This is a genomic window from Streptomyces sp. NPDC050743 (assembly GCF_044456925.1).
GTDB lineage: Bacteria > Actinomycetota > Actinomycetes > Streptomycetales > Streptomycetaceae > Streptomyces.
The window spans coordinates 115,344-171,293 of the sequence record NZ_JBITGJ010000010.1; the positions used below are offsets into that span (position 1 = coordinate 115,344).

The window sequence follows — 55,950 nt, forward strand, 5'->3', positions numbered from 1 at the left end:
GCGTGTCGTACAGCGGCACCTTGCCGCGCGCCGAGCGGCCCAGGGTGCCCTTGTCGATCTCCATGACCTCCTTGCCGCCCAGAGCGTCGGTGGGGTCGGTGGAGACGTGCCGGCCGATCTCCGAGGGCGTGGTGTGCGACCAGCGCACGCCCCGCTGGTCCATCACCACGATGTACTCGGCGTGCGTGGCCCTCCGGACCCGCTCGGCCTCCCGCTGCACCGGACCGTCAGCGGTCGGCGGGGTGCTCAGGACGCCCTCGGCGATCTGCGGGTCCTGCGCCGTCGTCTGCGCGATGGACAGCGCACGACGCTCCGCCTCCTGGTCCAGCTGCTTGCTCAGCGGCGCCAGGAACAGCCCGGTCGCGAGCACCGCGACCCCCGCGGCGATCGCCACCTGCATCAGCAGCACCTGCGAGAACACCCGCCGCGGCAGACCGAGGCGCAGACGGCGTGCGGGGGCAGTGGGGCTCATACCCACGAAGGTACGTGGATGGGCACGCCCGCCCCAGGGGGTGTGGTGGGGATCTCTTGACCAGGTCTTGAACGAGGCGGTCGCCGCTGCGAGGAGCGACTCGCTCAGCTCGCCAGCGCCGTCGGCCTCAGCTCGCGCACGGACACGACGTCCATCCGGGCCGGAGTGCCGAGCACCGCCGCACCGCAGCTCTCCGGACGGGGCGGCAGCGCCGCACCCTGCGCCACGGTCACCCGCCAGCGGCGGCCGTCGGCGTGCCCGACGGTGACCTCCCAGCGCGGGGCCGCGCCGTCGGTCCGTACGACACTCAGCAGCCCCGCCCGGTACTCGCCCGCCACCGACCGGACGGCCAGCTCGGCCGCCTGACCGGGTCGTTCCCAGGCGGAGCAGCCGCGACACCCCTCGACCACCACGCGCCCCTCCTGCGCGCCGTGCAGCGCCTCCTTGATGGTGTGCGCCTCGGCGCGGCCGTAGGCGTAGCCGTACGGCAGGACGAGCACGGTCGGCGAGAAGCGATGTCCACCCAGATGGGTGACCTCCCAGACGCCGCGCACCCCGGAGGCGCACAGTTCGGCGGCGAGGGGACGGCCCAGGAGGGCGCAGCAGCGGTCGCGCTTGCCGTTGGTGCACACGAGCGCGAGCGGGTCGCCGCGGTACGGGCGCCCGCCGAGCGCGGTGCCGTAGGAGTGGTGGTCACCCGCTCCGAGGGCGGCGAAGTCGAGGTCGAGCAGGCGGCGCGGATCGCGGGTCGTGGCGCCGTGCAGCCACACGCGGCCGGGCACGGTGTGGGCGGCGTACACCTGCCGGACGGCGGGCGTGCCGGGGTCGGCGTGGCGCCCGGGGCGCCGGATGAGCGCGACGCGTACGCCGGTTTCCTCGGCGGCCGCCTCCAGCGCCCGCCCCACCGCCGGGTCCAGGTGGCTCGAAGTGAGCGCCTTGGCGCCCCACGGGCCGGGCTGTTCCAGCAGCAGCCACGTCGTCGCCGTGGCCGCCGTACCGGAGACGGGCTCGTCGAGGCTCCGGGAGACGGTCGCACACGTACTCACAGAGGTGAGCCTAACCTGACTCTCCCCGGGGCGACTTCCGGCCGTGGTTGTGTCCTACTCCGTGAGGGTTTCGGGACCGACCTGCTCCGGCAGCGGCAGCGGCTGCGGAGGCCGCGGGCCGACGTACTGGCCCACCGGGCGCATGCGCAGCGGGCGCTCGCCGTACTCCTCCAGGGCGTGTGCGATCCAGCCCGCCGTCCGGGCGACGGCGAAGATCGTCTCGCCGGCGGTGGCGGGCATGCCGCTGGACGCGGTGAACACCGCCAGGGCCAGGTCGACGTTGGCGTGCAGCGGGGTGTGCCGGGCGGTCGTGGCGACGACGTCCCGGGCGGCGAGCAGGGCGGACTCCGCGCGCGGGACCTGTTCCAGCAGGCTGAAGAGCACGCTCGCGCGCGGGTCCTCGCCGGTGTACAGCCGGTGGCCGAGCCCCGGGACCCGGCGGCCCGCGCGCAGTTCGTCGGCGATCACCGGGACCGCCGTGCCCTGGTCGAGCACGTCGAGCAGCATGCGGTGGGCGGTGCCGCTCGCGGCGCCGTGCAGTGGGCCCTCCAGGACGCCGAGCCCGGCCGAGACGGCCGCGTAGGCGTGCGCGCGGGCCGATGCGGCGACCCGGACCGCGAGCGTGGAGGCGGCCAGATCGTGGTCGGCGAGGAGGGCGAGGGCGGTGTCCAGGACGCGCAGGGAAGCCTCGTCGGCGGGGCGGCCGGTCAGCCGGCCCCAGAGTCGCTGGGCGAGCGGGCCGTCGTCCTTGTGGTCGCGCCGGACCGGCGGCAGCGCGTCGACGAGCGTGGGGATCAGGATCCGCGCGGTGTTCAGCACGGCGTCCTCGGACAGGTCGAAGCGCAGCGGGTCCTCGGCCGCCGCGGCGACGGCCGCCACGCGCAGCCGGTCGGTGGGGGAGGCGTGCTCGGACAGCGCGTTCACCGCGCGGCGCGCGACCTCGACGGTGGGGCGGGGTGCGGAGAGGGTCGCGCCCGGGGTGAGCCGGCCGGTCCACAGCCACTCCGCGACCTCCTCGTAGGAGTGACGGAGCGCCAGCTCGACGGCGTCCACGCCCCGGAAGTAGTACCGGTCCCGCTCGATCAGCGTGATGCGGGTGCGGACGGACAGGTCCCCGCCGGAGCCCGGGGTGCCGGCCGCCTCGCGGCGGTGGCGCCGGGCGAGGGCCTCGACCTCCTTCGCCTCGAAGGTGCTGGCACGGCCGCCGGGCTCGCGCCTGCTGCTGAGCAGGCCGCGGCTCACGTACGCGTACACCGTCTCCGGCTTCACGCCGAGCAGTTCGGCGGTCTCCTTGGTGGTCAGCCTGCGCCCCGGACGGCCGGGAGCGGGTTCGTGATCGCGCATGGGGGTCACCGTAGCCGCCTCTGCACATGTTGAGCAGATTGAGTTGATCGAATCAATATTGACAAGCAAATAGTCAAGCATGGACAGTCGGATCAAGTCCAGGGAGGAGAACCATGACCATCGACAGGACCGCGACCCCGCTCATCGACGCACCGCGCGGACTCGCCGGCGTCGTCGTCACCGAGACCGAGATCGGTGACGTCCGGGGGCGGGAGGGCTTCTACCACTACCGCCAGTACTCGGCCGTCGAACTCGCGCGGACCCGCGGCTTCGAGGACGTCTGGCATCTCCTGGTCCACGGCACGCTCCCCGATGCGGAGCGCCGCGCCGCCTTCACCGCCGAGACCGCGGCGCTGCGGCGGCTGCCCGAGGAGGTCCGCGCGGTGCTGCCCGCGATCGCCGCGGCGAGCCGCGTCTCCGGCCCGCTGTCCGGGCTGCGCACGGCTCTGTCCCTGCTGGGCTCGGCGCGGGGACTGCGACCGGTGTACGACATAGACGCCGACCGGCGCCGCGCCGACACCCTGGCCGTCTGCGCGGCCGTACCCACACTGCTCACCGCGCTGTACCGACTGGGGGAGGGCCTCGACCCCGTCGAGCCGCGCGAGGACCTGCCGTACGCGGCCAACTACCTGTACATGCTCACGGGTGAGGAGCCCGAGCCGCGGCGGGCGCGTGCGGTGGAGCAATACTTGATCTCAACCATTGATCATGGATTCAATGCATCAACCTTCACGGCCCGCGTCATCGCCTCCACCGGAGCCGACGTGGCCGCTTGCCTGACCGGAGCCGTGGGCGCCCTGTCCGGGCCGCTGCACGGAGGCGCGCCCAGCCGGGCCCTGGACACCCTGGACGCCATCGGCACGCCGGACCGTATCGACCCCTGGATCCGCGAGCGGGTGCTCGCCGGCGACCGGATCATGGGCTTCGGACACGCCGTCTACCGCACGGAGGACCCCCGTTCGCGGATGCTGCGGGAGATCGCCCAGAGCTTCGGCGGTCCGCGCGTGGACTTCGCGGTGGAGGTCGAACGCCGGGTCGAGGCGATCCTCGCCGAGCTGAAGCCCGGCCGCGAACTCCACACCAACGTCGAGTTCTACGCCGGCGTGCTCATGGAACTCTGCGGACTGCCCCGCGAGATGTTCACCCCCACCTTCGCCGCGGCGCGCGTGGTGGGCTGGAGCGCCAACATCCTGGAACAGGCGGCCGACTCGAAGATCATCCGTCCGGTCGCGCGGTACGTGGGGCCGACACCGCCGGTCGCGGTGCCGGCCGCCGGCTGACACACCCGCCGCAGGGGCCCCTCCTATCCTGGACCGGCAGTCGGTCCGCACGAGAGAGGTCGCCCCTTGGGGAACAGCCCGGTGAACAGCCCGGACACAAGCCGTAGCCCGCAGCAGATCCCGGTCGTCGTGCTCGCCGGTTTCCTCGGCTCCGGGAAGACCACGCTCCTCAACCACCTGCTGCACCGCAGCGGAGGCAGCCGGATCGGGGCGATCGTCAACGACTTCGGGGCCATCGAGATCGACGCCATGGCCGTCGCGGGAGCCCTCGGCGACTCGACCGTCTCGCTCGGCAACGGCTGCCTGTGCTGTGCCGTCGACGCGAGCGAGCTCGACCTCTACCTGGACCGGCTCGCCGACCCCGGCACCGGCATCGACGTGATCGTCATCGAGGCCAGCGGGCTCGCCGAGCCGCAGGAACTCGTGCGCATGGTGCTGGCCAGCGAGCACCCGAGGGTCGTCTACGGCGGCCTGGTGGAGGTCGCGGACGCTGCCGAGTTCGACGACACGCGCGCGAAGCATCCCGAGATCGACCGGCATCTGGGCCTCGCCGACCTCGTCGTCGTCAACAAGCTCGACCGCGCGGACGACGCCGACCGGGTGCTGGACCTCGTCCGCGCGCTCACCGACCGCGCCGCCGTCGTCCCCGCCACCTACGGCCGTATCGACCCCGAGTTCCTCTTCGACTGCAAGCCGAGCGAGGAGCGCATCGGGCAGCTGTCCTTCGACGACCTCCACGAGCACACCGGGGGCGATGAGCACGCCGGTCATCTGCACACCGGCTACGACAGCCTGTCCTTCACCTCCGAGGTCCCCCTGGAACCCCGTCGGCTCATGCGGTTCCTCGACAGCCGCCCCCAGGGGCTGTACCGGATCAAGGGGTACGTCGACTTCGGGCCGTACGACACCCTCAACCGGTACGCCGTGCACGCCGTCGGCCGGTTCCTGCGCTTCTACCCGGAGCCCTGGGGCGCCGCCGGCGACCGTCTCACCCAGCTCGTGCTGATCGGCTCCGGCATCGACACCGAGGCCCTCGGCCAGGAGCTCAAGGGGTGCCGGAACGACGCCCCACACGCCGACGAACACGGCATGTGGGGCGTCCTGCGCTACGTACCGGGCCCGCACGAGACGGACCTGGAGGATCCGCCCGCCTAGAGCACCGGTCCCGCGACCACCGCCACCGTCTTCGGCAGCGACGTGCCCGAACCGTCCCGGCGCGGGTCCAGCTCCGGCAGGTCCGCCGGGGTGCCGTTCTTCTGTGCCGCGAGCGCGGGAACCACGCCCGCCCAGGCCAGCGACAGGCAGTCCTCGCCCTTCAGGAACCGCTGGCAGCGCACGCCGCCCGTGGCCCGGCCCTTGCGCGGGTACTGGTCGAACGGGGTCAGCTTGGCGGTCGTCTGCACCGAGTCGTCCAGCGTGCCGCGCGAGCCCGCGACCGTGAACACCACCGCGTCGGCAGCCGGGTCGACCGCCGTGAAGGAGATGACCTTCGCGCCCTCGGAGAGCTTGATGCCCGCCATACCGCCGGCCGGGCGGCCCTGCGGACGCACGATGGACGCCTGGAAGCGCAGCAGCTGGGCGTCGTCGGTGATGAAGACCAGGTCCTCCTCGCCGGTGCGCAGCTCCACCGCGCCGACGATCCGGTCGCCCTCCTTCAGCGTGATGACCTCCAACTCGTCCTTGTTGGACGGGTAGTCGGACACCACGCGCTTGACGACCCCCTGCTCGGTGCCGAGCGCCAGGCCCGGGGACGACTCGTCCAGCGTGGTCAGGCAGACCACCGTCTCGTCGTCCTCCAGGGAGACGAACTCCGCCATCGGCGCGCCTCCGGAGAGGTTCGGCGCGGCCGCCGTCTCCGGCAGCTGGGGCAGGTCGACCACGTTGATCCGCAGCAGCCGGCCCGCCGAGGTCACCGCTCCGATCTCGCCGCGCGCGGTCGCCGGGACCGCGGAGACGATCACGTCGTGCTTGACGCGCTTGGCACCCTCCTGCTCCGGGAACGGCTCGGCGGTCGCCGTACGGGCCAGCAGGCCCGTGGAGGACAGCAGCACCCGGCACGGGTCGTCGGCGACCTGCAGCGGCACCGTGGCCACCGGGGCGCCCGCGGACTCCAGCAGGACCGTACGCCGGTCGGTGCCGAACTTCTTGGACACGGCGGCCAGTTCGGCCGATACCAGCTTGCGCAGCTCCGCGTCGGACTCCAGGATCCGGGTCAGCTCCGCGATCTCCGCGGTGAGCCTGTCCTTCTCCGCCTCCAGCTCGATGCGGTCGTACTTGGTGAGGCGGCGCAGCGGCGTGTCGAGGATGTACTGCGTCTGGACCTCGCTCAGCGAGAAGCGCCGCATCAGGTGCTCCTTGGCCTGCGCGGAGTTCTCACTGGACCGGATCAGCCGGATGACCTCGTCGATGTCGACCAGCGCGGTCAGCAGACCCTCGACCAGGTGCAGCCGGTCGCGCCTCTTGCCGCGCCGGAACTCGCTGCGGCGGCGGACCACGTCGAAGCGGTGGTCGAGATAGACCTCCAGCAGCTCCTTCAGGCCCAGCGTGAGCGGCTGGCCGTCCACCAGCGCGACGTTGTTGATGCCGAAGGACTCCTCCATCGGGGTCAGCTTGTACAGCTGCTCCAGGATCGCCTCCGGCACGAAGCCGTTCTTGATCTCGATGACCAGGCGCAGGCCGTGCTCACGGTCGGTGAGGTCCTTGACGTCGGCGATGCCCTGGACCTTCTTGCCGTTGACCAGGTCCTTGATCTTCGCGATGACCTTCTCGGGGCCGACCGTGAAGGGCAGTTCGGTGACGACCAGGCCCTTGCGGCGGGCGGTCACCGTCTCGATCGAGACCGTCGCGCGCATCTTGAAGGTGCCGCGGCCCGTCGCGTACGCGTCCCGGATGCCGTCCAGGCCGACGATCCGGCCGCCGGTGGGCAGGTCCGGGCCCGGGACGTGCTTCATCAGCGCGTCCAGGTCCGCGTTCGGGTGCCTGATCAGGTGGCGGGCGGCGGCGACGACCTCGCGCAGGTTGTGCGGCGGCATGTTCGTCGCCATGCCGACCGCGATGCCCGAGGAGCCGTTGACCAGCAGGTTCGGGAAGGCGGCGGGCAGCGCCACCGGCTCCCGCTCCTGGCCGTCGTAGTTCGGCGCGAAGTCGACCGTGTCCTCGTCGATCGACTCGGTCATCAGGCTCGTCGCCTCGGCCTGCCGGCACTCGGTGTACCGCATGGCGGCCGGCGGGTCGTCGTTGCCCAGCGAGCCGAAGTTGCCGTGGCCGTCGACCAGCGGCACGCGCATGGAGAACGGCTGGGCCATGCGCACCAGGGCGTCGTAGATCGACGCGTCGCCGTGCGGGTGCAGCTTGCCCATGACCTCGCCGACGACGCGCGCGCACTTCACATAGCCGCGGTCGGGGCGCAGGCCCATCTCGTTCATCTGGTACACGATCCGGCGGTGCACCGGCTTGAGGCCGTCACGGGCGTCCGGCAGGGCGCGCGAGTAGATGACCGAGTACGCGTACTCGAGATAGGAGCCACGCATCTCGTCCACGACGTCGATGTCGAGGATTCTCTCCTCGAACGAATCGTCGGGCGGCGGGGTCTTCGTGCTGCGGCGGGCCATCGCTGCCGGCTCCTTGCTACTGAAGCGTTTGATGGATCTGACGCGGACCATTGTGGACCGCGGCACTGACAACCCGGGCCATGGCCCGGTCTTCCACGGTCCGCCCGGCACCGCAAGGCACACCGGACCGGCACCGCACAGTGCCCGCCGGCCGTCCTGCGGGCACGCGAGTCGCAGGGTACGGGATCCGCTGTGGGCGTACGTCCCGCCGGAACTTCGCCGAGGCCCCGCACGGTTTGCATACAGTGGCAGGAACGGCAGGAAAACCGCGGTTTTCACAACCGCCTCCGCTCGCGAAGGGATGTACATGCCCATGGGTCACACGACCACAGCCGAGGCAGGCTCCGGGGGCCTGGCAGCGACCGAGCACCGCCTGGCCAACGGTCTGCGCGTGGTGCTCTCCGAGGACCACCTGACCCCGGTGGCGGCGGTCTGCCTCTGGTACGACGTCGGCTCCCGCCACGAGGTCAAGGGGCGCACCGGCCTGGCCCACCTTTTCGAGCACCTGATGTTCCAGGGCTCGGCGCAGGTCAAGGGCAACGGTCACTTCGAGCTCGTACAGGGCGCCGGCGGCTCGCTCAACGGCACGACCAGCTTCGAGCGCACCAATTACTTCGAGACCATGCCCGCGCACCAGCTGGAGCTCGCCCTCTGGCTGGAGGCCGACCGCATGGGCTCGCTGCTGGCCGCCCTGGACGACGAGTCCATGGAGAACCAGCGGGACGTCGTCAAGAACGAGCGCCGCCAGCGCTACGACAACGTGCCCTACGGCACCGCCTTCGAGAGGCTGACCGCCCTGTCGTACCCGGAGGGCCATCCCTACCACCACACGCCGATCGGCTCGATGGCGGACCTGGACGCGGCCACCCTGGAGGACGCCCGCCGGTTCTTCCGCACCTACTACGCGCCCAACAACGCGGTGCTCTCCGTGGTCGGCGACATTGACCCCAAGCAGACCCTCGCCTGGATCGAGAAGTACTTCGGGTCGATCCCGTCCCACGACGGCAAGCCCGCGCCCCGCGAGGGCTCCCTGCCGGACGTCATCGGCGAGCAGAAGCGCGAGGTCGTCGTCGAGGAGGTCCCGGCACGCGCTCTGATGGCCGCCTACCGGCTGCCGCACGACGGCACGCGCGCGTGCGACGCCGCCGACCTCGCCCTGACCATCCTCGGCGGCGGCGAGTCCTCCCGCCTGTACAACCGGCTGGTGCGCCGCGACCGTACGGCCGTCGCGGCCGGCTTCGGCCTGCTGCGCCTGGCCGGCGCTCCCTCCATGGGCTGGCTGGACGTGAAGGCCTCCGGTGACGTCGAGGTGCCGGTCATCGAGACCGCCATCGACGAGGAGCTGGCCCGGTTCGCCGAGGAGGGCCCCACGCCCGAGGAGATGGAGCGGGCCCAGGCCCAGCTGGAGCGCGAGTGGCTGGACCGGCTGGGCACGGTCGCCGGCCGCGCCGACGAACTGTGCCGCTACGCCGTCCTGTTCGGCGACCCGCAGCTCGCCCTCACCGCCGTCAAGCGCGTCCTCGAGGTGACCGCGGAGGAGGTCCAGGAGGTCGCCAAGGGCCGCCTGCGCCCCGACAACCGCGCGGTCCTGGTCTACGAGCCGAAGTCCCCGGAGCAGGCACCGGACGCCGACGTCCCCGAGGACCCGGAGCAGGAGGCCACCGTAGAGGCGGGCGCCGACCACAACGAGAACGAGGAGACGGCCAAGTGACCGAGCTCGCCACCATGGACTTCCATCCCCAGCCGCAGGCCGGCGAAGCCAGGCCCTGGGCGTTCCCGGCCCCCGAGCGCACCGCGCTCGACAACGGTCTGACGGTGCTGCGCTGCCACCGCCCCGGCCAGCAGGTCGTCGCCGTCGAGGTGCTGCTGGACGCGCCCCTGGACGCCGAGCCGGCCGGCCTGGACGGCGTCGCCACGATCATGGCGCGGGCCTTCTCCGAGGGCACCGACAAGCACTCCGCCGAGGAGTTCGCAGCCGAGCTGGAGCGCGCGGGCGCCACACTGGACTCGCACGCCGACCACCCCGGCGTGCGGCTCAGCCTGGAGGTCCCGGCCTCCCGCCTGGCCAAGGGCCTCGGCCTGCTCGCCGACGCGCTGCGCGCGCCCGCCTTCGCCGACAGCGAGGTGGAGCGGCTGGTCCGCAACCGCCTGGACGAGATCCCGCACGAGCTGGCCAACCCTTCCCGCCGGGCCGCCAAGGAGCTCTCCAAGGAGCTGTTCCCGCTGGTCTCGCGCATGTCGCGCCCCCGCCAGGGCACCGAGGAGACGGTCGAGAAGATCGACGCCGACGCCGTACGCGCCTTCTACGGCCGGCATGTACGCCCCGCCACGGCCACCGCGGTCGTGGTCGGCGACCTCACCGGCGTCGACCTGGACGCGCTGCTCGGCGACACGCTGGGCGCCTGGACCGGCACCGCGGGCGAGCCGCGGCCCGTGCCGCCGGTGACCGCCGACGACACCGGGCGCGTGGTCATCGTGGACCGGCCCGGCGCCGTGCAGACGCAGCTGCTCATCGGCCGCGTCGGCCCCGACCGGCACGACCGCGTGTGGCCCGCCCAGGTGCTCGGCACCTACTGCCTCGGCGGCACGCTCACCTCCCGCCTGGACCGGGTCCTGCGCGAGGAGAAGGGCTACACCTACGGTGTGCGCGCGTTCGGCCAGGTCCTCAGGTCCGCGCCGGACGGCACGGGCGCGTCGATGCTCGCCATCAGCGGTTCCGTGGACACCCCCAACACCGGTCCGGCGCTGGAGGACCTGTGGAAGGTGCTGCGCACCCTCGCGGCGGACGGCCTGACCGACGCCGAGCGGGACGTGGCCGTGCAGAACCTCGTCGGGGTGGCGCCGCTGAAGTACGAGACCGCGGCGGCCGTGGCGAGCACGCTGGCCGACCAGGTCGAGCAGCACCTGCCCGACGACTTCCAGGCGACGCTGTATCAGCAGCTGGCCGCGACGGGCACGGTGGAGGCCACGGCGGCCGTCGTGAACGCCTTCCCGGTGGACCGCCTGGTGACCGTCCTCGTCGGTGACGCCTCCCAGATCAAGGCGCCGGTGGAGGCGCTCGGCATCGGTGAAGTGACCGTGGTGGCGGCCGAGTAGAGCGCGCCGTCGCAGCGGCCGGGTGCGCCCGGGAGGCCGCACGCGCGCGTGGGGCCCTGACGGTCTACGGACCGTCAGGGCCCCTGCCGTTTCCCAGCCCTACCCCAGATGCCCGATTTGAGGCGGAGGTTGCCTGTCTGCCCTGTGGGATGCGCTACAAAAGCCCGGATCGGTTTGGGGTTCGAAAGCAGGCTTACGTAGCGTCGCCCAGGCTGTTCGTCGGTAGGCAGTGCGCCGCACCCGCGGCACCGGACAGTCATCGCCGAGTCCCCGTACGGCGCGAGCCAGGGGAGCCGGGGACCCACGCAGTCCCTGGGGTGAATCGGGCGCCCGCGCGAGTCGCGAGGGGCCCGTAGGAGACCTTCCTGCTCCGAACCCGTCAGCTAACCCGGTAGGCGAGAGGGAAGGAAAGGACCAGCCACTCCATGGCGTTCATGTGCGCCACCGGGAAGCACCGCAAGCCCGGCCGGGTCAAGCGCACCACCGCTCAGGCGGCGGGCATCGCGGCCCTCACCACCACCGGTGTCATCGGCACCCTCGCCGCCTCCCCGGCACTCGCCGCCGAGAACACCGTGGAGCAGACCGGCCTCACACCGGTCCTCACCCTGAGCGACGACGTGGCCGAGCACATCGACGCGCAGGCCACCGCGCAGCGGCAGGCCGCCGAGCAGAAGGCGGCCGAGGAGGCCGCCGCCAAGAAGGCGAAGGAGGAGCGCGAGGCCAGGGCCCGCGCCGCCCGGGAGGCCGAGCGCAAGCGCCTGATGAACACCTTCGTCGCCCCGATCGCGAACTCCTACGTCTCCACCGGCTACCGGGCCAGCAGCTCCCTGTGGTCCTCTGGCTCGCACACCGGCATCGACTTCCACGCGGCGAGCGGCACCCCCGTGCACGCGGTCGGCGCCGGCACCGTCGTCTCCACCGGCTGGGGCGGCGCGTACGGCAACCAGATCGTGATCAGGATGGCCGACGGCATGTACACCCAGTACGGCCACCTGTCGTCCATCGGCGTCTCGGTGGGCCAGCGGGTCACCCCGGGCCTGCAGATCGGCCTGTCCGGCGCGACCGGCAACACCACCGGCCCGCACCTGCACTTCGAGGCCCGTACGACCCCCGACTACGGCTCGGACGTCGACCCCGTCGCCTACCTCCGCAAGCACGGCGTGAACGTCTGACGCCCCCTCGCGCGGCATGCGAAGCCCCGGCTCACCGAGCCGGGGCTTTCGTCGTTCTTTCACGGCCGCGCCCCGGCCCGCTGACCAAAAAATATCCATGGATTCCGACCCGCCGTCGGAAATTCCGGCTCATTGGAATAGAGTCACGGAACACGCGTCCATCGTCGACGTTTCACGGGGATTAAGGCGGAGGTCGGTCATGCGTATTCCGGCGCACTCGGTGTGCACGGCCATCCGGGACGACATCGTCGCGGGTGTCTACGAGCGCGGCGGCCGGCTGACCGAGGAAGTCCTCGCCCGCCGCTACGGCGTCTCGCGCGTCCCCGTCCGCGAGGCCCTGCGCACCCTGGAGGCCGAGGGCTTCGTGGTGACCCGCCGGCACGCGGGCGCGTGCGTGGCCGAGCCGACCGAGCAGGAGGCCGCCGACCTGCTGGAGATGCGCCTGCTGATGGAGCCGCTCGGGGCCGCCCGGGCCGCCCAGCGGCGCACCGAGGCCCATCTGAAGGTGCTGCGCGGCCTGGTCAGGCTGGGCCAGGAGCGGGCCAGGCGGGGACACAGCGAGGATCTGCGCTCGCTGGGCGGCTGGTTCCACGAGACGCTCGCCCAGGCCTGCGGCAGCCCCTCGCTGACCGCGATGCTCATCCAGCTGCGGCACAAGATCGCCTGGATGTACGCGGTGGAGGCGCCGCCGAGCCCGGTGGACTACTGGGCGGAACACGGCGCCATCGTCGACGCGGTGGCGCGCGGCGACGGCGAGCGTGCGCGGGCGCTCACGGCGCTGCACACCGAGCGTGCGACGGCCGTGCACCGCCTGCGTTTTTCCGGGGCCGGCGAGCGTGTGAGGACTTCGCAACACGCCGTAAACATGTCGGGCCTCCGGCATTAACACGGACGCCGTATACAAAGAAGAGTAATTCGGCTGCGCTGTATTTCGCTGCCCTGATTCCGGTGTGCGCGCAATGAGCCCGGAAACACAGAGCCGCGCCGCCCGAAAAGGCGACGCGGCTCCGGCGTATCAGCGTGCTGCCGTTCAGACCGTCTCGGGCAGTTCCTCGAGGCCCTCGGCGACCAGCTTGGCCAGACGGTCCAGGGCGACGTCCGCGCCCTCGGCGTCGGAGGCCAGCACGATCTCTTCGCCGCCCTGGGCGCCCAGGCCCAGGACGGCCAGCATGGAGGCCGCGTTGACGGGGTTGCCGTCAGCCTTGGCGATCGTCACCGGGACGCCTGCGGCCGTGGCGGCTCGGACGAAGATGGAGGCGGGGCGGGCGTGGAGGCCCTCGGCCCAGCCGACGTTGACGCGGCGCTCAGCCATGTGTTGCTGCCCTTCAGTCTTCAGGGTTGTCTAGACCAGTTTCCCATATCGCGAAGCGTGCCCGGAGCGGACCTTCGTCCGCCCCGGTGTGGCGCCGAAACCGCGGCCTCGGTTCCGGCTTCCGTCCTCCACAGACTGCCCCGCGCCCTTGTCGGACGCGAGCCGTACTCTGGGGCCCATGCAGACCTCGGCGGACCGGCAGGACCGGCACCAGTACCCCGCCCACTGGGAGGCGGACGTGGTGCTGCGCGACGGTGGCACCGCGCGCATCAGGCCCATCACCGTTGATGACGCCGACCGCCTGGTCAGCTTCTACGAGCAGGTCTCGGACGAGTCGAAGTACTACCGCTTCTTCGCGCCGTACCCCAGGCTCTCCGCCAAGGACGTCCACCGCTTCACGCACCACGACTTTGTGGACCGGGTGGGACTCGCGGCCACCATCGGCGGCGAGTTCATCGCCACCGTACGCTATGACCGCATCGGCGCCGACGGCATGCCCGCCACCGCGCCCGCCGACGAGGCCGAGGTCGCCTTCCTGGTGCAGGACGCCCACCAGGGCCGCGGCGTCGCCTCCGCCCTGCTGGAGCACATCGCGGCCGTCGCCCGCGAGCGCGGCATCCGCCGCTTCGCCGCCGAGGTGCTGCCGGCCAACACCAAGATGATCAAGGTGTTCACGGACGCCGGCTACACCCAGAAGCGCAGCTTCGAGGACGGCGTCGTCCGCCTGGAGTTCGATCTCGAACCCACCGACCGCTCCCTCGCCGTGCAGCGGGCGCGCGAGCAGCGCGCCGAGGCCCGTTCGGTACGGCGGCTGCTCATGCCCGGCTCGGTGGCGGTCGTCGGTGTCGGCCGCGCCCCCGGCGGCGTCGGCCGCAGCGTCCTCGGCAACATCCGGGACGCCGGCTACGGCGGCCTGCTGCACGCCGTGAACAAGGCCTTCCCGGAGGACCTCGGAGAGGTCGACGGGGTGCCGGCGTACCGGTGCGTGAGCGACATCGGCGGTCCGGTGGACCTCGCCGTGGTCGCCGTGCCGGCCGAGCACGTGCCCGCCGTGGTCGCCGAGTGCGGAGAGCAGGGAGTGCAGGGGCTCGTCGTGCTCTCCGCCGGGTACGCCGAGAGCGGGCCCGAGGGGCGCGAGCGGCAGCGGGCCCTCGTGCGGCAGGCACGCGCCTACGGCATGCGGATCATCGGCCCGAACGCCTTCGGGATCATCAACACCGCGCCCGACGTCCGGCTGAACGCGTCGCTCGCCCCGGAGATGCCCCGCCCCGGCCGCATCGGGATGTTCGCCCAGTCGGGGGCCATCGGCATCGCCCTGCTGTCCCGGCTGCACCGGCGCGGGGGAGGGGTCACGGGGGTCACCGGCGTGTCCACCTTCGTCTCCGCCGGCAACCGCGCGGACGTCTCCGGCAACGACGTCCTCCAGTACTGGTACGACGACCCCGAGACCGACGTCGCCCTCATGTACCTGGAGTCCATCGGCAACCCCCGCAAGTTCACCCGCCTCGCGCGCCGGACGGCGGCGGCGAAGCCGCTGGTCGTGGTGCAGGGGGACGGTTCCGCGCCGCCGGGGCACGCGGTCCGCGCCACCCGGCTGCCGCACGCCACCGTCTCCGCGTTGCTGCGGCAGGCCGGGGTGATCCGGGTCGACACGATCACCGAGCTGGTGGACGCCGGACTGCTGCTCGCCCGGCAGCCGCTGCCGGCGGGGCCGAGGGTGGCGATCCTGGGGAACTCCGAGTCGCTGGGCGTGCTGACGTACGACCGGTGTCTGGCGGAGGGCCTGCGGCCTTCGCGTCCGCGGGACCTGACGACCGGGGCGACGGCGCAGGACTTCCATCGGGCGCTGGGCGCCGCGCTGGCCGACGAGACGTGCGACTCCGTCGTGGTGACGGCGATCCCCGCGATCGGGGAAGCGTCGCCGGGGGACGCGGAGCTGGCCGAGGCGTTGCGGTCCGCCGCGGCTGCCGTTCCGGGGAAGCCGGTGCTGGTGGTGCACGTGGAGCTCGGGGGGCTCGCGGAGGCGTTGTCGGCTGCGGCCAGTACCGCACCCGCGGCCGTGGAAAAGGCACCCGGCACCGAGGGCGGTGCCCATCGCCCCGCGGATCGACCGCCCACCGCGATGGCGGAGGCGGCCAGCCCTCCGGAGGGCACGCACCTCATCCCCGCCTACCCCGCCGCCGAACGTGCGGTGCGGGCGTTGGCCGAAGCCGTCAGGTACGGGCAGTGGCGGCGGGAGGCGGCCGATCCCGGGAAGGTGCCCGAGTACGACGACATCGACGAGAAGGGGGCCGCGCGGCTGATCGGCGAGCTGCTCGCGCGGGGGGAAGGGCTCACCATCTCCGACGCGGAGACCTGCGAGCTGCTCGGCAAGTACGGCATCCCCGTGCGGCGCGCGCTGCCCGCGCCCACCCCCGACACCGCCGCCGAAGCCGCCCGCACTCTCGGCTACCCCGTCGCCCTCAAGGCCACCGCCCCGCACCTCAGGCACCGCGCCGATCTGGGCGGCGTACGCCTCGACCTCGCGGACGAGGAGCAACTGCGCCGGGCGTACGCCGAGTTGACCGAGCTGTTCGGCAAGCCGGAGGAACTGCGCCCGGTGGTGCAGGGCATGGCACCGCGCGGCGTCGACACCGTCGTACGGGCCGTGATCGACCCGGCGGCCGGCGCCGTGCTGTCCTTCGGGCTCGCCGGGGCCGCCTCCCAGCTGCTCGGGGACATGGCGCACCGGCTCGTCCCGGTCACCGACCGGGAGGCGACCTCGCTGGTGCGGTCGATCCGTACGGCACCGCTGCTCTTCGGCTGGCGCGGCTCCACACCCGTCGACACCCCGGCGCTGGAGGAGCTGCTGCTGCGGGTGTCCCGGCTGGTCGACGATCACCCGGAGGTGGTCGCCGTCACCCTCGAACCGGTCGTCGTCGCCCCGCACGGCGTGAGCGTCCTCGGCGCCACGGTACGGCTCGCGCCCCCGCCCGCCCGCGACGACCTCGGCCCGCGCACGATGCCGGCCTACTGACCGGGGAGGGGGGACCGCATGGAGATCGCCGGCCGGCGGCTGCCGGAGGGCAGCTGGTGGGACTGGGAAGTGATCGTCTGGGACGGCGGGCAGCTGCGGCCGGCCGCCGGGTACGACCTCCCCTCTCACCACGGCCTGGAGATCGTCTTCACCGCCCCCGGCTTCGTCTCGTGCCTCTCCGCCTTCCAGGACCCCGTCTTCCGTGAGCCCACCGCCGAGGAGGGGGCACGGCTGCGGCGCGCGCTGGGCGAAACACCGCCCGTCGTGGTCGCGTTCGAGGCGGACGGCGGTGGACCCGATCCCGTCTCCTGCCTGATCGCCGCGGAGGGGCTGGACGTCCTGCCGGGGCTCGTCGTACGGCGCTCACGCGTGCGTGCCCAGGTCGCCCCCGGTCTTCGCGACTGGCCCGGACCCCCCTTGCCCACGGATTAGGATGGACGCCATGGCCAAGACCAGTACGACGACCCAGGGGCTGCGCGCGGCGATCGAGCGCAGCGGCTACTACCCGGCCCTCGTGGCCGAGGCGGTGGAGGCCGCTGTGGGCGGCGAGCCCATCCAGTCGTACCTGGTCCACCAGGAGACGACGTTCGACCAGAACGAGGTGCGGCGGCATGTGACCGTGCTCGTTCTCACCGGCAACCGCTTCATCGTCAGCCACACCGACGAGCAGGCCGCCGACAGCACCTCCCCGACCCCGTACGCCACCACCTCCACCGAGTCCGTGAAGCTCGGCCGGATTTCGTCGGTCGTGGTCAGCCGGGTGGTCGCCAATCCCGAGCAGTACACGCCGGGCACCCTGCCCCGCGAGGTCGTGCTGACCATCGGCTGGGGCGCGGTCAGCCGCATCGACCTGGAGCCCGCCGCCTGCGGCGACCCCAACTGCGACGCCGACCACGGCTACACGGGCAGCTCCACGGCGGACGACCTCAGCCTGCGCGTCAGCGAGGCCGGGGACGGCCCGGAGACGGTGCGCCAGGCGCTCGCCTTCGCTCAGGCCATCTCGGAGGCGACCGCGGACATCGCCCGCTGATGTCCCAGCTCTCCGCCTGGGACTACCCGGAACCGCTCGCCCTGCACACCGCGCCGCTGCCCGAGTACGGCACCGGCTCCCTCGCCGATCTGCTGCCCACCCTGGCCGCCGGTCTGGGCGTCCCCGGGCTGACCGCCACGATTCCCGAGCTGACCGCGGCGGACCGGGTCTGTGTCCTGCTGATAGACGGGCTCGGCTGGGAGCAGCTGCGGGCGCACGCCGACGAGGCGCCCTTCCTGACCTCGCTGCTCGGCACCTCGCGCGGCGGCACCGGCCGTCCGCTCACCGCCGGCTACCCGGCGACCACCGCCGTCTCCCTCGCCTCCGTCGGCACCGGCCTGCCGCCCGGCGTCCACGGCCTGCCCGGCTACGCCGTGCGCAACCCGGACACCGGCGAGCTGATGAACCAGCTCCGCTGGCAGCCGTACACCGATCCGCGCGCCTGGCAGCCGTACCCCACCGTCTTCCAGCTGGCCCAGGCAGCCGGGGTGCACGCCGCCCAGGTGACCTCGCCCATCTTCGAGCACACCCCGCTCACCAAGATCGCGCTCAGCGGCGGCAGCTTCCACGGACGGCTCAGCGGCGAGGAGCGCATGGACCTCGCGGCCGAGCAACTGGCCGCCGGGGACCGCTCGCTGGTCTACACGTACTACTCCGAGCTGGACGGCGCCGGACACCGCTACGGCGTCGCCTCCGACACCTGGCGCGGCCAGCTGATGTACGTCGACCGGCTCGCCCAGCGCCTCGCCGAGCAACTGCCGCCGCGCAGCGCGCTCTACGTCACCGCCGACCACGGCATGGTCGACGTCCCGTTCGACGACGAGCACCGCATCGACTTCGACACCGACTGGGAGCTGCGCGCCGGGGTCGCCCTGCTGGGCGGCGAGGGCCGGGCGCGGCACGTGTACGCGGTGCCGGGCGCCGAGAACGACGTGCTGACCGTGTGGCGCGAGGTGCTCGGCGAGCAGTTCTGGGTGGCCTCGCGGGACGAGGCGATCACCGCGGGCTGGTTCGGGCCGCACGTCGACGAGCGGGTGTACCCACGGCTCGGGGACGTGGTCGCGGCCGCGCACGACGACGTCCTGATCATCGCGTCGGAGCGGGAGCCGAAGGAGTCGTCGCTGGTCGGCAACCACGGTTCGATGACGCCCGCCGAGCAGCTGATCCCGCTGCTCGAAGTACGCTCCTGACGCTCCCCCCTGTGACTACTCGCCGAAAGGTGCTCAACTCCTCATGCCCGAGCTGGTGTTCTTCTCCGGAACGATGGACTGCGGGAAGTCGACGCTGGCTCTGCAGATCGAGCACAACCGCTCCGCGCGCGGTCTCGTCGGCATGATCTTCACCCGGAACGACCGCGCGGGCGAGGGCAAGCTGTCCTCCCGGCTCGGCCTGGTCACCGACGCGGTGGAGGTCGCCGACGACCAGGACCTGTACGCCTCCCTCGTGGACCACCTCTCGCAGGGCCGCCGGGCCGACTACGTGATCGCGGACGAGGCGCAGTTCCTCGCGCCCGAGCAGATCGACCAGCTCGCGCGCGTGGTGGACGATCTCGGCCTGGACGTGTACGCCTTCGGGATCACCACCGACTTCCGCTCCAAGCTCTTCCCCGGCTCGCAGCGGCTGGTGGAGCTGGCCGACCGCATCGAGGTGCTCCAGGTGGAGGCGCTGTGCTGGTGCGGCGCCCGGGCCACGCACAACGCCCGCACGATAGGCGGCGAGATGGTGGTGGAGGGCGCCCAGGTGGTCGTCGGCGACGTCAACCAGGCGGCCGGCGAGATCGGCTACGAAGTGTTGTGCCGGCGCCACCACCGCCGCCGGATGACCGCCGCGACGGCCCGCGCGGCGGCCCTGTCCCCGGACGTCCTGCCGGTCTCGTCCAGCTGACTCCGACGCGGAAGACCGGCTGATCCCGCCCGAAGGCCCACTGCGGGCGCTGGTCCCGCCCCGAAGGCCCTGTGCGGGCCCTGACCCTCCCCGGGGTGCTCAGCGCGGGCTCTCGATCACCGAGAACTCAGCGCCCTCCGGGTCCGCCACCGTCGCCACCCGTCCGTGCGGGCTGTTCTGCGGCTGTCTGATGACGCGGCCGCCGAGGTCCGCCACCTGCCGTACCGTCGCGTCGGCGTCGGCGACCTCGAAGTACGTCTGCCAGTGCGGTCCGCGGTCGCGGGGCAGGCCATGGCCCACGCCGTGCAGTCCGGCCACCGGGCGGCCCGCGAGATGGAGGGTCACGTAGTCGAAGTCGGCGGAGACCACCGGCTCCCGCTCGTAACCGAACACGGTCGCGTAGAACTTGGAGACGCTCTCGGTCTCGAAGGTCACCAGCTCGTTCCACGAGGGCGTGCCGGGCACTCCCGTGAGCGTGGTGCCGAGATGCGCGGAGCCCTGCCAGATGCCGAACACCGCCCCGGAGGGGTCCGAGGCGATGGCCATCCGTCCGGCCTCGGCGGCGTCCAGCGGCCCGACCGCCACGGTGCCGCCGCACTCCCGCACCGTGTCGGCCGTCTGGTCCACGTCGTCCGAGGCGAGGTACGGCGTCCAGGCGATCGGCAGCCGCCGGTCCGGCGGCAGCTGTCCCATGCCCGCCACCTCGCGCCCGTCGAGCAGCGCCCGCACGTACGGGCCGAGCTGCTGCGGGCCCGGCCGGAACTCCCAGCCGAACAGCTCGCCGTAGAACTCCTCGGTGGCGGCCAGTCCGTGCGCCATCAGGCTCACCCAGCAGGGCGTGCCGGGCGCACGCCGCGCGTGCGGGCCGGCCGGCTCCCGTGCCTCGGTCATCGATCACTCTCTCCCCGGCCCCTCGCGGTGGCCATGTCGCTTCCGCTCCCCGGAAGGGGTCTCCCACGCCGGCAGCGGGTACGCCCGTGCCGGTGCCCGCATCCTCCACGCCGCGACGGGACTTACCGCGCCGACGCTCGGCGACACCTCCGGGAGGATGCCCGGTCTGCCGTCTTCGCCGCTTCCTGACGATGGCCGGCGGATGTCGGCCGGCTCTACAGCACGTGCTCGATCCCATACGCCGCGTGATCGAGCCTGTCCGGCCGAGCAGAGTAGCCGGACCTGGACGCCGCGGCCACCCCTGGCGTATGCATGGCGCCATGACAGCCATCATCACCGCATCCGATCTCGCACATGAGCTCGCCGGAGACCGCCCTCCGGTGCTGCTGGACGTGCGCTGGCAGCTGAGCGTGGCGAAGGCGGCGGGCGCGCCGGCCTTCGACGGGCGGGCCGAGTACGCGGCCGGGCACATCCCGGGCGCGGTCTTCGTCGACCTGGACCGGGAACTGGCCGGAGAGCCCGGCAAGAGGGGCCGGCATCCGCTGCCGGACCTCGCGGAGTTCGGCGCCGTGATGCGCCGCGCGGGCGTGTCGGCCGGCCGGCCGGTCGTCGTGTACGACGGCGGCCAGGGCTGGGCGGCCGCGCGCGCCTGGTGGCTGCTGCGCTGGACGGGTCACCCGGACGTGCGGGTTCTCGACGGCGGATTGCCGTCCTGGCAGGGGGAGCTGTCCACCGAGGTGCCGGCCGTGGCCGAGGGCGACTTCCGACCGGCGCCGGACGCATCGGGTCTGCTGGACGCGGATGCCGCGGCGGCCCTGGCCCGCGCGGGCGTGCTGCTGGACGCGCGGGCGGGGGAGCGGTACCGCGGCGAGGTGGAGCCGATCGACCGGGTCGGCGGGCACATCCCGGGCGCGGTGTCGGCGCCGACGACGGAGAACGTGGGCCCCGACGGCCGCTTCCTGCCCGCGGCGGAGCTGCGGGACCGCTTCAAGGCCCTGGGCGTCTCCTCGGACGCTGAGGTGGGCGTGTACTGCGGTTCGGGCGTCTCCGCCGCGCACGAGGTCCTCGCGCTCGCGGTGGCCGGCATCCCGGCGGCCCTGTACGTCGGTTCCTGGTCGGAGTGGTCCTCGGACCCGTCCCGGCCGGTGGCGGTGGGCGCGGATCCGCAGTAGCGGCAGCCGGGCAGCGCGGCACGCGCGCGTGCGGCCGGAAAGCCGGGCACGCGCGAGTGCAGCCGGAAGTGGGGGCACACACGCGTGCCCCCACTTTTCCGTTTCCTTACAGCCGGTTACTCCTGCTTCTTACGGCGCGTGCCGAAGACGATCTCGTCCCAGCTCGGCACGGCGGCGCGGCGGCCGGGGCGGACGCCGTCGGCCTCGGCCTGCCGGTCGGTGGCACCGATCAGCCGGTCGCGGTGGCTGCCCACCGAGCGGGGCATGAGGACGTCCGCGTAGGCCGAACCGGCCGAGGCGGCGGGGGCCGGCGGCTCCTCGGCCGGTTCGCCGACGGGTTCCTCCGGCGTCTCCGCCGGGCGCTCCGGGACCACCAGGTCACCCCGGAAGCTCGGTACCGCCTCCAGCAGGCTGGTCAGCGAGTCGCGTTCGCCCGTGCTCTCCTCGGGAGGCTCGGACGCCTGCGCGGGCAGGGTCGGCCGCTCCCGGTCGCCCCGGTCCAGCGCCCGGTCCATCGAACGCTCGCGTGGCAGACGGGCGATGCGCGGCACGAACGGGAAGCTCGGCTCGGGCACGGCGAGGTCGTCGGACTCGCCGATCAGCGAGCGCGCCTCGTCGTCCACGGCCTGGACGAGCCGCCGGGGCGGGTCGTACGTCCAGCTCGCCGAGTGCGGTTCGCCCGCGACCCGGTAGACGAGGAGCACCTCCCAGGTGCCGTCGTCGCGGCGCCAGGAGTCCCACTGCACGGTGTCCTTCTCGGCGCCGCGCAGCAGCAGCCGCTCCTGCACGGCCTCGCCGAGCAGCGGACCCGAGTTCTCGCCGGGACGGCGGACCGGCGTCTTGCGGGCACGCTCGGCCATGAAGGCGCGCTCGGCGAGCACGGGGCCCTCGAAGCGCCGGACCCGGTCCACGGGGATGCCGGCGAGCTGCGCGACCTCCTCCGCGGTGGCACCGGCACGTATACGCGCCTGGATGTCACGGGGGCGGAGATGGCTCTCGACCTCGATCTCGATCTGCCCGAGGCGCGGCCGGTCGCCGCGCACGGCGGCGCGCAGCCGTTCGTCGATCGGAAGGGTGTACTCCGTTGCGTCGGCAGCCTTGAGCACCAGCCGTGTGCCGTCATTCGAGACGGCCACGACACGCAGTTCGGGCATGGGGACCTCCCGGGTGGTGCCTGCCGACGTCACGTGCGTCGCTGCTTCCGCTAGTCGAGTGTGGCCTGCCCGGGTGCAGCCTGCCACAACCTTGCCGAGTTGCCCGGCGTGTCGGGCGCGGGCCCTGGGCCGCCGTTATGGCACGGTTACCTATTCGCAACGCTAAGTGACCAAATTCGTCACCCTGTGCAACTAGCCCCCTCCCGGCGGTCCTTCAAGGCCGCGGACACCCTGGTGGGGACCGGACCCAGGGCTCGCAACAGTACTCCATTTGGACCATGTGCGTGGATGGACGCGCCGCCCAACTTATGGCAAGGCTTGCGACTTGGCCGTCGGTAACCGGTTTTGCCGATCATGAACGTGGCGAACTTCACGCAATCCCCAGAAACGGAACTAATGGTTTCCGCTGTACGTCCCTATCTCGTGCAGTCGGTAGCCCGATGTCGATCAAGTACGGGAAAGGCAGGCAGGTTCCGGGTATGCGTGAAACGCCCGATGCGGGTCGCAAGCGGATCGACCTGAGCGTCGCCCAGGTCGCGGGCAGTGCCCTTGCGGCCGTCGTGGCGGCCAGACTGGCGTCGTACTTCGGTGTGTACGGCACGATCCTCGGCGCGGGAGTCGTCAGTGTCGTCGCCACCTGCGGGGGCACGCTGTTCCAGCACTTCTTCAAGCGGACCGGGGAGCAGCTGAGGGAGGCGACGGCCGTGGCCCGGCCGAGGGAGGCGACGGTCGCGGCCCGGCCAGGGGAACAAGTGCCACCGGCTCCGGGCGAGTTCACCGAGGGCACCGTCTACCGCGCGCGGACGAAGAGCCGGCGTCGGCCGGTGCTCGCGGCCGCCGTCGTGTTCGGGGTGACGATGGCCGGCATCACGACGTATGAACTGGCGTCCGGCGACAGCTTCAGCGGCGGCACGGGCACGACGGTCAGCGACGCGGTGACCGGACGGGGCTCCTCCTCCGCCGGCACGTCGGGCTCTCCCGCCAAGTCGGACGAGGCACCGGTGCCTTCGGGCACTCCGTCCCGTGAGTACGCGCCCGAGGCCGGTGGCGGTACGACCCACAGCGCGACGCCGACACCCGGCCACTCCGCGGGCGGGGAGGCGAGCGACGGCCCGAGCCCGTCCCCGACTCCCACGCCCAGCGGGACCGTTGACATGCCTACGACCCCAGAACCCTCCGCAAGTAGTCGTTCTGGAACAGCCGTTCCGGGTCAAGTCGGTCCCTCAGCGCAGTGAACTCGTCGAAGCGCGGGTAGACGCGCGCGAAGTACTCGGCGTCCCGCGTGTGCACCTTGCCCCAGTGCGGGCGGCCCTCGTGCGCGGTGAAGATCCGCTCGGCGGCGGTGAAGTAGGCCTGGTACGGCGTGCCCCGGAACATGTGGACGGCGATGTAGGCGCTGTCGCGGCCGGAGGCGGTGGACAGCGTGATGTCGTCGGCCGGGGCGGTGCGCACCTCGACGGGGAAGCTGACCCGCAGCCCCGAGCGTTCGACCATGGACTTCAGTTCGCGCAGCGTCTCCGTCAGGGCCGCGCGCGGGACGGCGTACTCCATCTCCACGAAGCGCACCCGGCGCGGCGAGGTGAAGACCTTGTAAGGGATGTCCGTGTAGGTCCGCGCGGACAGGGCCTTGCTGGAGATCCGCGCGATGGCGGGAACGGCGGCGGGGGCGGCGCGGCCGACCCACTGGGCCACCTGGAAGACGCCGTTGGAGAGGAACTCGTCCTCGAACCAGCCGGCCAGCTGGCTCACGGGCTGCTCGGGACCGGCGCTGCGGTTGTTCCGCTTGGTGTTGGTGTTGCCGGTGTGCGGGAACCAGTAGAACTCGAAGTGCTCGTTCTCCGCCCAGAGTTGATCGAACTCGGCGAGGACCCGGTCGAGGGGCATCGGCTCCTCGCGCGCGGTGAGCAGGAAGACCGGCTCCACGGCGAAGGTGATCGCGGTGACGATGCCGAGGGCGCCGAGGCCTATTCGGGCGGCCGCGAAGATCTCCGGATTCTCCTTCTCGGAGCAGGTGAGCACCGAGCCGTCCGCCGTGACGAGTTCGAGTCCCTTGATCTGGGCGGCGATCGAGCCCGACTCGCGGCCCGTGCCGTGCGTGCCGGTGCTGGTGGCCCCGGAGACGGTCTGCTCCATGATGTCGCCCATGTTGGTGAGCGACAGACCCTCGCGCGCCAGCGCCGCATTGAGTCTCTTGAGCGGGGTGCCGGCCTCGACCGTGACGGTCATGGCGTTCCGGTCGATGGTGCGGATTCCCGTCAACAGTTGAGGGTGGATCAAGACACCGTCGGTGGCGGCGATCGACGTGAAGGAGTGCCCGGTCCCCACGGCCTTCACCTTCAGGCCGTCCTCGGCGGCCCGCCGCACCGCCGCGGCCAGCTCCGCCACCGACGCCGGCGCGACCTGCCGGGCGGGCCGGGCGGAGACGTTGCCGCCCCAGTTACGCCAGGTGCCGTTCTTCCCGCTCGCTGTGCTGCTCAACGGTGCCTCCCCGACCCGCGGCCGGCCTGCGCAGCCGGCGGTACCCGAGGAAACCGACCGCGACCGCGACGGCCCCGGACACGGCCGGAACCCCGTACCCGGCCCGCGCCCCGGCCGCGTCGATCACCGAGCCGGCCGCGGACGAGCCGAGCGCGACCCCGACCGCGAGGCCGGTGCTCACCCAGGTCATGCCCTCGGTGAGCTGCGCGCGAGGTACGTGCTCTTCGATGAGGGACATCGTCGTGATCATCGTCGGTGCGATGGACAGCCCCGAAACGAACAGCGCCACGGCCAGAAGCGGCAGGTTTCCGACCAGTAGGAGGGGGATCATACTCACGGCCATCGCCGCCACGCCCAGCAGCCAGCGGCGTTCCGGCGCCCCGGCGAACCGCAGCAGCCCGAAGACCACCCCGGCCACGCAGGAGCCGGCCGCGTACAGCGCCAGCACCACGCTCGCGGCGCCCTTGTGGCCGCGCTCGTCGGCGAAGGCGACGGTGACCACGTCCACCGACCCGAAGATCGCGCCGGTCGCCACGAAGGTGGCCACCAGAACCTGCAGCCCGGCCGAGCGCAGGGCCGTGCCGCCGCCGTGGTGCTCGCGCGGGTGCGGATGCGGCTCGGTGGCGCGCTGGGCGGTGAGCCAGAAGACGCCGGCCGCGAGGAAGCAGGCGGCGAGCAGCGGCCCGGCCTCCGGGAACCAGGTGGTGGACAGCCCGATGGAGATGATCGGGCCGAAGATGAAGCAGATCTCGTCGACGACCGACTCGAACGAGTACGCGGTGTGCAGCTTGTCGGTGCCCCGGTACAGCGCCGCCCAGCGGGCCCGGATCATCGCGCCCAGGCTCGGCACCGAGCCGATCCCGGCCGCGCACACGAACAGCACCCAGTCCGGCCACCGGAAGTGCGCGGCGAGCAGCAGCCCGGCCGCCGCCGTGAGCGCCACCAGGGTCGCGGGACGCAGCACCCGGCGCTGCCCGTGCCGGTCGACCAGCCGGGAGATCTGCGGCCCGATCGCCGCGGCGGACAGCGCGATGGTGGCCGACAGCGCCCCCGCGAGCCCGTACCGCCCGGTCAGCTGCGAGATCATCGTGACCACGCCGATGCCCATCATCGACAGCGGCATCCGCCCGAGGAATCCCGCGGCGGAGAACGCCTTGGTGCCGGGTTCGGCGAACAGGGCTCTGTAGGGGCTGGGCACGTGGTCTCCGAAGCGGCTCGGTAAGGCGCGAATGCGGCTGATACAGCTTACGAGTTAGGTGACCCTAATCGCACCTCGTTTGACCGCCGGAAAAACCGGTATAAACCGACTGGAACCCGACTCGTCACCCCGCTGTTTCCCGGCCGTCAGCAGCGGGTGGCAGGATCGAGACATGCCAGACGCGCTCGATGCCACCCCGTACGACGCCCTGCTTCTGCTCTCCTTCGGCGGCCCCGAAGGCCCGGACGACGTGGTCCCGTTCCTGGAGAACGTCACGCGTGGGCGCGGCATCCCGAAGGAACGCCTGAAGGAAGTCGGGCAGCACTACTTCCTGTTCGGCGGGGTCAGCCCCATCAACGACCAGAACCGCGCCCTGCTGGACGCCCTGCGCAAGGACTTCGCCGAGCACGGCCTGGACCTGCCGGTCTACTGGGGCAACCGCAACTGGGCGCCGTATCTGACGGACACCCTGCGCGAGATGGTCGCCGACGGCCGCCGCCACATCCTGGTGCTCGCCACCAGTGCCTACGCCTCCTACTCGGGCTGCCGCCAGTACCGCGAGAACCTGGCCGACGCGCTGGCCACCCTGGAGGCCGAGGGCCTGCCGCTGCCGAAGATCGACAAGCTGCGGCACTACTTCAACCACCCCGGCTTCGTCGAGCCCATGATCGACGGCGTGCTGCGCTCCCTCGAAGACCTCCCCGAGGACGTCCGCGCGGGCGCCCACATCGCCTTCACCACCCACTCCATCCCGGCCTCCGCCGCCGACACCTCCGGCCCCGCCGAGACCCACGGCGAGGGCGGCGCCTACGTCGAGCAGCACCTGGACGTGGCCGAGCTGATCGCCGACGCCGTCCGTGAGCGCACCGGCGTCGACCACCCCTGGCGGCTGGTCTACCAGTCGCGTTCCGGCGCCCCGCACATCCCGTGGCTGGAGCCGGACATCTGCGACCACCTCGAGGAGCGGCACGCGGCGGGCGTCCCGGCCGTGGTCATGGCGCCCATCGGGTTCGTCTCCGACCACATGGAGGTCCTCTACGACCTCGACACCGAGGCCAAGGCCAAGGCCGAGGAGCTCGGCCTGCCGGTGCGCCGCTCGGCCACCGTGGGCGCCGACCCGCGGTTCGCCGCCGCCGTCCGTGACCTGATCACGGAGCGCGCCGCCGTGGAGCGCGGCCAGGACGTCACCCCGTGCGCCCTGGGTGCGCTGGGCGCGAGCCACAACCTCTGCCCGGTCGGCTGCTGCCCCGCCCGTGCGCCCCACCCGGCCGCCGCCGGCGCCGACAGCCCCTACGCGTGAGGAGACCCGTGACCGACCCCCTGCACCGGGAACTGCTGGAGCTGGCCCAGGAGGCCGCCCGCCGCGCCGGTGAGCTGCTGCGGGACGGCCGGCCGGCCGACCTGGCCGTGGCGAGGACCAAGTCCAGCCCGATCGACGTCGTCACCGAGATGGACATCGCGGCGGAGAAGCTGATCACCGATCTGATCTCCGGCCGCCGGCCCGACGACGGCTTCCTCGGCGAGGAGGGCGCCTCCATGGCGGGCACCAGCGGCGTCCGCTGGGTGATCGACCCGCTCGACGGCACGGTGAACTACCTGTACGGGCTGCCGACCTGGGCGGTGTCCATCGCCGCCGAGCAGGACGACGAGAGCGTCGTCGGGGTCGTCGCCGCTCCGATGCGCGGCGAGACGTACCACGCCGTGCGCGGGGGCGGGGCGTGGGCGACCGGCGCGTGGGAGGGCGAGCGGGCGCTCGCCTGCCGTCCCGCGCCCCCGCTGGACCAGGCGCTGGTCTCCACCGGCTTCAACTACGTCGCCGAGGTCCGCGCACACCAGGCCGAGGTGGCCGGCCGGCTGGTCCCGCTGCTGCGGGACATCCGGCGCAGCGGCTCGGCGGCGGTCGACCTGTGCGATGTGGCCTGCGGCCGGCTCGACGGGTACTACGAGCGGGGGCTCAACGCGTGGGACTTCGCGGCGGGTGACCTGATCGCCCGGGAGGCGGGCGCGCTGGTCGGCGGGCGGCCCGGGGAGCGGCCGTCGCGGGAGCTCACCGTCGCCGGGTCGCCGGGGGTGTTCGAGCGGCTGCAGGGGCTGCTGGAGGAGTTCGGGGCCTGGCACGACTGAGCCCGCCCCCGACCGTTGAACGCAAAGGGACCCCGGCGCTGGATTCGCCGGGGTCCCTTCTTGCGCTTTCGGGCCGATCAGACGCGTGACGCGCCGACCTCCACACCGTGTTCGGCGGCGAGGCGTCGCAGGTCGTCGAGCTCTGCCTGCTCCACTTCGACGAGGAAGTCGTCACCCTCGTCACGAGCCCGCGACAGGTCGGACTCGGTCGCCCTTATGCGCTGCAGAAGTCCTGCGGTGAAAGCGTCCATGCTGCGCCCCCTCGTCCTGGGTCGTGGGTCGGTGGCACGGGGGTGTGCCTGTTGGGAAAGGGGCGATCACGTCTCTCACGGGTGCCCAGCGCTGCCCTGCTGGGCGGCGACGGTGCCGGACACCCGCGCCCACTCTGCGGAAGCGGATCGCGGAGTACCGCATGGTGCTGCGGCACATGCAGAGCGTGATCGCGGGGTGTAAAGCCGTCCTCCCCCCGCTCCCTCATCCGGAAACCTCAACCGGAGGAGAAAATCTCGTATTCCCGTCCCGGAGCGCGGATCTGTGCGGTCCGCAACCCGCCTTACAGCCGACTTACGGCCGAAAAGGGCAGGATGGAGGTCACACCCCACGAACACCCCTGCCCGCACGCGTCCACGGCGCGCTACGCGGGTGGACATGAGGAAGGACAAGCGACGTGCGCGTACTCGTCGTCGAGGACGAGCAACTGCTCGCCGATGCGGTGGCCACCGGACTGCGCCGGGAGGCCATGGCCGTCGACGTCGTGTACGACGGTGCGGCCGCCCTGGAGCGCATCGGCGTCAACGACTACGACGTGGTCGTCCTCGACCGCGACCTCCCGCTGGTGCACGGTGACGACGTCTGCCGCAAGATCGTCGAGCTGGGCATGCCCACGCGCGTGCTCATGCTCACGGCGTCCGGCGACGTCAGCGACCGGGTCGAGGGCCTGGAGATCGGCGCCGACGACTATCTGCCCAAGCCCTTCGCGTTCAGCGAACTGATCGCCCGCGTGCGCGCCCTCGGCCGTCGTACGAGCGTTCCCCTGCCGCCGGTCCTGGAGCGCGCCGGCATCAAGCTGGACCCGAACCGCCGCGAGGTCTTCCGCGAGGGCAAGGAGATCCAGCTCGCGCCCAAGGAGTTCGCGGTGCTGGAGGTGCTCATGCGCAGCGAGGGCGCGGTGGTCTCGGCCGAGCAGCTGCTGGAGAAGGCCTGGGACGAGAACACCGACCCGTTCACCAACGTCGTGCGGGTGACCGTGATGACCCTGCGGCGCAAGCTGGGCGAGCCGCCGGTGATCGTCACCGTCCCCGGCTCCGGCTACCGGATCTGATCCGCCATGGCCGCCACACCCGCGCCGCCCCAGGCGCCGCCGAAGCCCACCTGGGACCCCAGGAGGCCGCAGCCCCCGTTCCCGTGGCTGCGCCCCACCATCCGCATACGGCTCACGCTGCTCTACGGCGGCATGTTCCTGATCGCCGGCATCCTGCTGCTGTCGATCATCTACCTGCTGGCCGCGCAGGCGATCAGTACGGGCAACCAGCCGCTGTTCAAGATCGTCAGCGGTACGAACATCAGGGTCACCAGCGACAACTGCCCCGCGATCACCGCGATCAACTCCAATCCGGTGCCGCTGTCGGACTTCAACGAAGTGATCGCCCACTGCGTGGACCAGCAGCGCCAGGCCGCCCTGGACGATCTGCTGAGCCGCTCGCTGCTGGCCCTGCTGGGCCTCGCCGTGATCGCGTTCGCGTTCGGTTACGCGATGGCCGGCCGCGTGCTGTCCCCGCTCGGCCGGATCACCCGCACCGCCCGCCAAGTGGCCGGTTCCGACCTGTCCCGCCGGATCGAGCTGGACGGCCCGGACGACGAGCTGAAGGAGCTGGCGGACACCTTCGACGACATGCTGGAGCGGCTGCAACGGGCCTTCACCGCCCAGCAGCGCTTCGTCGGCAACGCCTCCCATGAGCTGCGCACCCCGCTCGCGATCAACAGAACGCTTCTCGAGGTCCATCTGTCGGACCCGAACGCACCGGTGGAGCTGCAGCAGCTGGGCAAGACGCTGCTGGCCACGAACGAGCGCAGCGAGCAGCTGGTCGAGGGCCTGCTGCTGCTTGCCCGCAGCGACAACCAGATCGTCGAGCGGGGGCCCGTCGACCTGGCCGAGGTCGCGACCCAGGCCGTCGACCAGGTGCATGCCGAGGCCGAGGCCAAGGGCGTGAAGATCCGCGGCGAGCGCAAGCCGGCGGTGGTGCAGGGCAACGGCGTGCTGCTGGAGCGGATCGCGCTGAACCTGGTGCAGAACGCCGTCCGGTACAACGTGGCCGAGGACGGGTGGGTCGAGGTGACTACCGAGGTCGAGCACGGGCAGGCGGTACTGACCGTCACGAACACCGGCCCAGTGGTGCCGGCGTACGAGATCGACAACCTCTTCGAGCCCTTCAGACGGCTCCGTACGGAGCGCACGGGCAGCGACAAGGGAGTCGGCCTCGGCCTGTCCATCGTCCGGTCCGTGGCCCGCGCGCACGGCGGCCACATCGTGGCGCAGCCGCGCGAGGGAGGGGGTCTGGTGATGCGGGTCACCATGCCGCTGTGATCCATGACGGGCTCACCCGGGCACGGAATCGACACTCGCGGGGGATGTTCGCTTCACGCGGAATTTTTCATCCGCCGAATGAGCTTCCCCTTGTGTGATCGATCACATGCACGGATTTTCAGCCATGTACTCTCTGTGATCATGAAACATGGCAGAAAGCCGGGAAAGTCCCAGTTTTCAGGGCACATGATCACGGGAAGTACACGGTGAGGCGCCTTTGAGGTGCGGCATTCGAACCGTGTACGGTCCTCACCGCCATCCAAGCCGATCACTCTTGAGGGGTCGGGTTGGGTGTCGATTGAGTAACAGACCTTGATGTGAGGCAAAATCTCCGCCTCAGGTCGGGCACAAGTCCGGCCTCTCACGCGTTACGTGCGCTGAAGACACCGCAGACACCCAGAGGGGGAGAGCGATATGGCAACCGATTACGACACTCCACGCAAGACCGACGACGACGTCGACTCGGACAGTCTGGAAGAGCTGAAGGCCCGGCGGAACGACAAGTCCACCTCGTCGGTGGACGTCGACGAGTTCGAGGCCGCCGAGGGCCTCGAACTGCCCGGCGCCGACCTCTCGAACGAGGAGCTGGCCGTCCGAGTGCTGCCCAAGCAGCAGGACGAGTTCACCTGCATGAGCTGCTTCCTGGTGCACCACCGCAGCCAGCTGGCCCGTGAGAAGAACGGTCAGCCGATCTGCCGCGACTGCGACTGAGGTCGGGTCGGCCATGACTGGCTCGACCCCTCCTCGGAAGCGCCGCTTCTCCCTCGGGAAAGCGGACGAAGGGCCGTCCGACGGCCCGCACGGCGCGCGTGACGACGAGCGGGGCGCCCCGGAAGTGGTGGCCCCGCTCGAACCGGCGACCGACCGGGCGGACCACCCGGCGCCGGTGGGGCACCCCGCGCCCGTCGCCCGGCGACGGGCCGCGGTGGTGGGTGAAAAGGCCCGTGACATGGCCCGGCAAGGGGTCCGCAGGGGCGGCAGCCGCGCCCGCGCGGGCCTGGCCTACCTCGCGGACCGGATCATCGAGATCGCCCCGCGTATCCCCGTACGCGACCTCGCGACCCTGCGCCGGCAGTTCCCGGGCCTCGGACCCGAAGAGCTCGCCGACAAGCTGGTGGCGGGCGCGGCGGCCGGCACCTCGACGGTCGGAGCCGGGATCGGAGCGGCGGCGATGCTGCCCGTGCCGCCCGCGATGCCGACCGAACTGGCCGCGGAGATCACCGGGGTCGCCGCGATCGAGCTGAAGCTCGTCGCCGAACTGCACGAGGTCTACGGCGTACGACCGCCGGGGAACCTGAAGACCCGCAGCACCGCGTATCTGTCCTCCTGGTCGGGGGAGCGCGGGATCGACGTGATGAAGCCGTCGACGTACGACGCGGCCCTCAGCGTCCGTATGAAGCGCGAACTGCGCCAGCAGATCATGAAGCGGATGGTCCGCGACCTGCCCAACCTCATGCCGTTCATGGTGGGCGCCGCGGTCGGCGCGGTCATGAACCGCCGGGACACCAGGCGGCTCGCCGCCCACGTCCGGGCCGACCTGCGCAAGATCCAGGTCCCCTGGGAGGAGCTGGCCGGGCTGCCGCCGCTGGAGGAGCCGGCGGAACCGCTGAACCTGCGCGACCTTCCCGAAGAGCTCTAGGCGTTCGCCTTGCGCGCCGCCTCGATCGCCGCCGCCAGCCGCTCCGGCTCGCGCGTCGACAGATACAGGTACGGCGTCGGGTCCTCCGGGTCCGTGACCTCCACCCGCAGCGCAGTGGGGATGTAGGCGCGCAGCAGCAGGAAGGCGCGGGTGTCGGCCTTGTACGTCCGCCAGGCGCGGGCCTCCTCCGCGTCCAGCACCTCCGCCTCGCCCAGCGCCGCCAGCGGGATCTTCGCCTCGCCCGCGATCAGCGAGTCGCCTACGATCCGGATGCGCTGGGAGCCGTACGCGCTGGCGACCACCGCCGCCGCGGCCGTGCCGCCGACCAGGCCGCCGAGCAGCGGCAGGGTGCCGAAGGGAAGCAGGATCAGGGCGAAGGAGACGCCCACGAGGAAGCTGATCAGCCACCACGAGCGGGGGGCGGTGAGGCGTTCTTCGTAGGGGGTGGCGGAGAGCTGCATGAAGCCAAGCTTGGCACGGCGTCCGGTTATGGCCGACGCGCGGGTAAGGTCTGCGCCTGTGAGTGGTAGTTCCGCAAGCCTTCAGCCCCCAGCCGACGCGGTGAAACCGGTACGGCACCCCGACGCGCCCGCGCCCGGAGAACTCCTCGGCGCCCACTACGAACACTGTTTCGGCTGTGGCCCCGGGCAGTCGCACGGCCTGCACCTGGAGGCGCGGGCCGGCGAGGGTGTCTCGCTGACCGCCGAGTTCACCGTCCAGCCCGCCCACCAGGGCGCCCCGGGCCTCGCGCACGGCGGAGTGCTGGCCACGGCCCTCGACGAGACCCTCGGCTCGCTGAACTGGCTGCTGCGGACCATCGCCGTGACCGGCCGGCTGGAGACCGACTTCGTGCGGCCCGTGCCCGTCGGCACCACGCTGTACCTGGAGGCCGAGGTCACCGCCGTCGCCGGGCGCAAGATCTACTCCACCGCCACCGGACGCATCGGCGGCCCCGACGGGCCCCTCGCGGTCCGCGCCGACGCCCTCTTCATCGAGGTCAAGGTCGACCACTTCATCGACCACGGCCGCGAGGAGGAGATCCGGGCCGCCATGAGCGACCCGGACCAGATCCGCCGCGCCCGCGCCTTCGAGGTGAACCCGTGAGCCGTGGCCCCCTGAACGTGCTGCTCCGGCGTGTCGACCCCGACGTACCGCTTCCGGCGTACGAGCATCCGGGGGACGCCGGAGCCGATCTGCGCACCACCGAGCCGTGCGAACTGGGGCCCGGGGAGCGCGCTGTTCTGCCCACAGGGGTGTCGATCGCCCTGCCCGAGGGGTACGCGGCCTTCGTGCACCCGCGCTCCGGTCTCGCCGCTCGCTGCGGTGTCGCCCTCGTCAATGCCCCGGGGACGGTTGATGCCGGGTACCGTGGGGAGATCAAGGTGATCGTGGTGAATCTCGACCCGCGTGAGAGTGTGCGGTTCGAGCGCTTCGACCGGATTGCCCAACTGGTCGTCCAGCAGGTCGAGAGGGTCCGCTTCCAGGAGGTCGCGGAGCTTCCCGATTCGACGCGGGCCGAAGGGGGCTTCGGGTCCACCGGCGGCCATGCCGCGGTGGGCGGCGGGAGCGGCACAAACGGTCAGGCCGCCGAGGGCGGTCCGACGGGTGGGAATCGATACGCTTCGGTCGTATCCGACCGGGAAGGACAGTGACGTGTTCGGACGTCGCAAGAAGAAGGGTGCCGCCGAGGACGCGGCCGGCGAGGCCGAGCAGGTCGTCGACAGCGTCGACACCGAGGCGGACGAGGAAGTGGAGGCCGAGCGCGAGCGCGAGCGCGTCCGGCTGGAGCCCGGGCCCCGGCCCGACGGGCCGTGGGACAGCAGCGAGGTGCGCGAGCCGGGTGAGGGCCGTGTCGACCTCGGCGGTCTTTTCGTCCCGGGCGTCGACGGTATGGAGCTGCGGGTCGAGGTCGCCGGTGACGCGATCGTCGCCGCGACCGTCGTGCTGCGCGACAGCGCCATCCAGCTCCAGGCTTTCGCCGCGCCCAAGCGCGAGGGCATCTGGGGCGAGGTCCGCGAGGAGATCGCGTCCGGCATCACCCAGCAGGGTGGCATCGTCGACGAGGTCGAGGGCCCGCTGGGCTGGGAGCTGCGCGCTCAGGTGCCGGTGCAGCTGCCGGACGGCACGGGTGGTTTCCAGGTCGTGCGGTTCGTGGGCGTGGACGGCCCGCGGTGGTTCCTGCGCGGTGTGATCTCCGGGCAGGGCGCGGTGCAGCCGCAGGCCGCCGGGCTGCTGGAGCAGATCTTCCGCGACACCGTCGTGGTCCGCGGCGAGGGGCCGATGGCGCCCCGCGACCCGATCGTCCTGAAGCTGCCGAACGACGCGCAGATGGTGCCCGAGGGCGTCCAGCAGGACGAGTCCTCCCGGTTCTCGGGCGGGATGGGCCAGCTTCAGCGCGGGCCGGAGATCACCGAGGTCCGCTAGGCGCTCCGCCGGGTTCAGCGGGGATGCACGGGCCGTGCCTCTGAGGGGGTGCGGCCCGCTTGTTGCGGGGTCCCGCCGTTGTGGATTCGCCGCCGCTGCCGAGTGCGGGTTCGTCGTGGTTGCTCGCGCAGTTCCCCGCGCCCCTTCCGGGGCGCCATACTGGCGCCCGACCGATGGGGGAGGCGGTATGGGCAGTCGGGTGGTCACCGAGGCCATGGTTCGGGTCGAGGACGTCCACAAGTCGTTCGGGCGGGGCGCGGCGGCCGTCCACGCCTTGCGCGGCGTCTCGCTGGAGGTGCAGCGCGGTGAGCTCGTCGCGCTCAAGGGGCGTTCGGGATCCGGGAAGACCACCCTGCTGAACATCGTCGGCGGGCTCGACACGCCCGACCGAGGGCGGGTGGAGGTCGACGGGCGGCAGCTGGGGGAGCTGGGCGAGAGCGAGCTGCTGCGGCTGCGCCGGGACCGGATCGGGTTCGTCTTCCAGTCCTTCGGGCTCATCCCGATCCTCACCGCGGCCGAGAACGTCGGCGTACCGCTCAGGCTGCGCCGTGCCGACCCGCGCGAGCGCGAGGAACGGGTCGAGCTGCTGCTCTCCCTCGTCGGGCTGGCGGGGCACGCCGCCCAGCGGCCCGGCGAGCTGTCCGGCGGACAGCAGCAGCGGGTCGCCATCGCCCGCGCCCTCGCCAACAGGCCGGCCCTGCTCATCGCCGACGAACCGACCGGCCAGCTCGACGCCGAGACCGGGCACGCCGTCATGGAGCTGCTCCGGGCCGTCGTACGCAGCGAGCGGCCGGCCTCCTCCGACCACGACGGACCCCCGTCCGCCCTGGTCGCCACGCATGACGCTACCCTCCTCGACCTGGCCGACCGGGTGCTGGAACTGCGCGACGGCGAGATCGTCGAGCACTGAACCGGCCGGCCCGCCCGCCTCTCATCAGGGATGCGTCAAAGTTGTCCGCCGCAGACTTCCCCGTCCCGTTTGCCGTGATTGTTGGCCGTAAGGTCGACGCTGCGTACGCAGCAGTCACGGGAAGACAATGGGGCCATGGCACGCGGCAAGCTTCGGATCTACCTCGGTGCGGCACCGGGCGTGGGCAAGACCTACGCGATGCTGTCGGAGGCCCACCGCCGTGTGGAGCGGGGCACCGACTGTGTCGTGGGCTTCGTCGAGCACCACGACCGGCCGCGCACCGAGGTGATGCTGCACGGCCTGGAGCAGGTGCCGCGCAGGCAGTTGGAGTACCGGGGCAGCCGCTTCGGCGAGATGGACGTCGACGCCGTACTGCGCCGTGCCCCGGCCGTCGCCCTGGTGGACGAACTCGCCCACACCAACGTCCCCGGCTCCCGCAACGCCAAGCGCTGGCAGGACGTGGAGGAACTGCTGGCGGCCGGGATCGACGTGGTCTCGACCGTCAACATCCAGCACCTGGAGTCACTCGGCGACGTCGTGGAGTCGATCACCGGGGTGCGGCAGCGCGAGACCGTGCCCGACGAGGTGGTACGGCGGGCCGACCAGATCGAGCTGGTCGACATGTCCCCGGAGGCGCTGCGCCGCCGGATGGCGCACGGCAACATCTACAAGCCGGACAAGGTCGACGCGGCCCTGTCCAACTACTTCCGCCCCGGAAACCTCACCGCCCTGCGCGAGCTGGCGCTGCTGTGGGTGGCGGACCGGGTCGACGAATACCTGAACGCCTACCGCAGCGAACACCGGGTCTCCAAGATCTGGGGCTCCCGCGAGCGGATCGTCGTCGGGCTGACCGGCGGGCCCGAGGGCCGCACCCTCATACGGCGTGCCGCGCGGCTCGCGGAGAAGGGCGCCGGCGGCGAGGTGCTGGCCGTCTACATAGCCCGCAGCGACGGGCTGACCTCGGCCTCCCCGAAGGAGCTGGCCGTCCAGCGCACCCTGGTGGAGGACCTCGGCGGCACCTTCCACCACGTGGTCGGCGACGACATACCGGCCGCCCTGCTCGACTTCGCACGGGGCGTGAACGCCACCCAGATCGTGCTGGGCTCCTCGCGCCGCAAGGCCTGGCAGTACGTCTTCGGGCCCGGCGTCGGCGCCACGGTCGCCCGCGAGTCCGGTCCCGACCTCGACGTCCACATCGTCACCCACGAGGAGGTCGCCAAGGGCCGCGGACTGCCCGTGGCCCGGGGCGCACGGCTCGGGCGGGCCCGGATCATCTGGGGCTGGGCGGTGGGCCTCGCGGGCCCCGCGGTCCTCGCGGTACTGCTGAACAGCGTCGCCCTCGGCCTCGCCAACGACATGCTGCTGTTCCTGACGCTGACGGTCGCGGCGGCCCTGCTGGGCGGGCTCTTCCCGGCGCTGGCCTCGGCCGCCTTCGGCTCGCTGCTGCTGAACTACTTCTACACCCCGCCCCTGCACCGGCTGACCATCGCCGACCCCAAGAACATCGTCGCCATCGCGATCTTCTTCGGTGTCGGCATGTCGGTCGCCTCGGTGGTGGACCTCGCCGCCCGGCGCACCCACCAGGCCGCCCGGCTGCGCGCCGAGTCGGAGATACTCTCCTTCCTCGCCGGGAACGTGCTGCGCGGCGAGACCAGCCTGGAGGAGCTGCTGGAGCGGGTCCGGGAGACCTTCGCGATGGAGTCGGCCGCGCTGCTGGAACGGGCGAGCGACACCGAGCCGTGGACCTGCGCCGGGCGCGCCGGATTCGGGCGCCCGCTGGAGCGGCCGGAGGACGCCGACGTCGACATGCCGGTCGGCGACCACATGGCGCTCGCGCTCACCGGGCGGGTGCTGCCCGCCGAGGACCGCCGGGTGCTCGCCGCCTTCGCCGCGCAGGCCGCCGTCGCCCTCGACCGCCGCCGCCTTCAGCAGGAGGCCGACCAGGCCCGTGCGCTCGCCGAGGGCAACCGCATCCGCACCGCCCTGCTCGCCGCCGTCAGCCACGACCTGCGCACCCCGCTGGCCGGCATCAAGGCCGCGGTGACCTCGCTGCGCTCCGACGACGTCGAGTGGTCCGACGAGGACCGGGCGGAGCTGCTGGCCGCGATCGAGGAGGGCGCCGACCGGCTGGACCACCTCGTCGGCAACCTCCTCGACATGTCCCGCCTGCAGACCGGCACGGTCACCCCGCTGATCCGCGAGATCGACGTGGACGAGGTCGTACCGATGGCACTCGGGGGCGTCCCGGAGGGCAGCGTCGAGCTGGACGTGCCCGAGAGCCTGCCGATGGTCGAGGTCGATCCCGGGCTGCTGGAGCGGTCCGTGGCCAACCTGGTGGAGAACGCCGTCAAGTACAGCCCGAGGGGCCGTCCCGTGCTGGTCTCCGCCAGCGCCATAGCCGACCGGGTCGAGGTGCGCGTGGTGGACCGCGGACCGGGCGTGCCGGACGAGGCCAAGGACCGGATCTTCGAGCCGTTCCAGCGGTACGGTGACGCCCCGCGCGGTGCCGGGGTGGGCCTCGGCCTCGCGGTCGCCCGCGGTTTCGCGGAGGCCATGGGCGGCACCCTCGACGCCGAGGACACGCCGGGCGGCGGACTCACGATGGTCCTGAGCCTCCGCGCGGCAGGATCGCGTCCCGGGGCCCTCGTTGCGGGCCGGGACGTCGCAGAACCAGAAAGGCAGGCCTCATGACCCGGGTGCTCGTGGTCGACGACGAGCCGCAGATCGTGCGCGCCCTCGTGATCAACCTCAAGGCACGCAAGTACGAGGTCGACGCGGCGCCCGACGGCCGTACCGCCCTCGAACTCGCCGCCTCCCGGCACCCCGACGTGGTCGTGCTCGACCTGGGCCTGCCGGACATGGACGGCGTCGAGGTGATCCGGGGCCTGCGCGGCTGGACCCGCGTGCCCATCCTGGTCCTGTCCGCCCGGCACTCCTCGGACGAGAAGGTCGAGGCGCTGGACGCGGGCGCCGACGACTACGTCACCAAGCCCTTCGGCATGGACGAGCTGCTGGCCCGGCTGCGGGCCGCCGTCCGCCGGGCCGAGCCGGTCGGGCCCGGCGAGGAGGACATGACGACCGTGGAGACCGAGGGCTTCACCGTCGACCTGGCCGCCAAGAAGGTCAACCGCGCCGGCAAGGACGTCCGCCTCACCCCGACCGAGTGGCACCTGCTGGAGGTGCTGGTCCGCAACACCGGTCGCCTGGTCGGCCAGAAGCAGCTGTTGCAGGAGGTGTGGGGGCCGTCGTACGGCACCGAGACCAACTACCTGCGCGTGTACATGGCCCAGCTGCGGCGGAAGCTGGAGACGGACCCCTCGCACCCGAAGCACTTCATCACGGAACCGGGCATGGGCTACCGGTTCGAGAAGTGAGCGGGCCGCGAAGTGAGCTGGCCGCGAAGTGAGCTGGGCTACGGCGCTGTCGGTGTGCCCCGGTACGCTTCAGGTATGAGTGCTGTTCCTCGTTCCGAAAAGCCGGCCGGCCGGTTCCGGCGCATGCTCGACCGGCTCTCCTCGTCGCAGGAGGACCTGGAGTCCGAGGAGCTGCGTGAGGACGCCGACGCCGCGGGCTGTACCAAGATCGGTGACTGCCACGACCGGCAGATCGTCACCGTAACTGGTACCTTGCGCACGGTCACCTTGCGTCCCCGCGCCGGGGTTCCCGCGCTGGAGGCCGAGCTGTTCGACGGCTCCGCTGCGCTGGACGTGGTGTGGCTCGGCAGGCGTTCCATCGTGGGCATAGAACCGGGGCGCAAGCTGATCGCATCGGGCCGGATCTCGATGAGCCGGGGCCGCCGGGTGCTGTTCAACCCGAAATACGAACTGCGACCCCTTGGACGGGAGTAGCCGGTGACGTCCTTCGACAAGCCGACCGAAGGCACCGACCAGAGTCCGCCCGACGGAACCGGCGATGCCCGTGCGGTGACCGAGGCCGCGCTGTTCGAGGCGTTCGGCGGTGTCCGCGGCATGGTCGAGACGGTCGTGCCGGGCCTGCTGTTCGTCGCGATCTTCACGGTGAACAAGGACCTGCACGTGTCGGCGATCGCCGCGCTGATCGTGTCCCTGGTCCTGGTCGTGGTCCGGCTGGCGATGAAGGACACCGTCAAGCACGCCTTCAGCGGCGTCTTCGGTGTGGCCTTCGGTGTCGTCTTCGCGATGTTCACCGGAAACGCCAAGGACTTCTACCTGCCGGGCATGCTCTACACGCTGGGCCTGGCGCTGGCGTACATCGTCACGACCCTGGCCGGTGTGCCCCTGATCGGCCTGATCCTCGGCCCGGTCTTCAAGGAGAACCTCTCCTGGCGCGCCCGCAACCCCGGCCGCAAGAAGGCGTACGTGAAGGCGAGTTGGGCCTGGGGCCTGATCCTGCTCGCCAAGTGCGCGATCCTCTTCCCGCTCTACTGGTGGTCCGACACCACCAGGCTCGGCTGGGTCCTGGTCGCCCTGAAGATCCCGCCGTTCCTGCTGGCGGTCTGGCTCACCTGGATCTTCCTCGCGAAGGCGCCCGCGCCCATCGACGTCTTCGCCGAGATGGAGGCCGAGGAGAAGGCCGAGCAGGAGCGCAAGGCGGCACTGGCCACCGAGAGCGGCGAGTCGACCGGGGGCCGGCACCGCCGGGAGGCCTGACCGACGGCGGCACCGCGACTTCGGCGCCGCGGCTTCGCAACGGCCCGAGACCCGCAGAGGTCCCGGGCCGTTCGCATGGCGGAGCGCGGCCTGCCGTCGGAGGCGGCGTACCCGAGCCCGCGCACGGGAAGGGCCCGGTGGATCCTGCGATCCCCGGGCCCTCGGCGTGGCAGCGCGCCGGCTAGCCCTGCGTGTCCTCGCGCCGTACCGACAGCAGCTCCTCCAGCTGCTCCTCGCGGGCCTGGGCGGCCACGAAGAGGAGTTCGTCGCCCGGCTCCAGGGAGTCCTCCTTGGACGGGGTCAGGACCCGGGTGCCGCGGATGATCGTGACCAGGGAGGTGTCCTCCGGCCACTGCACGTCGCCCACCTGGGTGCCGGCCAGGGCCGACTCCTCGGGCAGGGTCAGCTCGACGAGGTTGGCGTCGCCGTGGCTGAAGCGGAGCAGCCGGACCAGGTCGCCGACGCTCACCGCCTCCTCGACCAGGGCGGACATCAGACGCGGGGTGGAGACGGCCACGTCCACGCCCCAGGCCTCGTTGAACAGCCACTCGTTCTTCGGGTTGTTGACGCGGGCGACGACGCGCGGGACGCCGTACTCCGTCTTGGCGAGCAGCGAGACGACCAGGTTGACCTTGTCGTCGCCGGTCGCGGCGATGACGACGTTGCAGCGCTGGAGCGCCGCCTCGTCCAGGGACGTGATCTCGCAGGCGTCGGCCAGCAGCCACTCCGCCTGGGGCACCCGCTCCACCGAGATGGCGGTCGGGGCCTTGTCGATCAGCAGGACCTCGTGACCGTTCTCCAGCAGCTCGCCCGCGATCGAGCGGCCGACGGCGCCGGCTCCGGCAATGGCGACCCTCATCAGTGACCGCTCTCCTCTTCCGGGCCCTCGGCGAACGCCGCCTCGACCTTCTCGACGTCGTCCGACCGCATCATCACATGCACGAGGTCGCCCTCCTGCAGCACCGTCTGCGAGGTCGGCAGGATCGCTTCGCCGAGGCGGGTCAGGAACGCCACGCGGACGCCCGTCTCGTCCTGCAGCTTGCTGATCTTGTGCCCGACCCACTTCGGGGAGGCGTGCACCTCGGCGAGCTGCACCCCGCCGGTGGGGTCGCGCCACAGCGGCTCGGCACCGGAGGGCAGCAGCCGGCGCAGCATCTGGTCTGCGGTCCAGCGGACCGTCGCCACGGTGGGGATGCCCAGGCGCTGGTAGACCTCGGCGCGGCGCGGGTCGTAGATACGGGCGGCCACGTTCTCCACCCCGAACATCTCGCGGGCCACGCGTGCGGAGATGATGTTGGAGTTGTCACCGCTGGAGACGGCGGCGAAGGCACCGGCCTCCTCGATGCCCGCTTCGCGCAGGGTGTCCTGGTCGAAGCCCACACCGGTGACACGGCGGCCCCCGAAGCCCGGGCCCAGCCGACGGAAGGCGGTCGGGTCCTGGTCGATCACGGCGACCGTATGGCCCTGTTGCTCCAGGGTCTGGGCGAGAGCGGAACCCACTCTCCCGCAACCCATGATGACGATGTGCACGACCGTCCTTCCGAGGTCAAGAGTCATTGATTTGGCCTTAACAGGTTCTCAGACCGAGGCCCAAAGCTACACACGGGCGGCGGGGGGTCGGCACCCCCCTGCGCGGGTTGCCGTGATCACGGTCCGCGATCACGCGCGTTAGCAGCGTCAGCGATCGGTGTCGGCGACCACCGGGGCCGGGCGCCGGCGCGTGATGCTGCGCACGCTGCACAGGGTCAGGATTCCGAGGCCGAGGAGGGCGAGCGTCGCCCCGATGAGCTCCGCGATGGCGGGCATGGGTCCTCCGAGGTGCGATGACAAGCGGGGTTTGCCATCTAGGCACGGGGAGCGCGCGGACCGCGGAATCCGCAGTTCCATGCGCCCCTGATTTCACTCGTGAGGCAGATCCCGGGCACCGGGTGGGCGGTTGCCAGTTCGAAGGCCTACGATCCTCTCTCGTGTCCAAACTGACCGACGTGCCCAAACGGATTCTGATCGGGCGCGCACTGCGCAGTGACCGGCTGGGTGAAACGCTCCTGCCGAAGCGCATCGCACTGCCCGTCTTCGCCTCCGACCCGCTGTCCTCCGTCGCCTATGCGCCGGGGGAGGTCCTGCTGGTCCTGTCCATCGCGGGCGTGTCGGCGTACCACTTCAGCCCGTGGATCGCCGTCGCGGTCGTGGTGCTGATGTTCACGGTCGTCGCCTCCTATCGGCAGAACGTCCACGCCTACCCGAGCGGCGGCGGTGACTACGAGGTCGCCACCACCAACCTCGGCCCCAAGGCGGGCCTGACCGTGGCCAGCGCCCTGCTGGTGGACTACGTCCTCACCGTCGCCGTCTCCATCGCTTCCGGCATCGAGAACCTCGGCTCCGCGATCCCGTTCGTGGTCGAGCACAAGGTGCTGTGCGCCACCGCCGTGATCGTGTTGCTGACGCTCATGAACCTGCGCGGTGTGAAGGAGTCGGGCAAGCTCTTCGCGATCCCGACGTACGTGTTCGTCGGCGGCGTCTTCATCATGATCGTGTGGGGCGCCGTACGCGGCCTGGTCCTCGGCGACACCATGCGCGCGCCGACCGCGGAGTTCCACATCAAGGCCGAGCACCAGGGCCTCGCGGGCTTCGCGCTCGTCTTCCTCCTGCTGCGGGCCTTCTCCTCCGGCTGTGCCGCGCTCACGGGTGTGGAGGCCATCTCCAACGGCGTCCCGGCCTTCCGCAAGCCCAAGTCGAAGAACGCGGCGACCACGCTCGCGATGATGGGCCTGCTGGCCGTCACCATGTTCTGCGGCATCATCGCCCTCGCGATGTCGACCAAGGTGCGCATGGCCGAGAACCCGGCCACCGACCTGATCCACAACGGGCACCCGCTCGGCTCCGGCTATGTCCAGAACCCGGTGATCTCGCAGGTCGCCGAGGCCGTCTTCGGCAAGGGCAGTTTCTTGTTCGTCGTCCTCGCGGCGGCGACGGCCCTGGTCCTGTTCCTCGCGGCGAACACGGCCTACAACGGCTTCCCGCTGCTCGGCTCGATCCTGGCCCAGGACCGCTACCTCCCGCGCCAGCTGCACACCCGCGGCGACCGCCTCGCCTTCTCCAACGGCATCGTGCTGCTCGCGGGCGCCGCGGCTCTGCTGACCGTCATCTACGGCGCGGACTCCACACGGCTGATCCAGCTGTACATCGTCGGCGTGTTCGTGTCCTTCACGCTCAGCCAGACCGGCATGGTCCGGCACTGGAACCGCCACCTCGCGGTCGAGCAGGACCAGGCCAAGCGCCGCCACATGATGCGCTCCCGCGCGATCAACGCCTTCGGCGCCTTCTTCACCGGCCTGGTGCTCGTCGTCGTCCTGGTCACGAAGTTCACGCACGGCGCCTGGGTGGCGCTCATGGGCATGTGCATCTTCTACGTGACGATGACCGCGATCCGTAAGCACTACGACCGCGTCGCCGAGGAGATCGCGGCCCCCGAGGGCCCGGCCGACGACATGGTCCGCCCGTCCCGGGTGCACTCGGTGGTGCTGATCTCGAAGATCCACCGCCCCACCCTGCGCGCCCTGGCCTACGCCAAGCTGATGCGCTCGGACACCCTGGAGGCGCTGACGGTCAACGTCGACCCGGCCGAGACCAAGGCGCTGCGCGAGGAGTGGGAGCGGCGCGGCATCGACGTACCGCTGAAGGTCCTGGACTCGCCCTACCGCGAGATCACCCGCCCGGTGATCGAGTACGTCAAGAGCCTGCGCAAGGAGTCGCCGCGCGACGCGGTCTCCGTGATCATCCCCGAGTACGTGGTCGGCCACTGGTACGAGCATCTGCTGCACAACCAGAGCGCCCTGCGCCTGAAGGGCCGCCTGCTGTTCACGCCCGGCGTGATGGTCACCTCCGTGCCCTACCAGCTGGCGTCCTCCGAGGTGGCGAAGGTGCGGGCCCGTAAGCGGCAGGAGTGGAACGCCCCGGGTGCGGTGCGACGGGGCCCGGCGGCGGAGCGGCCGAAGGAGGCGTCGACGGCCAAGGACTGAGCCCGGACCGATCCGGGACGGAGCCGGGGCCCCGGCCTGTGGTGAACGGCCGGACGACAGCCACGTAGACTGGTGGGCTGTTGTCCGGCCGTTTCCCGTTCCCGATCTGGAGTCACCCCGCCATGCAGGCAGAAGAGAAGAAGTCGCTGGTCGGGGAGGAGTACGAGGTCGAGATCGGCCCCGTCGCCCACGGCGGCCACTGCATCGCCCGCACGGCCGAGGGCCAGGTGCTGTTCGTCCGGCACGCGCTGCCCGGCGAGCGGGTGGTGGTGCGGGTGACCGAGGGCGAGGAGGGCGCCCGCTTCCTCCGCGCGGACGCCGTACGGATCCTGGAGCCCTCCAAGGACCGCATCGAGGCGCCCTGCCCCTTCGCCGGGCCGGGCCGCTGCGGCGGCTGCGACTGGCAGCACGCCAAGCCGGGCGCCCAGCGCCGCCTCAAGGGCGAGGTGATCGCCGAGCAGCTCAAGCGGCTCGCGGGCCTCACGCCCGAGGAGGCCGGCTGGGACGGCACGGTGATGCCGGCCGAGGGCGACAAGCTGCCGGCCGGCCAGGTCCCGCAGTGGCGCACGCGCGTCCAGTACGCCGTCGACGCCGAGGGCCACGCAGGGCTGCGCCGCCACCGCTCGCACGAGATCGAGCGCATCGACCACTGCATGATCGCGGCGGAGGGGGTCAGCGAGCTGGGCATCGAGCGGCGGGACTGGACCGGCATGGAGTCGGTCGAGGCCATCGCGGCGACGGGCTCGCAGGACCGCCAGGTGATCCTCACGCCGCGCCCGGGCGCCCGTCTGCCCCTGGTCGAACTGGACAAGCCGGTGTCGGTCCTGAGGGTCGACGAGAAGTCCGGTGGCGTCCACCGCGTCCACGGCCGCCCCTTCGTCCGCGAGCGCGCGGACGGCCGTACGCACCGGGTCGCGGGCGGCGGCTTCTGGCAGGTCCACCCGAAGGCGGCGGACACCCTGGTGACGGCGGTCATGCAGGGACTGCTCCCCCGCAAGGGCGAGATGGCCCTGGACCTCTACTGCGGAGTGGGGTTGTTCGCGGGCGCGCTCGCCGACCGGCTCGGCGAGAAGGGCGCGGTCCTCGGCATCGAGTCCGGCAAGCGTGCGGTGGAGGACGCGCGGCACAACCTCGCCGACTTCCCGCGCGTGCGCATCGAGCAGGGCAAGGTCGAGTCGGTCCTGCCGCGCACGGGCATCACCGAGGTCGACCTGATCGTCCTCGACCCGCCCCGCGCCGGCGCCGGCCGCACCACGGTCGCCCACCTCTGCTCCCTCGACGCCCGCCGCATCGCCTACGTCGCCTGCGATCCCGCCGCGCTGGCCCGGGACCTGGCGTACTTCCGCGAGGGCGGGTACCGGGTGCGGACGCTTCGGGCGTTCGATCTGTTTCCGATGACGCATCACGTGGAGTGCGTGGCGATTTTGGAGCCCGTGCAGAAGGGGACTTCAGGGGCGTGATCCACCGGGCGAGCCGTTCCGCTTCCTCGGTGGTGGCTGTTTCCCGCTGAGGTTGCGAGCGCCGGACGAAGCCGCCTGCCGCGGCACCCGTCAGTAGGCGTGCCGGTCAGGCTTCGTCTCCCAGGCTTCGTATGCCCTCGCGCCCAGCTCCGGGTGGATCTGCTCGATGTGGATCCGGCGCCGGTCCAGCGGCTTCTGGAAGTCCTCGTACTGGAAGGCGTCGTCGAAGCCGATCTTCCGGGTGGCTTCCAGGTCGCAGCTGAAGTAGACGTTGTCGATGCGCGACCAGTAGATGGCGCTCATGCACATGGGGCACGGTGCGCCACTGATGTAGATCGAACAGCCCTGCAGCATCCGGGCCCGCTCCGGCACCGGGTCGGGGGAGCCTTCGGGGCGCTGCACGTATTCCAGGGTGCCCTCGTTGTGGTGCTCCTCCGAGATGGTGGGCGCCTGCGGGTTGAGGAGCTGGGACGCCTTGCGGATGGCCTCCACCTCGGCATGTGCGGTCGGGTCGCCGGTCAGGAGGACACGGTTCTGGCCACGGGCGATGATCTCGCCGTCCCGGGTGAGCACGGCGCCGAACGGGCCGCCCCAGCCGTTCTCCACCGACTCCGTGGCCAGTTGTACCGCTTCCGTCAGGAACTCCTTGTGACCCATGACGCCTCCGCTCCGCATCAGCTTAGGCATTCGATCGATGTCAACTCATTCCAAGAACGTGATTAAACTTTCCCCCATTTGTCCCATAAGTCCCTTTGCGATTAGGCTACTCCGTATGAGCGCCAGCGCAAACCGCGGCCGTGGTGGAGCCGGAGCAACCGTGGTGACCTCGCAGAAGGTCGTCCCCGGTCGCGAGGAGGACTACAAGCGCTGGCAGGAGCAGGTGAACCGGGCCGTACGGGTCTTCGACGGCTTCGAGGGAACGGAGCTGTACCCGCCCGACTCCGCCGACGACAACCAGTGGGTCGTGGTGTTCCGCTTCTCGGACGTCGACCGGTTGAGAGCCTGGCTCGGGTCGGCTTCGCGCCGGCAACTCCTCGACGACGGACGCGACTTGTTCGAGGAGGAGCCCTCCCAGGAGGTTCTGCACGGAGGGCAGCCGGCTCAGGAGGCCGTGACGGCCGTCGTCTCCCACACGGTGCGGCCAGGTCGCGAGCAGGACTTCGAGCGCTGGCAGGACAAGGTGCTGAAGGCCCAGCAGAAGTACCCGGGTTTCATGGGATCCGAACTCTTCGCGCCGGTCGAGGGCATTCAGGACCGCTGGGTCGTCGTGTTCCGGTTCGACACCCGCGAACACCTCGACCAGTGGCTGCAGTCGGATGTCCGCAGGAAGCTGCTGGACGAGGGGCGCGACTGCGTCGCCGACTACGACGTGCGCGAGATCGCGTCGGCCTTCAGCGGATGGTTCCGCTTCGGCGAAGGGGAGCAGGCGGGTGTCCCGCCCAACTGGAAGCAGGCCATGTCCGTTCTTCTCGCGCTGTACCCCACCGTCATGGTGCTCAACCTCACCGTAGGGCGCGCCCTCACGCATGCCGACGTTCCGGGCTACCTCGGCCTCTTCATCTCGAACGTACTGAGTGTCGCGATTCTGACCTGGCTCCTGATGCCGCTGGTCGTCAACCGCGCCCTGGCCTTCTGGCTGGCACCCGACCGGCCGCGTTCGCGGCGCACCGACCTGGCGGGTGCGGCCGTCGTGGCGGTGTGTTACGCGGCGCTCCTCCTGGTTTTCGGTCTCACTGTCTGATGGCGTCCCCCGGCCGTCAACCGCCAGACCCCCGCCGTCAACCGCCAAAGTGGATCAGTGGCTTGATGATGCCGTCGGCCCCGGCTTCCATCATCCGGAACGCCCGCTCGACCTCGTCGAAGCCGAACGCGTGCGTCGTCATCGGAGTGGGTCCACCCTGCCGTGCCGCATCAGCCGGAAGATCCGCCTCAGGCGCTCCCTGCCCCCTCGGTTCAGCCCCGCGTGGACATGCTTGTCGGACATGCCGTACCCGAAGGGCTCCAGCGGGATCCTCAGCGGTTCCGGCACTTCGCCGTGGTAGCCGACGTTGGAGATGTGGCCGCCCGGCTTGGTGACGCGGAACGTCGCTTCCCAGGTACCCGGAGTGCCCAGCGCCTCGATGGCCGCATCCACACCCTGCCCGTCCGTCAGTTCAAGGATCCGCTCGACGGGATCGCAGCGCGTGTGATCGACGATCACGTCGGCGCCGAAGTGACGGGCCAGTTCCTGCCGTTCGGGCCGCGATTCGACGGCGATGACGAACCCGGCGCCGCGCAGCCGGCACCCGATGGTGGCCGAAAGGCCCACCGCTCCCTGAGCGAAGACGGCGACGGTCTGCCCGAAGTCGAGTTCGGCGTGTTCCGCGGCGACGAATCCGGTCGACAGCATGTCCGTCGCGTACAGGGCCTGGTGGTCGGACAGGGCCTCGGGAATGGGAGCGAGATTCGCCTGTGCGTTGTTCACGAGGAAGTACTCCGCCAGGCTGCCGTCCCTCCGCACGGTGAACCTGGCTCCGCCCATCATTTCGCCCCCGCACTGCGAGGACAGACCGCGCTGACAGAATTCGCACTGAAAGCAGGGCGTGACTCCACCCACCGCCACGCGTTCGCCTTCGGCGAGTCCTTCCACCGCGGAGCCGAGCGCATGGACCGTTCCCACGGCCTCGTGTCCCAGGGTGACATCGGGGGCGACCGGGATCGCTCCCCTCACCGTATGGACGTCGGAACTGCAGATCATCGCGGTGGTCGTACGCACCACGGCGTCATTCGGTCCCGGTTCCGGAACGCGTTTGTCGAGGACGGCGACCTCGCCGACGTTCCTCATGACGAAGGATTTCATGGTGTCCGTGGCAATCCCTGCCCGCCACCGGTCGTTTCGCTGCGGGCTGCGAGGTAGGCTGGAAAGGCCCAAACCGCCCTGGCTCATCACTGAATAGCGTAAACAACGTCTTTTCAGCGTCATGTACAACGGCGGTCTCCGCAACTTCTCCGCCCCGAGGGCGTGCAGCGGACCGCGGGTGCCGGGGCAAGGAGCGCAGGATGAGCCGCCACACGCAGATTCGCGGTCTCGAGGGGCTGTCCGTAGGGCGGAACGACGCCGGTTACGAAGACATCCGCAGGGCCGTCGTGTGGAACGCGCTGACACCGGCGCGGTTCCCGGACGTCATCGTTCGCGCGTCCTCGGCCGGTGATGTCGTGGAAGCGGTGCGGCTGGCCCGGTCCCGGCGCCTCCAGGTCGCCATACGGTCGGGGGGACACAACTGGTGCGGGTCGCCCCTGCGCGACGGGGGCATGCTCATCGACCTGTCCGGGCTCCGCGGCTGCGCCGTCGACCCCGCCACCGCGACGGCGACGGTACAGCCCGGCGTCACGGGCGGGCAGCTCACCGCGGAACTCGGCCGCCACGGACTCGCCTTCCCCACGGGCCATTGCGGGTCCGTCGCCGTCGGCGGATACCTCCTCAGCGGAGGGCTCGGCTGGAATTCCGGCGCCCGCGGGCCGGCGTGCGCCAGTGTCGAGCGGTTGGAAGCCGTGACCGCGGACGGGGAGCCGGTCACCTGCAGCGAGAGCGAGCACAGGGATCTGTTCTGGGCGGCCCGGGGAGCGGGTCCCGGCTTCTTCGCCGCGGTCACCGCCTTCCGCCTGAGGCTGTATCCCCACCCCGGCGCGATCACGAGCACGAGGTGGACCTTCCCCCTCGCGAACGTCACCGAGGCGACGCACTGGGCCACCGAGCTGGCCGCAGGGCTGTCCCCGAACGTCGAGTTGAGCTTCTCCCTCGGCACGGTCGACCCCGGTCCGAAGCCGGGTCCCAAAGGGGTGACCGTCACCGGTACCGCCTTCGCCGCGTCGCGACAGGAGGCCGACGACTTTCTGCTGCCGCTGCGCCACTGTCCCCTGGGCCAGAGCTCCCTCTCCCGCCAACTGGACGAGCCGACGACGTTCAAGGCCCTGTACGACTCCTCCGGCGCCCTGTGGCCTCCGCAACTGCGCTATGCGGCGGACACCCTGTGGTCGGACGCCGGCTTCCCCACGCTTCTCGGCGAGCTCGCGGATGTCGTCGACTCGGCCCCTTCGCACAGATCGCTGGTCCTCGCACCGTTCTCGCCGGCAGGCCGGCCGTCGCCGGACATGGCCTTCTCGGTGCTCGGGGAGAGCTATGTCGTTCCCTACGCCGTCTGGGACGACCCCCGCCAGGACGCCGCCAACAGCGGCTGGCTGCGGGAGGCGATGCACAGGGTGGAACCCTTCGGGACGGGGCACTACATCGCCGAGGCGGACCTCACCGCGGCACCGTCCCGTGCCCGCCGCTCCTTCATCGCGGACGACTGGCAGCGCCTGCGGAGCCTGAGGACGCGGTACGACCCGGACGGCGTCTTCTGCTCCTACCTGTCACCGGACGAGGCCGCGCCGTAGCGCCACTTGTCCCGCCCGGACCCGTGGCGGTGCACGCGCCGGCACGCGCCGGTCTTCGCCGCGCGCTTGAGGGTCGGCACCTCTAGCGCGTGGGTTGCGCCGCGGACAGGCTCTGGTCGGCGGCCCAGGAGGCGAGGATGCGGAGCCGTTCGTGGGTGGGGGAGCCGGGCTCGGCGGTCCAGACGGTCAGGTGCTGGTCGGGGTCGGTGTTGGCGGTGAGTGTGTCCCAGTCCAGGACGAGTTCGCCCACGACCGGATGGTTGAGGGTCTTCGTGCCGACGGTGCGGGCCGCGACGCGGTGGTCGCCCCACCACTGGGCGAACTGCTTGTCGTGCAGGGAGAGTTCACCGACCAGCTCGATCAGGCGAGGATCGTCCGGGTACTTCGCCGCCTCCATCCGCAGCTGGGCCACGGAGATCTGCGCGGAGGACTCCCAGTCGGCGTACAGGGTGCGCATCGCCGGGTCGGTGAACTGGATCCGCGGGTAGTTGCGGTGCTTCTCCGGGATGCGGGAGAAATCGGTGACCAGGGCGGCGGCCAGGGCGTTCCAGGCCAGGATGTCGCCGCGCCGGCCCTGCACGATGGCCGGGGTGGCGGTGAGGTCGTCCAGGACGCGCTGGAGCTGCGGCTGCACCTTCTGCCGGCCGCGGCGCCGGGCGCGGGCGGTGGGCTTGCCGGCGAGCTGGAAGAGGTAGCCGCGCTCGTCGTCGTCCAGGTGGAGGACGCGGGCGAGGACGTCCAGCACCGGCGTGGACGCCTGCATGCGGCCCTGCGACCTGAGCGACTTCCACCGGACGGAGAAGACCGCCGATCTGCCCCGCCGCCTGTCCACCGCCGGCGCGCCGGACGCGGCCGCGGCCAGGGCCGGTGACCTGGCCTACTACGCCCCCTGGGGCAACCTGGCCCTCTACTACCGCGACGGCGGCTCCAGCGACGCCGGCCTGGTCGTCCTCGGTCGCGTGGCCGACGGCGGAGCCGAGCGCCTCGCCACCGCCGAGAAGATCACCATCGAAGCCGCCCCCTGACCGGACCCCCCGCCGACGCACGCGGACGTCGCCCGCTCCGACGGCCTGCCCATCCCGTTCTCCGTCCCCGAGGAAAGGGCTCACCCATGCCGTTCCACATCCGGGACCACCCCCGGCAAGCTGCCCTTCGTCGTCTGGGTGCTCGCCGCCGGCACGTTCCTGATGGGAACCACCGAGTTCGTCATCGCCGGCCTGCTGCCGGAGCTCTCCACCGACCTCGACGTCGGCCTCTCCCACGCCGGCCTGCTGATCACCGCCTTCGCCGTCGGCATGATCGTGGGCGCGCCGGCCATGGCCGCGGCCACCCTGCGCCTGCCCCGGCGCCGGACCCTGATCCTGGCCCTGACCGCCTTCTGCCTCGGCCATGCGGTGGCGGCCCTGAGCGGCTCCTTCGCCGTCGTCCTCGCCGCCCGGGTCGTCACCGCCCTGGCCACCGGGGCGTTCTGGTCCGTCGGCGCCGTCGTCGCGACCACAGCCGCCGGACCGCGGAACTCCGCCCGCGCCATGGGCCTCATGATCGGCGGCCTGACCCTCGCCAACGTCATCGGCGTGCCGGTCGGCTCCTTCGCCGGCCGGCTCACCGGCTGGCGCGGCCCCTTCTGGGCCCTGGCCGTCCTGTCCGGGCTCGCCGCGCTGTTCATCGGCCGCTTCATCCCGGCCCAGGAGCAGCGCGCCGAGGTGTCCCTCGGGGCCGAGGTCCGCGCGCTGCGGCAAGGCCGGCTGTGGCTGGCACTGAGCGCGGCCATGTTCATCATGGGCGGTGTCCTGGCGACCTACAGCTACATCACGCCGCTGCTGACCGAACGCGCAGGTGTTCCCGAAGGCGCCGTACCGGTCGTCCTGATCGCCTTCGGTCTGGGCGCGCTGGGCGGCACCACCACCAGGGGCCGCCTGGGCGACCGCCGCCCGATGGCCACCACGCTCACCGCCGCCGCGGCCACCGCCCTGGTGCCGCTCCTGCTGATCCCGCTGTCCGCCAACCCCCTGACGGCCACGGTCCTGGCCTTCCTCATGGGCCTGACCGGGTTCACGGTGAACCCGGTCGTCACCGCGCTCGCCATGCGGTTCGCGGGGGACGCCCCGACGCTCACCTCGGCGCTGAGCACCTCCGCCTTCAACACGGGCATCGCCGCCGGATCCGCCATCGCCGGTACGGCGCTGGAGTCCTCCCTCGGACTGACCGGACCGCCCCTGGTCGGCGCCGGCATCGCCGTACTCACGCTGCTGCCGCTGACCGCCCTCGCCGTCCTCGGCACCTCCACCCCGACACGGATCGTGGCCCAGCGCACCTCCGCCCTCGAGCAGACCGGCGAACCCGCCCGGTCACCGGCACACCGCTGACCGCACCGGGCACCCACCCGGGGTCCAGCGGTCCCGCGGAGGAGGAGGCTCCCGTGACGACTCAGTCGCCCGTCGGCGGGGTCATGCTCCCGCCGAACGCCTCCAGGATCCGTTCCGCCGCCAGGGTCGCCGTCAACCGGCCTTCCCTGACCTGCCGTTCGAGGTCCGGTGCGGCCTCGCGTACCGCCGGGTCGGAGTGGAGGCGGCCGAGCAGTTCGTCGCGGACCATCGCCCAGGTCCAGCCGACCTGCTGGTCGCGTCGCTTGGCGGTCAGCCGGCCGGTGGAGTCGAGCAGGGTGCGGTGCTGTTCCAGGCGCTCCCAGACCGTGTCCAGGCCCGTCGACTCCCGGGCGCTGCAACTCAGCACCGGCGGGGTCCAGAACGCCTCCTTGCCGTGCATCAGGCGCAGCGCGCCCGCCAGTTCGCGGGCGGCGGCCTTCGCGTCGCGCTCGTGCGGGCCGTCCGCCTTGTTGACGGCGATCACGTCGGCCAGCTCCAGGACGCCCTTCTTGATGCCCTGCAGCTGGTCGCCGGTGCGGGCCAGGGTCAGCAGCAGGAAGGAGTCGACCATCTCCGCGACCGTCGTCTCCGACTGGCCGACGCCGACGGTCTCGACGAGGACCACGTCGTAGCCCGCCGCCTCCATCACCACCATCGACTCCCGGGTGGCCTTCGCGACCCCGCCCAGCGTGCCCGCGCTGGGGGAGGGCCGGACGAAGGCCGCGGGGTCGACCGCCAGGCGTTCCATGCGCGTCTTGTCGCCCAGGATCGAGCCGCCGGTACGGGTCGAGGAGGGGTCCACGGCGAGGACCGCGACCCGGTGGCCCAGCGAGGTCAGCATCGTGCCGAACGCGTCGATGAAAGTCGACTTGCCGACACCCGGCACCCCGCTCACGCCGATCCGCCGCGCCCGGCCGCTGTGCGGGAGCAGCTGGGTCAGCAGCTCCTGCGCCAGCGACCGGTGCGCGGGGCGTGTGGATTCCACGAGCGTGATCGCGCGGGCCACGATCGCTCGCTTCCCGTCCAGCACGCCCTTCACATACGTGTCGAGATCGATCGCCGCCACCCCGAGAGCCTCCGCTACAGCTCGTGGCCGAGGTCGGCCGACAACCGCTTGACCAGGTCGTACGCCGCGTCCGGGATCACCGTCCCAGGCAGGAACACCTCCGCCGCGCCCATCTCGCGCAGCGTCGGCACGTCCTGCGGCGGGATCACCCCGCCGACCACGATCATGATGTCCTCGCGGCCCTCCTCGGCGAGCTTCTCGCGCAGCGCCGGGACGAGGGTGAGGTGACCGGCGGCCAGCGAGGACACGCCGACCACGTGCACGTCCGCCTCGACCGCCTGGCGGGCGACCTCCTCCGGCGTCTGGAACAGCGGGCCGACGTCGACGTCGAAGCCGAGGTCGGCGAAGGCGGTGGCGATCACCTTCTGGCCGCGGTCGTGGCCGTCCTGGCCCATCTTGGCGACCAGGATGCGCGGGCGGCGCCCCTCGGCCTCCTCGAAGGCGTCCACCAGGGCGCGGGTGCGGTCCACGTTCGGGGACTGGCCTGCTTCGTTGCGGTACACGCCGGAGATCGTACGGATCTGGCTCGCGTGCCGGCCGTACACCTTCTCCAGGGCGTCGGAGATCTCACCGACCGTCGCCTTGGCGCGGGCCGCGCGCACGGCCAGCTCCAGCAGGTTCTCCTTGCCGTCGGCGGCCCGGGTGAGCGCGTCCAGGGCGTCCTGGCAGGCCTGCTCGTCCCGCTCCGCGCGCAGCCGCCGCAGCTTCTCGATCTGCTGGGCGCGTACGGCGGAGTTGTCGACCTTGAGGACCTCGATCTGCTCGTCGTTCTCCACGCGGTACTTGTTCACGCCGATCACGGGCTGGCGGCCGGAGTCGATGCGGGCCTGGGTGCGGGCCGCGGCCTCCTCCACGCGCAGCTTCGGGATGCCGGCGTCGATGGCCTGCGCCATGCCGCCCGCCTGCTCGACCTCCTGGATGTGCGCCCAGGCCTTGCGCGCGAGGTCGTACGTCAGCTTCTCCACGTACGCGCTGCCGCCCCACGGGTCGATGACCCGGGTGGTGCCCGACTCCTGCTGGATGAGCAGCTGGGTGTTGCGGGCGATGCGCGCCGAGAAGTCGGTCGGCAGGGCCAGCGCCTCGTCGAGGGCGTTGGTGTGCAGCGACTGGGTGTGGCCCTGGGTCGCGGCCATCGCCTCCACGGCCGTACGCGTGACGTTGTTGAACACGTCCTGCGCGGTCAGCGACCAGCCCGAGGTCTGCGAATGGGTGCGCAGGGACAGGGACTTGGTGTTCTTCGGGTCGAACTGGGAGACCAGCTTCGCCCACAGGAGCCGGGCCGCCCGCATCTTGGCGATCTCCATGAAGAAGTTCATGCCGATCGCCCAGAAGAAGGACAGGCGCGGTGCGAACGCGTCCACGTCCAGGCCCGCTTCACGCCCGGCCCGGATGTACTCGACGCCGTCGGCGAGCGTGTACGCCAGCTCCAGGTCGGCCGTCGCGCCCGCCTCCTGGATGTGGTAGCCGGAGATGGAGATCGAGTTGTAGCGGGGCATCTTCTGCGAGGTGAACGCGAAGATGTCGGAGATGATCCGCATCGACGGCTTCGGCGGATAGATGTAGGTGTTGCGGACCATGAACTCCTTCAGAATGTCGTTCTGAATGGTCCCGGCCAGCTTCTCGGGCGGTACGCCCTGTTCCTCCGCCGCCACGATGTACAGCGCCAGCACCGGCAGCACGGCGCCGTTCATCGTCATCGACACCGTCATCTTGTCCAGCGGGATGCCGTCGAACAGCTGCCGCATGTCGTAGATGGAGTCGATGGCCACGCCCGCCATGCCGACGTCACCGGTCACGCGCGGGTGGTCGCTGTCGTAGCCCCGGTGCGTGGGCAGGTCGAAGGCGACCGACAGGCCCTTCTGGCCGGCCGCCAGGTTGCGCCGGTAGAACGCGTTGGACTCCTCGGCGGTGGAGAAGCCCGCGTACTGGCGGATCGTCCAGGGCTGGTTGACGTACATCGTCGGGTAGGGGCCGCGCAGGTACGGCGCGATGCCCGGATAGGTGCCCAGGAAGTCCAGGCCCTCCAGGTCACGGCCGGTGTACAGCGGCTTGACCCCGATGCCCTCCGGGGTCTCCCACAACGGCTCTTCGCTGCCGGTGGCCCGCTGGACGGCCGCACGCCACTGATCGGCACTGCCGTCGGCGACCGGTGTCCCCA

The 55,950-nt window shown here is 71.6% G+C and carries 52 protein-coding genes and 1 riboswitch (2 of these 53 running past the window's edge); of the genes, 33 read left to right on the top strand and 19 right to left on the bottom strand.

Annotated features, from left to right (window positions below):
- The 3 genes from ACIBJF_RS13775 to ACIBJF_RS13785 all read right to left on the bottom strand — a co-directional run.
- A protein-coding gene (locus ACIBJF_RS13775; RefSeq protein ID WP_399173909.1) for an ATP-binding protein crosses the window boundary here: on the bottom strand, positions 1-472 show its beginning. The gene continues 1,208 nt to the left of window position 1, outside the view; only the first 472 of its 1,680 coding nucleotides appear in the window; the start codon lies at positions 470-472; its stop codon lies off the left edge, out of view.
- Between the two features lie 104 nt (positions 473-576).
- Positions 577-1,518, bottom strand: coding sequence for a sucrase ferredoxin (locus tag ACIBJF_RS13780; RefSeq protein ID WP_399173910.1), 942 nt, complete (start codon positions 1,516-1,518; stop codon positions 577-579).
- 54 nt (positions 1,519-1,572) lie between these two features.
- Positions 1,573-2,862, bottom strand: a complete 1,290-nt coding sequence (locus ACIBJF_RS13785; RefSeq protein WP_399173911.1) for a citrate synthase — start codon at positions 2,860-2,862, stop codon at positions 1,573-1,575.
- Between the two features lie 113 nt (positions 2,863-2,975).
- Between ACIBJF_RS13785 and ACIBJF_RS13790 the strand changes: the two genes are divergently transcribed.
- Together ACIBJF_RS13790 and ACIBJF_RS13795 are read left to right on the top strand one after the other, a co-directional pair.
- Positions 2,976-4,142 carry a citrate synthase gene (locus ACIBJF_RS13790; protein WP_399173912.1) on the top strand — a complete coding sequence of 389 codons (1,167 nt, stop codon included), beginning with the start codon at positions 2,976-2,978 and terminating at the stop codon, positions 4,140-4,142.
- Between the two features lie 81 nt (positions 4,143-4,223).
- Complete coding sequence (locus tag ACIBJF_RS13795; RefSeq protein ID WP_399173913.1) at positions 4,224-5,297, top strand: CobW family GTP-binding protein; 1,074 nt, start codon at positions 4,224-4,226, stop codon at positions 5,295-5,297.
- Here ACIBJF_RS13795 and ACIBJF_RS13800 read toward each other — a convergent pair.
- The gene (locus tag ACIBJF_RS13800) at positions 5,294-7,753 is read right to left on the bottom strand and encodes a DNA topoisomerase (ATP-hydrolyzing) subunit A (RefSeq protein ID WP_399173914.1); all 2,460 of its coding nucleotides are present in this window, start codon (positions 7,751-7,753) and stop codon (positions 5,294-5,296) included. The two genes, ACIBJF_RS13795 and ACIBJF_RS13800, sit on opposite strands and share 4 nt — an antisense overlap.
- 307 nt (positions 7,754-8,060) lie before the next feature.
- On the opposite strand from ACIBJF_RS13800, the gene ACIBJF_RS13805 reads away from it, so the two are divergent.
- From ACIBJF_RS13805 to ACIBJF_RS13820, 4 genes are all read left to right on the top strand, one after another.
- Positions 8,061-9,464 (top strand): M16 family metallopeptidase, encoded by a 1,404-nt coding sequence (locus tag ACIBJF_RS13805; RefSeq protein ID WP_399173915.1) that lies wholly within the window; start codon positions 8,061-8,063, stop codon positions 9,462-9,464.
- Complete coding sequence (locus ACIBJF_RS13810; protein ID WP_399173916.1) at positions 9,461-10,849, top strand: M16 family metallopeptidase; 1,389 nt, start codon at positions 9,461-9,463, stop codon at positions 10,847-10,849. Before ACIBJF_RS13805 ends, ACIBJF_RS13810 begins: the two co-directional genes overlap by 4 nt.
- Positions 10,850-11,099: 250 nt before the next feature.
- A riboswitch (cyclic di-AMP (ydaO/yuaA leader) is annotated at positions 11,100-11,262 on the top strand.
- A gap of 12 nt (positions 11,263-11,274) precedes the next feature.
- Positions 11,275-12,021, top strand: a complete 747-nt coding sequence (locus ACIBJF_RS13815) for a M23 family metallopeptidase (RefSeq protein WP_399173917.1) — start codon at positions 11,275-11,277, stop codon at positions 12,019-12,021.
- 199 nt (positions 12,022-12,220) lie between these two features.
- Positions 12,221-12,907, top strand: a complete 687-nt coding sequence (locus ACIBJF_RS13820; RefSeq protein ID WP_399173918.1) for a GntR family transcriptional regulator — start codon at positions 12,221-12,223, stop codon at positions 12,905-12,907.
- 144 nt (positions 12,908-13,051) lie between these two features.
- Here ACIBJF_RS13820 and ACIBJF_RS13825 read toward each other — a convergent pair whose 3' ends face one another.
- Entirely contained in the window at positions 13,052-13,333 is a 282-nt protein-coding gene (locus ACIBJF_RS13825; RefSeq protein ID WP_053655224.1) for an HPr family phosphocarrier protein, read from the bottom strand.
- A gap of 178 nt (positions 13,334-13,511) precedes the next feature.
- Between ACIBJF_RS13825 and ACIBJF_RS13830 the strand changes: the two genes are divergently transcribed.
- Genes ACIBJF_RS13830 through ACIBJF_RS13850 form a run of 5 tightly spaced genes read left to right on the top strand, consistent with a single transcriptional unit; the run spans position 13,512 to position 19,263 of the window.
- Complete coding sequence (locus tag ACIBJF_RS13830; RefSeq protein WP_399173919.1) at positions 13,512-16,349, top strand: GNAT family N-acetyltransferase; 2,838 nt, start codon at positions 13,512-13,514, stop codon at positions 16,347-16,349.
- Positions 16,350-16,367: 18 nt separating this feature from the next.
- On the top strand, positions 16,368-16,781 hold the full coding sequence (locus ACIBJF_RS13835; RefSeq protein WP_399173920.1) for a hypothetical protein: 414 nt from the start codon (positions 16,368-16,370) through the stop codon (positions 16,779-16,781).
- Positions 16,782-16,791: 10 nt separating this feature from the next.
- Entirely contained in the window at positions 16,792-17,379 is a 588-nt protein-coding gene (locus ACIBJF_RS13840; protein ID WP_351805959.1) for a DUF5998 family protein, read from the top strand.
- Positions 17,379-18,569, top strand: coding sequence for an alkaline phosphatase family protein (locus ACIBJF_RS13845; protein ID WP_399173921.1), 1,191 nt, complete (start codon positions 17,379-17,381; stop codon positions 18,567-18,569). The genes ACIBJF_RS13840 and ACIBJF_RS13845 overlap by 1 nt, the downstream gene beginning before the upstream one ends.
- A 43-nt stretch (positions 18,570-18,612) precedes the next feature.
- The gene (locus ACIBJF_RS13850; RefSeq protein WP_351805963.1) at positions 18,613-19,263 is read left to right on the top strand and encodes a thymidine kinase; all 651 of its coding nucleotides are present in this window, start codon (positions 18,613-18,615) and stop codon (positions 19,261-19,263) included.
- A gap of 99 nt (positions 19,264-19,362) precedes the next feature.
- On the opposite strand, the gene ACIBJF_RS13855 is transcribed toward ACIBJF_RS13850, so the two are convergent.
- Complete coding sequence (locus ACIBJF_RS13855; RefSeq protein WP_399173922.1) at positions 19,363-20,154, bottom strand: VOC family protein; 792 nt, start codon at positions 20,152-20,154, stop codon at positions 19,363-19,365.
- A gap of 320 nt (positions 20,155-20,474) precedes the next feature.
- Between ACIBJF_RS13855 and ACIBJF_RS13860 the strand changes: the two genes are divergently transcribed.
- Positions 20,475-21,326, top strand: coding sequence for a sulfurtransferase (locus ACIBJF_RS13860; protein ID WP_399173923.1), 852 nt, complete (start codon positions 20,475-20,477; stop codon positions 21,324-21,326).
- A gap of 116 nt (positions 21,327-21,442) precedes the next feature.
- Here the strand turns inward: ACIBJF_RS13860 and sepH are convergent, their stop codons facing one another.
- Positions 21,443-22,480: a septation protein SepH gene (gene sepH, locus ACIBJF_RS13865; RefSeq protein WP_399173924.1), complete on the bottom strand. Its 1,038-nt coding sequence runs from the start codon at positions 22,478-22,480 to the stop codon at positions 21,443-21,445.
- Positions 22,481-22,959: 479 nt separating this feature from the next.
- Here sepH and ACIBJF_RS13870 point away from each other — a divergent pair, with 479 nt between their 5' ends.
- On the top strand, positions 22,960-23,715 hold the full coding sequence (locus ACIBJF_RS13870; protein ID WP_399173925.1) for a hypothetical protein: 756 nt from the start codon (positions 22,960-22,962) through the stop codon (positions 23,713-23,715).
- Here the strand turns inward: ACIBJF_RS13870 and ACIBJF_RS13875 are convergent.
- The gene (locus tag ACIBJF_RS13875; RefSeq protein WP_399173926.1) at positions 23,639-24,958 is read right to left on the bottom strand and encodes a D-arabinono-1,4-lactone oxidase; all 1,320 of its coding nucleotides are present in this window, start codon (positions 24,956-24,958) and stop codon (positions 23,639-23,641) included. The two genes, ACIBJF_RS13870 and ACIBJF_RS13875, sit on opposite strands and share 77 nt — an antisense overlap.
- Complete coding sequence (locus ACIBJF_RS13880) at positions 24,918-26,156, bottom strand: MFS transporter (RefSeq protein ID WP_399173927.1); 1,239 nt, start codon at positions 26,154-26,156, stop codon at positions 24,918-24,920. The genes ACIBJF_RS13875 and ACIBJF_RS13880 overlap by 41 nt, the downstream gene beginning before the upstream one ends.
- 172 nt (positions 26,157-26,328) lie before the next feature.
- On the opposite strand from ACIBJF_RS13880, the gene ACIBJF_RS13885 reads away from it, so the two are divergent.
- Together ACIBJF_RS13885 and ACIBJF_RS13890 are read left to right on the top strand one after the other, a co-directional pair.
- Positions 26,329-27,456 carry a ferrochelatase gene (locus ACIBJF_RS13885; RefSeq protein ID WP_399173928.1) on the top strand — a complete coding sequence of 376 codons (1,128 nt, stop codon included), beginning with the start codon at positions 26,329-26,331 and terminating at the stop codon, positions 27,454-27,456.
- An 8-nt stretch (positions 27,457-27,464) separates the two neighbouring features.
- Positions 27,465-28,280, top strand: coding sequence for an inositol monophosphatase family protein (locus ACIBJF_RS13890; RefSeq protein WP_399173929.1), 816 nt, complete (start codon positions 27,465-27,467; stop codon positions 28,278-28,280).
- 77 nt (positions 28,281-28,357) lie between these two features.
- Here the strand turns inward: ACIBJF_RS13890 and ACIBJF_RS13895 are convergent, their stop codons facing one another.
- The gene (locus ACIBJF_RS13895) at positions 28,358-28,531 is read right to left on the bottom strand and encodes a hypothetical protein (RefSeq protein ID WP_023546087.1); all 174 of its coding nucleotides are present in this window, start codon (positions 28,529-28,531) and stop codon (positions 28,358-28,360) included.
- A 416-nt stretch (positions 28,532-28,947) separates the two neighbouring features.
- Here ACIBJF_RS13895 and ACIBJF_RS13900 point away from each other — a divergent pair, with 416 nt between their 5' ends.
- The 4 genes from ACIBJF_RS13900 (at position 28,948) to ACIBJF_RS13915 (ending at position 32,503) form a co-directional block, all read left to right on the top strand.
- Complete coding sequence (locus tag ACIBJF_RS13900) at positions 28,948-29,601, top strand: response regulator transcription factor (protein ID WP_023546086.1); 654 nt, start codon at positions 28,948-28,950, stop codon at positions 29,599-29,601.
- Between the two features lie 6 nt (positions 29,602-29,607).
- On the top strand, positions 29,608-30,864 hold the full coding sequence (locus tag ACIBJF_RS13905; protein ID WP_399173930.1) for a sensor histidine kinase: 1,257 nt from the start codon (positions 29,608-29,610) through the stop codon (positions 30,862-30,864).
- A gap of 414 nt (positions 30,865-31,278) precedes the next feature.
- Entirely contained in the window at positions 31,279-31,575 is a 297-nt protein-coding gene (locus tag ACIBJF_RS13910) for a DUF4193 domain-containing protein (RefSeq protein WP_003997302.1), read from the top strand.
- A gap of 13 nt (positions 31,576-31,588) precedes the next feature.
- Complete coding sequence (locus tag ACIBJF_RS13915; protein ID WP_399173931.1) at positions 31,589-32,503, top strand: hypothetical protein; 915 nt, start codon at positions 31,589-31,591, stop codon at positions 32,501-32,503.
- On the opposite strand, the gene ACIBJF_RS13920 is transcribed toward ACIBJF_RS13915, so the two are convergent.
- The gene (locus ACIBJF_RS13920) at positions 32,500-32,964 is read right to left on the bottom strand and encodes a DUF3093 domain-containing protein (RefSeq protein ID WP_399173932.1); all 465 of its coding nucleotides are present in this window, start codon (positions 32,962-32,964) and stop codon (positions 32,500-32,502) included. The two genes, ACIBJF_RS13915 and ACIBJF_RS13920, sit on opposite strands and share 4 nt — an antisense overlap.
- A gap of 58 nt (positions 32,965-33,022) precedes the next feature.
- Here ACIBJF_RS13920 and ACIBJF_RS13925 point away from each other — a divergent pair, with 58 nt between their 5' ends.
- The 8 genes from ACIBJF_RS13925 (at position 33,023) to ACIBJF_RS13960 (ending at position 40,465) form a co-directional block, all read left to right on the top strand.
- Positions 33,023-33,607, top strand: coding sequence for a PaaI family thioesterase (locus tag ACIBJF_RS13925; protein WP_399173933.1), 585 nt, complete (start codon positions 33,023-33,025; stop codon positions 33,605-33,607).
- Entirely contained in the window at positions 33,604-34,155 is a 552-nt protein-coding gene (gene dut, locus ACIBJF_RS13930; RefSeq protein ID WP_399173934.1) for a dUTP diphosphatase, read from the top strand. The genes ACIBJF_RS13925 and dut overlap by 4 nt, the downstream gene beginning before the upstream one ends.
- 1 nt (position 34,156) lies before the next feature.
- Positions 34,157-34,927, top strand: a complete 771-nt coding sequence (locus ACIBJF_RS13935; protein WP_399173935.1) for a DUF3710 domain-containing protein — start codon at positions 34,157-34,159, stop codon at positions 34,925-34,927.
- A 187-nt stretch (positions 34,928-35,114) separates the two neighbouring features.
- The gene (locus tag ACIBJF_RS13940; protein ID WP_399173937.1) at positions 35,115-35,837 is read left to right on the top strand and encodes an ABC transporter ATP-binding protein; all 723 of its coding nucleotides are present in this window, start codon (positions 35,115-35,117) and stop codon (positions 35,835-35,837) included.
- Positions 35,838-35,972: 135 nt separating this feature from the next.
- A complete protein-coding gene (locus ACIBJF_RS13945) occupies positions 35,973-38,528 on the top strand; it encodes an ATP-binding protein (RefSeq protein WP_399173938.1) in 2,556 nt (851 codons plus the stop codon).
- A complete protein-coding gene (locus ACIBJF_RS13950) occupies positions 38,525-39,211 on the top strand; it encodes a response regulator (protein WP_399173939.1) in 687 nt (228 codons plus the stop codon). Before ACIBJF_RS13945 ends, ACIBJF_RS13950 begins: the two co-directional genes overlap by 4 nt.
- Before the next feature lie 75 nt (positions 39,212-39,286).
- Positions 39,287-39,685 (top strand): OB-fold nucleic acid binding domain-containing protein, encoded by a 399-nt coding sequence (locus ACIBJF_RS13955; RefSeq protein WP_351806002.1) that lies wholly within the window; start codon positions 39,287-39,289, stop codon positions 39,683-39,685.
- 3 nt (positions 39,686-39,688) lie between these two features.
- Positions 39,689-40,465 carry a DUF3159 domain-containing protein gene (locus ACIBJF_RS13960; RefSeq protein WP_399173940.1) on the top strand — a complete coding sequence of 259 codons (777 nt, stop codon included), beginning with the start codon at positions 39,689-39,691 and terminating at the stop codon, positions 40,463-40,465.
- 181 nt (positions 40,466-40,646) lie between these two features.
- Here ACIBJF_RS13960 and ACIBJF_RS13965 read toward each other — a convergent pair whose 3' ends face one another.
- The 3 genes from ACIBJF_RS13965 to ACIBJF_RS13975 form a co-directional block, all read right to left on the bottom strand.
- Positions 40,647-41,324, bottom strand: coding sequence for a TrkA family potassium uptake protein (locus tag ACIBJF_RS13965; RefSeq protein ID WP_351806006.1), 678 nt, complete (start codon positions 41,322-41,324; stop codon positions 40,647-40,649).
- On the bottom strand, positions 41,324-41,995 hold the full coding sequence (locus tag ACIBJF_RS13970) for a TrkA family potassium uptake protein (protein ID WP_351806271.1): 672 nt from the start codon (positions 41,993-41,995) through the stop codon (positions 41,324-41,326). Before ACIBJF_RS13970 ends, ACIBJF_RS13965 begins: the two co-directional genes overlap by 1 nt.
- Before the next feature lie 147 nt (positions 41,996-42,142).
- The gene (locus ACIBJF_RS13975; RefSeq protein ID WP_399173942.1) at positions 42,143-42,271 is read right to left on the bottom strand and encodes a hypothetical protein; all 129 of its coding nucleotides are present in this window, start codon (positions 42,269-42,271) and stop codon (positions 42,143-42,145) included.
- Between the two features lie 161 nt (positions 42,272-42,432).
- Between ACIBJF_RS13975 and ACIBJF_RS13980 the strand changes: the two genes are divergently transcribed.
- Both ACIBJF_RS13980 and ACIBJF_RS13985 read left to right on the top strand, forming a co-directional pair.
- On the top strand, positions 42,433-44,484 hold the full coding sequence (locus tag ACIBJF_RS13980) for an APC family permease (protein ID WP_399173943.1): 2,052 nt from the start codon (positions 42,433-42,435) through the stop codon (positions 44,482-44,484).
- A 122-nt stretch (positions 44,485-44,606) separates the two neighbouring features.
- Positions 44,607-45,944, top strand: coding sequence for a class I SAM-dependent RNA methyltransferase (locus ACIBJF_RS13985; RefSeq protein ID WP_399173944.1), 1,338 nt, complete (start codon positions 44,607-44,609; stop codon positions 45,942-45,944).
- 90 nt (positions 45,945-46,034) lie between these two features.
- Here ACIBJF_RS13985 and ACIBJF_RS13990 read toward each other — a convergent pair whose 3' ends face one another.
- Entirely contained in the window at positions 46,035-46,601 is a 567-nt protein-coding gene (locus ACIBJF_RS13990; RefSeq protein WP_399173945.1) for a nucleoside deaminase, read from the bottom strand.
- A 115-nt stretch (positions 46,602-46,716) separates the two neighbouring features.
- Here ACIBJF_RS13990 and ACIBJF_RS13995 point away from each other — a divergent pair, with 115 nt between their 5' ends.
- On the top strand, positions 46,717-47,685 hold the full coding sequence (locus ACIBJF_RS13995) for an antibiotic biosynthesis monooxygenase (RefSeq protein WP_399173946.1): 969 nt from the start codon (positions 46,717-46,719) through the stop codon (positions 47,683-47,685).
- A gap of 138 nt (positions 47,686-47,823) precedes the next feature.
- Here the strand turns inward: ACIBJF_RS13995 and ACIBJF_RS14000 are convergent, their stop codons facing one another.
- Positions 47,824-48,906, bottom strand: coding sequence for a zinc-binding dehydrogenase (locus ACIBJF_RS14000; protein ID WP_399173969.1), 1,083 nt, complete (start codon positions 48,904-48,906; stop codon positions 47,824-47,826).
- A gap of 77 nt (positions 48,907-48,983) precedes the next feature.
- Here ACIBJF_RS14000 and ACIBJF_RS14005 point away from each other — a divergent pair, with 77 nt between their 5' ends.
- Positions 48,984-50,360, top strand: coding sequence for an FAD-binding oxidoreductase (locus ACIBJF_RS14005; RefSeq protein ID WP_399173947.1), 1,377 nt, complete (start codon positions 48,984-48,986; stop codon positions 50,358-50,360).
- 82 nt (positions 50,361-50,442) lie between these two features.
- Here ACIBJF_RS14005 and ACIBJF_RS14010 read toward each other — a convergent pair whose 3' ends face one another.
- On the bottom strand, positions 50,443-51,222 hold the full coding sequence (locus ACIBJF_RS14010; protein ID WP_399173970.1) for a transcriptional regulator: 780 nt from the start codon (positions 51,220-51,222) through the stop codon (positions 50,443-50,445).
- Between ACIBJF_RS14010 and ACIBJF_RS14015 the strand changes: the two genes are divergently transcribed.
- Both ACIBJF_RS14015 and ACIBJF_RS14020 read left to right on the top strand, forming a co-directional pair.
- A complete protein-coding gene (locus ACIBJF_RS14015) occupies positions 51,122-51,385 on the top strand; it encodes a cyclophilin-like fold protein (protein ID WP_399173948.1) in 264 nt (87 codons plus the stop codon). The genes ACIBJF_RS14010 and ACIBJF_RS14015 overlap by 101 nt on opposite strands.
- A gap of 138 nt (positions 51,386-51,523) precedes the next feature.
- Positions 51,524-52,726, top strand: a complete 1,203-nt coding sequence (locus ACIBJF_RS14020; RefSeq protein ID WP_399173949.1) for an MFS transporter — start codon at positions 51,524-51,526, stop codon at positions 52,724-52,726.
- Between the two features lie 61 nt (positions 52,727-52,787).
- On the opposite strand, the gene meaB is transcribed toward ACIBJF_RS14020, so the two are convergent.
- The gene (gene meaB / locus ACIBJF_RS14025; protein WP_399173950.1) at positions 52,788-53,792 is read right to left on the bottom strand and encodes a methylmalonyl Co-A mutase-associated GTPase MeaB; all 1,005 of its coding nucleotides are present in this window, start codon (positions 53,790-53,792) and stop codon (positions 52,788-52,790) included.
- A 14-nt stretch (positions 53,793-53,806) separates the two neighbouring features.
- A protein-coding gene (gene scpA / locus ACIBJF_RS14030; RefSeq protein WP_399173951.1) for a methylmalonyl-CoA mutase crosses the window boundary here: on the bottom strand, positions 53,807-55,950 show its 3' portion. Its footprint extends 31 nt past the window's final position; only the last 2,144 of its 2,175 coding nucleotides appear in the window; its start codon lies beyond the right edge, outside the window; the stop codon is at positions 53,807-53,809.

Excerpts from the sequence above, each read along its gene's own strand:
- ACIBJF_RS13785 (WP_399173911.1), bottom strand. The coding sequence starts at position 2,862 with ATGCGCGATCACGAACCCGCTCCCGGCCGTCCGGGGCGCAGGCTGACC.
- ACIBJF_RS13790 (WP_399173912.1), top strand. The coding sequence starts at position 2,976 with ATGACCATCGACAGGACCGCGACCCCGCTCATCGACGCACCGCGCGGA.
- ACIBJF_RS13800 (WP_399173914.1), bottom strand. The coding sequence starts at position 7,753 with ATGGCCCGCCGCAGCACGAAGACCCCGCCGCCCGACGATTCGTTCGAG.
- ACIBJF_RS13805 (WP_399173915.1), top strand. The coding sequence starts at position 8,061 with ATGCCCATGGGTCACACGACCACAGCCGAGGCAGGCTCCGGGGGCCTG.
- ACIBJF_RS13815 (WP_399173917.1), top strand. The coding sequence starts at position 11,275 with ATGGCGTTCATGTGCGCCACCGGGAAGCACCGCAAGCCCGGCCGGGTC.
- ACIBJF_RS13820 (WP_399173918.1), top strand. The coding sequence starts at position 12,221 with ATGCGTATTCCGGCGCACTCGGTGTGCACGGCCATCCGGGACGACATC.
- ACIBJF_RS13825 (WP_053655224.1), bottom strand. The coding sequence starts at position 13,333 with ATGGCTGAGCGCCGCGTCAACGTCGGCTGGGCCGAGGGCCTCCACGCC.
- ACIBJF_RS13830 (WP_399173919.1), top strand. The coding sequence starts at position 13,512 with ATGCAGACCTCGGCGGACCGGCAGGACCGGCACCAGTACCCCGCCCAC.
- ACIBJF_RS13835 (WP_399173920.1), top strand. The coding sequence starts at position 16,368 with ATGGAGATCGCCGGCCGGCGGCTGCCGGAGGGCAGCTGGTGGGACTGG.
- ACIBJF_RS13840 (WP_351805959.1), top strand. The coding sequence starts at position 16,792 with ATGGCCAAGACCAGTACGACGACCCAGGGGCTGCGCGCGGCGATCGAG.
- ACIBJF_RS13845 (WP_399173921.1), top strand. The coding sequence starts at position 17,379 with ATGTCCCAGCTCTCCGCCTGGGACTACCCGGAACCGCTCGCCCTGCAC.
- ACIBJF_RS13850 (WP_351805963.1), top strand. The coding sequence starts at position 18,613 with ATGCCCGAGCTGGTGTTCTTCTCCGGAACGATGGACTGCGGGAAGTCG.
- ACIBJF_RS13855 (WP_399173922.1), bottom strand. The coding sequence starts at position 20,154 with ATGACCGAGGCACGGGAGCCGGCCGGCCCGCACGCGCGGCGTGCGCCC.
- ACIBJF_RS13860 (WP_399173923.1), top strand. The coding sequence starts at position 20,475 with ATGACAGCCATCATCACCGCATCCGATCTCGCACATGAGCTCGCCGGA.
- sepH (WP_399173924.1), bottom strand. The coding sequence starts at position 22,480 with ATGCCCGAACTGCGTGTCGTGGCCGTCTCGAATGACGGCACACGGCTG.
- ACIBJF_RS13870 (WP_399173925.1), top strand. The coding sequence starts at position 22,960 with ATGCGTGAAACGCCCGATGCGGGTCGCAAGCGGATCGACCTGAGCGTC.
- ACIBJF_RS13885 (WP_399173928.1), top strand. The coding sequence starts at position 26,329 with ATGCCAGACGCGCTCGATGCCACCCCGTACGACGCCCTGCTTCTGCTC.
- ACIBJF_RS13895 (WP_023546087.1), bottom strand. The coding sequence starts at position 28,531 with ATGGACGCTTTCACCGCAGGACTTCTGCAGCGCATAAGGGCGACCGAG.
- ACIBJF_RS13905 (WP_399173930.1), top strand. The coding sequence starts at position 29,608 with ATGGCCGCCACACCCGCGCCGCCCCAGGCGCCGCCGAAGCCCACCTGG.
- ACIBJF_RS13910 (WP_003997302.1), top strand. The coding sequence starts at position 31,279 with ATGGCAACCGATTACGACACTCCACGCAAGACCGACGACGACGTCGAC.
- ACIBJF_RS13915 (WP_399173931.1), top strand. The coding sequence starts at position 31,589 with ATGACTGGCTCGACCCCTCCTCGGAAGCGCCGCTTCTCCCTCGGGAAA.
- ACIBJF_RS13920 (WP_399173932.1), bottom strand. The coding sequence starts at position 32,964 with ATGCAGCTCTCCGCCACCCCCTACGAAGAACGCCTCACCGCCCCCCGC.
- ACIBJF_RS13940 (WP_399173937.1), top strand. The coding sequence starts at position 35,115 with ATGGGCAGTCGGGTGGTCACCGAGGCCATGGTTCGGGTCGAGGACGTC.
- ACIBJF_RS13945 (WP_399173938.1), top strand. The coding sequence starts at position 35,973 with ATGGCACGCGGCAAGCTTCGGATCTACCTCGGTGCGGCACCGGGCGTG.
- ACIBJF_RS13950 (WP_399173939.1), top strand. The coding sequence starts at position 38,525 with ATGACCCGGGTGCTCGTGGTCGACGACGAGCCGCAGATCGTGCGCGCC.
- ACIBJF_RS13955 (WP_351806002.1), top strand. The coding sequence starts at position 39,287 with ATGAGTGCTGTTCCTCGTTCCGAAAAGCCGGCCGGCCGGTTCCGGCGC.
- ACIBJF_RS13965 (WP_351806006.1), bottom strand. The coding sequence starts at position 41,324 with ATGAGGGTCGCCATTGCCGGAGCCGGCGCCGTCGGCCGCTCGATCGCG.
- ACIBJF_RS13975 (WP_399173942.1), bottom strand. The coding sequence starts at position 42,271 with ATGCCCGCCATCGCGGAGCTCATCGGGGCGACGCTCGCCCTCCTCGGC.
- ACIBJF_RS13985 (WP_399173944.1), top strand. The coding sequence starts at position 44,607 with ATGCAGGCAGAAGAGAAGAAGTCGCTGGTCGGGGAGGAGTACGAGGTC.
- ACIBJF_RS13990 (WP_399173945.1), bottom strand. The coding sequence starts at position 46,601 with ATGGGTCACAAGGAGTTCCTGACGGAAGCGGTACAACTGGCCACGGAG.
- ACIBJF_RS13995 (WP_399173946.1), top strand. The coding sequence starts at position 46,717 with ATGAGCGCCAGCGCAAACCGCGGCCGTGGTGGAGCCGGAGCAACCGTG.
- ACIBJF_RS14000 (WP_399173969.1), bottom strand. The coding sequence starts at position 48,906 with ATGACGCTGAAAAGACGTTGTTTACGCTATTCAGTGATGAGCCAGGGC.
- ACIBJF_RS14005 (WP_399173947.1), top strand. The coding sequence starts at position 48,984 with ATGAGCCGCCACACGCAGATTCGCGGTCTCGAGGGGCTGTCCGTAGGG.
- ACIBJF_RS14015 (WP_399173948.1), top strand. The coding sequence starts at position 51,122 with ATGCGGCCCTGCGACCTGAGCGACTTCCACCGGACGGAGAAGACCGCC.